General features: G+C 65.5%; 53 protein-coding genes, 1 tRNA gene and 2 pseudogenes. 32 read left to right on the forward strand and 24 right to left on the reverse strand.

Features of this window, described 5'->3' with window-relative positions:
- Positions 1–154 precede the first annotated feature (154 nt).
- The 6 genes from JAO75_RS20835 to JAO75_RS20860 all read right to left on the reverse strand — a co-directional run bounded on the left by JAO75_RS20835 (position 155) and on the right by JAO75_RS20860 (position 4,709).
- Positions 155–862 (reverse strand): ABC transporter permease, encoded by a 708-nt coding sequence (locus JAO75_RS20835; RefSeq protein ID WP_199051069.1) that lies wholly within the window; start codon positions 860–862, stop codon positions 155–157.
- A 2-nt stretch (positions 863–864) separates the two neighbouring features.
- Entirely contained in the window at positions 865–1,302 is a 438-nt protein-coding gene (locus JAO75_RS20840; protein ID WP_199051070.1) for a YqaA family protein, read from the reverse strand.
- A gap of 55 nt (positions 1,303–1,357) precedes the next feature.
- Positions 1,358–2,029, reverse strand: a complete 672-nt coding sequence (locus JAO75_RS20845) for a transmembrane anchor protein (protein WP_199051071.1) — start codon at positions 2,027–2,029, stop codon at positions 1,358–1,360.
- Positions 2,030–2,052: 23 nt separating this feature from the next.
- Positions 2,053–2,802 carry a HupE/UreJ family protein gene (locus JAO75_RS20850; RefSeq protein WP_199051072.1) on the reverse strand — a complete coding sequence of 250 codons (750 nt, stop codon included), beginning with the start codon at positions 2,800–2,802 and terminating at the stop codon, positions 2,053–2,055.
- Between the two features lie 56 nt (positions 2,803–2,858).
- Positions 2,859–3,242 carry a hypothetical protein gene (locus tag JAO75_RS20855; protein WP_199051073.1) on the reverse strand — a complete coding sequence of 128 codons (384 nt, stop codon included), beginning with the start codon at positions 3,240–3,242 and terminating at the stop codon, positions 2,859–2,861.
- Between the two features lie 111 nt (positions 3,243–3,353).
- Positions 3,354–4,709, reverse strand: a complete 1,356-nt coding sequence (locus JAO75_RS20860; protein ID WP_199051074.1) for an MFS transporter — start codon at positions 4,707–4,709, stop codon at positions 3,354–3,356.
- Between the two features lie 114 nt (positions 4,710–4,823).
- On the opposite strand from JAO75_RS20860, the gene JAO75_RS20865 reads away from it, so the two are divergent.
- The 3 genes and pseudogenes from JAO75_RS20865 to JAO75_RS20875 all read left to right on the forward strand — a co-directional run bounded on the left by JAO75_RS20865 (position 4,824) and on the right by JAO75_RS20875 (position 5,630).
- Positions 4,824–5,090: a metal-sensing transcriptional repressor gene (locus JAO75_RS20865; protein ID WP_199051075.1), complete on the forward strand. Its 267-nt coding sequence runs from the start codon at positions 4,824–4,826 to the stop codon at positions 5,088–5,090.
- Between the two features lie 52 nt (positions 5,091–5,142).
- Positions 5,143–5,322 (forward strand): annotated as a pseudogene (locus JAO75_RS20870) (HoxN/HupN/NixA family nickel/cobalt transporter); the annotation flags it as partial.
- Between the two features lie 56 nt (positions 5,323–5,378).
- Positions 5,379–5,630, forward strand: a complete 252-nt coding sequence (locus JAO75_RS20875; protein WP_199051076.1) for a hypothetical protein — start codon at positions 5,379–5,381, stop codon at positions 5,628–5,630.
- Between the two features lie 66 nt (positions 5,631–5,696).
- Here JAO75_RS20875 and JAO75_RS20880 read toward each other — a convergent pair whose 3' ends face one another.
- Complete coding sequence (locus JAO75_RS20880; RefSeq protein ID WP_199051077.1) at positions 5,697–6,167, reverse strand: methyltransferase family protein; 471 nt, start codon at positions 6,165–6,167, stop codon at positions 5,697–5,699.
- 198 nt (positions 6,168–6,365) lie between these two features.
- On the opposite strand from JAO75_RS20880, the gene JAO75_RS20885 reads away from it, so the two are divergent.
- The 12 genes and pseudogenes from JAO75_RS20885 to JAO75_RS20940 all read left to right on the forward strand — a co-directional run bounded on the left by JAO75_RS20885 (position 6,366) and on the right by JAO75_RS20940 (position 20,273).
- Positions 6,366–6,830 (forward strand): DUF2867 domain-containing protein, encoded by a 465-nt coding sequence (locus JAO75_RS20885; protein WP_199051078.1) that lies wholly within the window; start codon positions 6,366–6,368, stop codon positions 6,828–6,830.
- A 407-nt stretch (positions 6,831–7,237) separates the two neighbouring features.
- On the forward strand, positions 7,238–9,364 hold the full coding sequence (locus JAO75_RS20890; RefSeq protein WP_199051079.1) for an AAA family ATPase: 2,127 nt from the start codon (positions 7,238–7,240) through the stop codon (positions 9,362–9,364).
- Between the two features lie 363 nt (positions 9,365–9,727).
- Positions 9,728–10,504, forward strand: a complete 777-nt coding sequence (locus JAO75_RS20895) for a hypothetical protein (protein ID WP_199051080.1) — start codon at positions 9,728–9,730, stop codon at positions 10,502–10,504.
- A gap of 43 nt (positions 10,505–10,547) precedes the next feature.
- Positions 10,548–11,336 carry a hypothetical protein gene (locus tag JAO75_RS20900; protein ID WP_199051081.1) on the forward strand — a complete coding sequence of 263 codons (789 nt, stop codon included), beginning with the start codon at positions 10,548–10,550 and terminating at the stop codon, positions 11,334–11,336.
- Between the two features lie 18 nt (positions 11,337–11,354).
- Entirely contained in the window at positions 11,355–12,776 is a 1,422-nt protein-coding gene (locus JAO75_RS20905; protein ID WP_199051082.1) for a Mu transposase C-terminal domain-containing protein, read from the forward strand.
- Between the two features lie 65 nt (positions 12,777–12,841).
- Positions 12,842–14,185 carry a TniB family NTP-binding protein gene (locus JAO75_RS20910; RefSeq protein ID WP_199051083.1) on the forward strand — a complete coding sequence of 448 codons (1,344 nt, stop codon included), beginning with the start codon at positions 12,842–12,844 and terminating at the stop codon, positions 14,183–14,185.
- Positions 14,182–16,065 (forward strand): TniQ family protein, encoded by a 1,884-nt coding sequence (locus JAO75_RS20915; RefSeq protein ID WP_199051084.1) that lies wholly within the window; start codon positions 14,182–14,184, stop codon positions 16,063–16,065. The genes JAO75_RS20910 and JAO75_RS20915 overlap by 4 nt, the downstream gene beginning before the upstream one ends.
- 457 nt (positions 16,066–16,522) lie before the next feature.
- Positions 16,523–17,992 carry a hypothetical protein gene (locus JAO75_RS20920; protein WP_199051085.1) on the forward strand — a complete coding sequence of 490 codons (1,470 nt, stop codon included), beginning with the start codon at positions 16,523–16,525 and terminating at the stop codon, positions 17,990–17,992.
- Between the two features lie 56 nt (positions 17,993–18,048).
- Positions 18,049–18,511 (forward strand): annotated as a pseudogene (locus JAO75_RS20925) (DUF1801 domain-containing protein).
- A gap of 151 nt (positions 18,512–18,662) precedes the next feature.
- Positions 18,663–18,791, forward strand: a complete 129-nt coding sequence (locus JAO75_RS20930) for a YHYH domain-containing protein (RefSeq protein ID WP_199051086.1) — start codon at positions 18,663–18,665, stop codon at positions 18,789–18,791.
- Positions 18,792–19,039: 248 nt separating this feature from the next.
- On the forward strand, positions 19,040–19,855 hold the full coding sequence (locus tag JAO75_RS20935) for an alpha/beta fold hydrolase (protein ID WP_199051087.1): 816 nt from the start codon (positions 19,040–19,042) through the stop codon (positions 19,853–19,855).
- A gap of 112 nt (positions 19,856–19,967) precedes the next feature.
- The gene (locus JAO75_RS20940) at positions 19,968–20,273 is read left to right on the forward strand and encodes a hypothetical protein (RefSeq protein WP_199051088.1); all 306 of its coding nucleotides are present in this window, start codon (positions 19,968–19,970) and stop codon (positions 20,271–20,273) included.
- Positions 20,274–20,931: 658 nt separating this feature from the next.
- On the opposite strand, the gene JAO75_RS20945 is transcribed toward JAO75_RS20940, so the two are convergent.
- Complete coding sequence (locus JAO75_RS20945; RefSeq protein ID WP_199051089.1) at positions 20,932–21,654, reverse strand: hypothetical protein; 723 nt, start codon at positions 21,652–21,654, stop codon at positions 20,932–20,934.
- 297 nt (positions 21,655–21,951) lie between these two features.
- Between JAO75_RS20945 and JAO75_RS20950 the strand changes: the two genes are divergently transcribed.
- The 3 genes from JAO75_RS20950 (at position 21,952) to JAO75_RS24685 (ending at position 23,747) form a co-directional block, all read left to right on the forward strand.
- Positions 21,952–22,836 carry a LysR substrate-binding domain-containing protein gene (locus JAO75_RS20950; protein ID WP_199051090.1) on the forward strand — a complete coding sequence of 295 codons (885 nt, stop codon included), beginning with the start codon at positions 21,952–21,954 and terminating at the stop codon, positions 22,834–22,836.
- Between the two features lie 117 nt (positions 22,837–22,953).
- A complete protein-coding gene (locus JAO75_RS20955; RefSeq protein ID WP_199051091.1) occupies positions 22,954–23,430 on the forward strand; it encodes a cupin domain-containing protein in 477 nt (158 codons plus the stop codon).
- Positions 23,431–23,486: 56 nt separating this feature from the next.
- Entirely contained in the window at positions 23,487–23,747 is a 261-nt protein-coding gene (locus JAO75_RS24685; protein ID WP_210340349.1) for a hypothetical protein, read from the forward strand.
- Between the two features lie 4 nt (positions 23,748–23,751).
- Here JAO75_RS24685 and JAO75_RS20960 read toward each other — a convergent pair whose 3' ends face one another.
- Positions 23,752–24,663, reverse strand: coding sequence for an MBL fold metallo-hydrolase (locus JAO75_RS20960; protein WP_199051092.1), 912 nt, complete (start codon positions 24,661–24,663; stop codon positions 23,752–23,754).
- Between the two features lie 330 nt (positions 24,664–24,993).
- Here JAO75_RS20960 and JAO75_RS20965 point away from each other — a divergent pair, with 330 nt between their 5' ends.
- Positions 24,994–26,085 carry a DUF2778 domain-containing protein gene (locus tag JAO75_RS20965; protein ID WP_199051093.1) on the forward strand — a complete coding sequence of 364 codons (1,092 nt, stop codon included), beginning with the start codon at positions 24,994–24,996 and terminating at the stop codon, positions 26,083–26,085.
- Positions 26,086–26,154: 69 nt separating this feature from the next.
- Positions 26,155–27,279 carry an alginate lyase family protein gene (locus JAO75_RS20970; protein WP_199051094.1) on the forward strand — a complete coding sequence of 375 codons (1,125 nt, stop codon included), beginning with the start codon at positions 26,155–26,157 and terminating at the stop codon, positions 27,277–27,279.
- A 6-nt stretch (positions 27,280–27,285) separates the two neighbouring features.
- Here the strand turns inward: JAO75_RS20970 and JAO75_RS20975 are convergent, their stop codons facing one another.
- Positions 27,286–28,224, reverse strand: a complete 939-nt coding sequence (locus JAO75_RS20975; protein WP_210340350.1) for an SDR family oxidoreductase — start codon at positions 28,222–28,224, stop codon at positions 27,286–27,288.
- 98 nt (positions 28,225–28,322) lie between these two features.
- Positions 28,323–28,718 carry a DUF6455 family protein gene (locus JAO75_RS20980; protein ID WP_199051095.1) on the reverse strand — a complete coding sequence of 132 codons (396 nt, stop codon included), beginning with the start codon at positions 28,716–28,718 and terminating at the stop codon, positions 28,323–28,325.
- Positions 28,719–28,914: 196 nt separating this feature from the next.
- Between JAO75_RS20980 and JAO75_RS20985 the strand changes: the two genes are divergently transcribed.
- Both JAO75_RS20985 and JAO75_RS20990 read left to right on the forward strand, forming a co-directional pair.
- The gene (locus tag JAO75_RS20985; RefSeq protein ID WP_199051096.1) at positions 28,915–29,868 is read left to right on the forward strand and encodes a PfkB family carbohydrate kinase; all 954 of its coding nucleotides are present in this window, start codon (positions 28,915–28,917) and stop codon (positions 29,866–29,868) included.
- Positions 29,865–30,797: a pseudouridine-5'-phosphate glycosidase gene (locus JAO75_RS20990; protein WP_199051097.1), complete on the forward strand. Its 933-nt coding sequence runs from the start codon at positions 29,865–29,867 to the stop codon at positions 30,795–30,797. The genes JAO75_RS20985 and JAO75_RS20990 overlap by 4 nt, the downstream gene beginning before the upstream one ends.
- Here the strand turns inward: JAO75_RS20990 and JAO75_RS20995 are convergent.
- The gene (locus tag JAO75_RS20995) at positions 30,786–31,715 is read right to left on the reverse strand and encodes a histone deacetylase family protein (RefSeq protein ID WP_199051098.1); all 930 of its coding nucleotides are present in this window, start codon (positions 31,713–31,715) and stop codon (positions 30,786–30,788) included. The genes JAO75_RS20990 and JAO75_RS20995 overlap by 12 nt on opposite strands.
- Before the next feature lie 3 nt (positions 31,716–31,718).
- Positions 31,719–32,606 (reverse strand): MYG1 family protein, encoded by an 888-nt coding sequence (locus JAO75_RS21000; protein WP_199051099.1) that lies wholly within the window; start codon positions 32,604–32,606, stop codon positions 31,719–31,721.
- Positions 32,607–32,813: 207 nt separating this feature from the next.
- On the opposite strand from JAO75_RS21000, the gene JAO75_RS21005 reads away from it, so the two are divergent.
- From JAO75_RS21005 to JAO75_RS21030, 6 genes are all read left to right on the forward strand, one after another.
- Positions 32,814–33,026, forward strand: coding sequence for a heavy-metal-associated domain-containing protein (locus tag JAO75_RS21005; RefSeq protein WP_199051100.1), 213 nt, complete (start codon positions 32,814–32,816; stop codon positions 33,024–33,026).
- A 10-nt stretch (positions 33,027–33,036) separates the two neighbouring features.
- Positions 33,037–33,531 carry a DUF4396 domain-containing protein gene (locus JAO75_RS21010; protein WP_199051101.1) on the forward strand — a complete coding sequence of 165 codons (495 nt, stop codon included), beginning with the start codon at positions 33,037–33,039 and terminating at the stop codon, positions 33,529–33,531.
- Between the two features lie 30 nt (positions 33,532–33,561).
- A complete protein-coding gene (copM, locus tag JAO75_RS21015; protein WP_199051102.1) occupies positions 33,562–33,945 on the forward strand; it encodes a CopM family metallochaperone in 384 nt (127 codons plus the stop codon).
- A gap of 206 nt (positions 33,946–34,151) precedes the next feature.
- A complete protein-coding gene (locus JAO75_RS21020) occupies positions 34,152–34,448 on the forward strand; it encodes a hypothetical protein (protein ID WP_199051103.1) in 297 nt (98 codons plus the stop codon).
- 158 nt (positions 34,449–34,606) lie between these two features.
- Positions 34,607–35,104 (forward strand): DUF411 domain-containing protein, encoded by a 498-nt coding sequence (locus JAO75_RS21025; RefSeq protein ID WP_246742640.1) that lies wholly within the window; start codon positions 34,607–34,609, stop codon positions 35,102–35,104.
- A gap of 40 nt (positions 35,105–35,144) precedes the next feature.
- On the forward strand, positions 35,145–36,155 hold the full coding sequence (locus tag JAO75_RS21030; protein WP_199051104.1) for a ribonuclease Z: 1,011 nt from the start codon (positions 35,145–35,147) through the stop codon (positions 36,153–36,155).
- A 2-nt stretch (positions 36,156–36,157) separates the two neighbouring features.
- Here the strand turns inward: JAO75_RS21030 and JAO75_RS21035 are convergent, their stop codons facing one another.
- Positions 36,158–36,643, reverse strand: coding sequence for a DUF2726 domain-containing protein (locus tag JAO75_RS21035; RefSeq protein ID WP_199051105.1), 486 nt, complete (start codon positions 36,641–36,643; stop codon positions 36,158–36,160).
- 135 nt (positions 36,644–36,778) lie between these two features.
- On the opposite strand from JAO75_RS21035, the gene JAO75_RS21040 reads away from it, so the two are divergent.
- Complete coding sequence (locus JAO75_RS21040; RefSeq protein WP_199051106.1) at positions 36,779–37,486, forward strand: L,D-transpeptidase; 708 nt, start codon at positions 36,779–36,781, stop codon at positions 37,484–37,486.
- Between the two features lie 83 nt (positions 37,487–37,569).
- On the forward strand, positions 37,570–38,799 hold the full coding sequence (locus JAO75_RS21045) for a peptidoglycan L,D-endopeptidase MepK (RefSeq protein WP_199051107.1): 1,230 nt from the start codon (positions 37,570–37,572) through the stop codon (positions 38,797–38,799).
- Between the two features lie 20 nt (positions 38,800–38,819).
- Here the strand turns inward: JAO75_RS21045 and JAO75_RS21050 are convergent, their stop codons facing one another.
- Entirely contained in the window at positions 38,820–39,248 is a 429-nt protein-coding gene (locus JAO75_RS21050; RefSeq protein WP_199051108.1) for an RNA polymerase sigma factor region1.1 domain-containing protein, read from the reverse strand.
- 159 nt (positions 39,249–39,407) lie between these two features.
- The gene (locus tag JAO75_RS21055; RefSeq protein ID WP_199051109.1) at positions 39,408–39,668 is read right to left on the reverse strand and encodes a hypothetical protein; all 261 of its coding nucleotides are present in this window, start codon (positions 39,666–39,668) and stop codon (positions 39,408–39,410) included.
- 125 nt (positions 39,669–39,793) lie between these two features.
- Here JAO75_RS21055 and JAO75_RS21060 point away from each other — a divergent pair, with 125 nt between their 5' ends.
- Positions 39,794–41,761 carry a PhoX family protein gene (locus JAO75_RS21060; RefSeq protein WP_199051110.1) on the forward strand — a complete coding sequence of 656 codons (1,968 nt, stop codon included), beginning with the start codon at positions 39,794–39,796 and terminating at the stop codon, positions 41,759–41,761.
- 146 nt (positions 41,762–41,907) lie between these two features.
- On the opposite strand, the gene JAO75_RS21065 is transcribed toward JAO75_RS21060, so the two are convergent.
- From JAO75_RS21065 to JAO75_RS21095, 7 genes are all read right to left on the reverse strand, one after another.
- A tRNA-Asp gene (locus JAO75_RS21065) sits at positions 41,908–41,984 on the reverse strand.
- A gap of 147 nt (positions 41,985–42,131) precedes the next feature.
- Complete coding sequence (locus tag JAO75_RS21070) at positions 42,132–42,356, reverse strand: hypothetical protein (protein ID WP_199051111.1); 225 nt, start codon at positions 42,354–42,356, stop codon at positions 42,132–42,134.
- A gap of 35 nt (positions 42,357–42,391) precedes the next feature.
- The gene (locus JAO75_RS21075) at positions 42,392–42,895 is read right to left on the reverse strand and encodes a peptide deformylase (protein WP_199051112.1); all 504 of its coding nucleotides are present in this window, start codon (positions 42,893–42,895) and stop codon (positions 42,392–42,394) included.
- A 44-nt stretch (positions 42,896–42,939) separates the two neighbouring features.
- A complete protein-coding gene (locus JAO75_RS21080; protein WP_199051113.1) occupies positions 42,940–43,335 on the reverse strand; it encodes a VOC family protein in 396 nt (131 codons plus the stop codon).
- Between the two features lie 481 nt (positions 43,336–43,816).
- The gene (locus tag JAO75_RS21085) at positions 43,817–44,857 is read right to left on the reverse strand and encodes a hypothetical protein (RefSeq protein WP_199051114.1); all 1,041 of its coding nucleotides are present in this window, start codon (positions 44,855–44,857) and stop codon (positions 43,817–43,819) included.
- Positions 44,857–47,757 carry a penicillin-binding protein 1A gene (locus JAO75_RS21090; protein ID WP_199051115.1) on the reverse strand — a complete coding sequence of 967 codons (2,901 nt, stop codon included), beginning with the start codon at positions 47,755–47,757 and terminating at the stop codon, positions 44,857–44,859. The genes JAO75_RS21085 and JAO75_RS21090 overlap by 1 nt, the downstream gene beginning before the upstream one ends.
- Before the next feature lie 224 nt (positions 47,758–47,981).
- On the reverse strand, positions 47,982–48,740 hold the full coding sequence (locus JAO75_RS21095; RefSeq protein WP_199051116.1) for an SDR family oxidoreductase: 759 nt from the start codon (positions 48,738–48,740) through the stop codon (positions 47,982–47,984).
- Between the two features lie 179 nt (positions 48,741–48,919).
- On the opposite strand from JAO75_RS21095, the gene JAO75_RS21100 reads away from it, so the two are divergent.
- On the forward strand, positions 48,920–49,327 hold the full coding sequence (locus JAO75_RS21100) for a DUF1236 domain-containing protein (protein WP_199051117.1): 408 nt from the start codon (positions 48,920–48,922) through the stop codon (positions 49,325–49,327).
- 79 nt (positions 49,328–49,406) lie between these two features.
- On the opposite strand, the gene JAO75_RS25530 is transcribed toward JAO75_RS21100, so the two are convergent.
- Positions 49,407–49,510 (reverse strand): DNA translocase FtsK (locus tag JAO75_RS25530; RefSeq protein ID WP_199051118.1); only part of this gene is annotated, 104 nt, incomplete at its 5' end.

Here is a 49,510-nt window from a genome sequence, read left to right on the forward strand (position 1 = left end):
CCGCTGCAACCACAGCCCGGACAGAGTGCGCACTATCATCGGTGCACATCCCACATGAGTTCCGACGCTGTACTTAGAACAGCGCTTCCAGATATTCCGTCTGAGGAGCAACGCCGATGCTCGTAACCTGCTGACTCAAGTGTCGTCGACCTGCCTACGGCCAAAATTCCTTGATGGCGATGGCGATGAGCATCGCCCCCATAAGTCCTTCGAGAACGCGCGAAAGTCGCTCAAGGGAGGCCCCGTGATCGGCCATCATGGCCACGAACCAGGTGCGGGCGAGGACAACCGCTCCCGCGACGGCTGCCAGGGTTAGGCCGACCCCGAGGAACATCGCGAGCGCGAACGTGAGACCCGCCTCCGGCACGCCCCGCGCCAAGGCGAGGAACATGGCGAACAGCGTCAGCGGGCACGGGATCAGTCCGGCGATAACACCAACCATCGGGCCTTCCCGATGCGGATGGGTTTGGCCCCGGATTGCGCGAACGAGGAACCACAGGCCGATTAGGGTCAGCAATCCCCGGCTCAAAGCCTCCAGTAGCGGGGCCTGCCCGGCCCCACCAAGGGTGCGGGTGATCAATGGAGCGGCTGTCAGCGCAATGATCACCGCTGACCCGACATGCGTCAGGGCGAGCGTCCCGGCCACCCCGATCCCGCGAAGGACCGCCAGGCGCGAGCCAACCAGGTAGGAGGCGAGCACCGTCTTGCCATGACCCGGGGTCAGGGCGTGCACGGCTCCGAACGCGATCCCAAGCGGCAGAATGAGGACCAGGGATGCCCAGTCGCGGCTCGCCGCAAAGGCGTTCAGGTCGGCCGTGATCGCCTGGCGGATCCATCCCTGGACCGCGATCAGGAACTCCATGCCTACATCCACCCCAGGGTGAGCCCGGTGACCGCGAGGTAACGGGCGGTCTTCGCCACCACTATCAGGGCGATGAACACGGGCAAAGGCTCGCGCAGGACACCTGCGACGATGGTGAGAGGGTCACCGATGATCGGCGCCCATGATAGCAGCAGGGACCAGCGCCCGTAGCGGCGGTACCAGCCCTCCGCCTTGGCGACCTGCTTCTGCGTGAGTGGGAACCAGCGCCGGCCCTCGAACCGGGTGATGAAGCGCCCCAGGTACCAGTTCACGCACGAACCGAGGATGTTGCCGATACTGGCGGCGAGCACCAGCAGCCAGACGTGGTAGTGCTCGGCTAGTAGCATGCCGGCCAGCACCACCTCAGACTGGAACGGGAACACCGTCGCCGACAGGAAGGCGGTCCCGGCCAAGCCGAGATACTCAAGCAAATGTTCCATCCGGGATCCAGCGCGGAGCCCTGCGCGAACCTGAGGGTCCGCGCAGGAAGCCCGCTCACTTCATGTGCTTGAGGCTGCCGAAGTCTCCAGTCGCGTTCAGCTTGACCGTGACCGGGGCGGAGCCGCGGTTGCGCCAGAACCAGCCATGCCCACCGTCGAAGCCGGCCGTGATCTCGCCCTCGTCGCCGGGGACGCCGCGGCCCTTGGAGTAGGAGACTTCCTTGCCACCTGGACCTGCGCCGTGGGTGTCATGATTGACGGTGCCGCCCTCGACCTTCCAGGAGTAGGTCAGCTTGGCACCCTGCTTCATGTCAGCCTTCACCTCGGTGCCCTCGCCAGGTTGGAGGGTGACCGAGATCTCCTGCGACCTGGCCGCCGGGGTCTGAGCCCGTGCCGAGCCGATCACGAGTTGGGCGAAGATCGAGCCGAGCAGGCTCGACCGCTGCTCGGGAGCTGGCGTAGAAGGCGCCACCGGAGCGGCGGGCGTCTGCCCGGCCTGGTCCCTGGCCCTGTCGGCCTCGGCTTCCTCGGCAAGCTGGGTCTTGATCTCGCCCATCTCGGTGAGGCCCAGCGCCCGTCCGGCTCCGGTCGGGTCGATACCGTACTCGGACGGCAGGACGACGGTGATGAGCAGCGCCGCGGCGACGCCGGCGGCTATGACGGTGGAGCGCAGGAGCTGGGCCGAGGTCGGGAGCTGGGCGCGGGTGGGCATGTCGGTGTTGTACATCGGTGTATTCCTTGGATGTGGGATCAAACGGCAGGAGGCGAGACGAAGTAGCCCGTGAGCTGCATGCCGATCAGCACGAAGCCGGCGCTCATCATCGCGACGTTGGCGGTGTAGGCGTGGCGGAAGAAGCCGTCAGTCCGACGCCAGTAGCCCATCAGGATCAGGATCGCGGACAGCGCCAGAAGCTGGCCGATCTCCACCCCGACGTTGAAGGCGAGCAGGTTTGGCAGCAGCCCGTCAGGAGCGACGTCGTACTCCTGGATCTTCGCCGCGAGGCCGAAGCCATGGAACAGGCCGAAGATCAGGGTGGCGACCTTGGTGTTGGGCTGGAAGCCGAACCAGCGCTGGAAGGCGCCGAGGTTGTCGAGCGCCTTGTAGACGACCGAGAAGCCGATGATGGCGTCGATCAGGTAGGCGCTGACGCTGACCCCATAGAGCACGCCGAAGATCATCGTCACCGAGTGGCCGAGGGCGAACAGGCTGACGTACAGGCCGATGTCCTTGGCCCGGTAGAGGAAGAAGATCACCCCGAGCAGGAACAGGATGTGGTCGTAGCCGGTCACCATGTGCTTGGCGCCGAGATAGACGAAGGGGATCAGGTGAACCCCGGTGATCTCTTGGATGTAGCCCTTGTCGCCCTCGGCGACGGCATGGGCGAGCGCCTCCAGGCCGGAGAGTGGGAGCATCAGGAGAGCTGCGGCGAGCAGGAGGAAAGCGGTCGGCGGGCGCACGGCAGGCGGCCGCCACCAGCCCCGGGAAAGAGGTCTGTGCATAGGAATGGTCCGTTGTTCGTACGAAAATGGTGGCCGCGCTCAGGCGGCCCATGGAGTCAGGCGACGAACGAAGGACAAGGCGGACGGTCGAGACGGATCGAGAGATGGAATGGTGGGCGCCCCTGCTCCCACTGCCGCAGGAACGTGCCGTCCGGGGCGATCAGCGATGCCGGCGCGGCCGCAAGTCCGAGCGTGACGTGAGAATGGTCCTTGTGCTCGGGGCCGTGACCGGGCCGATGCTCCGGGTCGAGGCCCTCGTCGTCATGGCTGTGCCCGTGACCGAGTTGGTCCGCGAGACCTGCGGACGCGAGGCTGTCCATGACCTGGGCCGCTGCGACCTCGTGCATCGACGGCGTCCCGCGCAGGAACGGCAACGCGCTCAGCATCACCGCCAGGGCAATGAGGATGCGAAATCCGTTCAGGAGGGACGCTCTCGTCATGAAGGGGATTTAAGGATCGCGGGGTTGATCGGCGGTTAACGGGCGCAGGGGGCGGACACCGGGAGGTAGGGTGAGACCCGCTGCATGCAAGGCGGCAGGGATGGGGGAGGATCATGTCCTTCCTGAGGCCGCCAACGAGTCCTGCCGTGCGGGCCAATGCCGGTGCAGGTCATCAATCGCGAACGCATGGGCGTGGCCGTGATCCCGATGCTCCCGCAGGTGCGGATGGTCCGGGGGCAGCTCCGGGTGGGCATGCGCGATTTCCTCGGGATCGTCCGCGGGCCAGAGCCGGGCCGCCAGGACGAAGCCGAGCAGGGTCACCACCCCGAGCACCGCCAGGGTCATGGGCATGCCGGCCGCGCGTCCGAGCCAGCCTGCCAGCGGATAGGTCAGAAGCCAGCACGCATGCGAGAGCGCGAACTGGGCGGCAAACAGGGCCGGACGGTCCTCCTCCCGGGCCGAGCGTCGCAGCAGCCGTCCAGTCGGCGTCTGCACCGCCGAATAGCCGATCCCGAGCAGGGTCCATGTGATCAGCAACGCCGCCCAACCGATGGTCCCGCCCCAGGTCGCGGCCGCGAAGGCCAGCAGGACCACGCCCAGCAGTGCCGCGGCCGGCAGCATCACCGCCCGGTCGGGCAGCCTGTCGAGCACCTTGGGCAGCAGCAGCGCCGCCACCATGGAGCCGCCTCCGAAACAGCCGAGCGCCACCGCGACGTCGTCCTCTGGCAGTCCGAGCACGCCGCGGACGATCACGACCGTGTTGACGATGACCATGGCCCCGGCCGCCGCGACCGACAGGTTGAGGGCCAGAAGGCCCCGCAGGCGCGGTGTCTTGAGGTAGATGCGCAGGCCACGTGTGGTCTTGTCGTAGATCTCGCCCTTGCGCTCGGACATGGCCGCCTGCGGGAGCCGCACCGACAGTACTAGGGCGGCGGAGCACAGGAAGCCGACCACCGTACCGCCGAACAGCCAGTGGAAGCTGATCACTGTCAGGAGGGCTGCTGCCAGCGCCGGGCTGAGCAGGCTCTCGAGGTCGTAGGCTAGGCGCGAGAGCGACAGCGCTCGGGTGTAGTCCTTCTCGTCCGGCAGGACGTCCGGGATGGTGGCCTGGAAGGTCGGCGTGAAAGCCGCCGAGGCCGATTGCAGCAGGAAGATGAGGACGTAGATCTGCCAGACCTCGGTAATGAACGGCAACAGCAAAGCGATCGCAGCCCGGACCAGGTCCATCGACACCAGGAAGGCGCGGCGGGGAAGCTGGTTGGCGAAGGCACCGACGACGGGGGCCACGCCGACATAGGCCACCATCTTGATCGCCAGCGCGGTCCCGAGGACCACGCCTGCGTCCGCGCCGGCGAGCTCGAAGGCCAAAAGGCCGAGCGCGACCGTCAGGAGGCCCGTGCCGGCGAGCGCGATCACCTGGGCCGCGAACAGGTGACGGTAGGTGCGGTTGGCGAGAACGTCGAGCATGGGTGATCCCTGACCGGATTGGAACGTGCGGGGCCGCGATGGAAGGAACGCAGCGAAGGCCTGCCAAGCACCAACTGGCTTGCCATATCCCCTCCTGGGGGATAGGACAAACGCATGATCCATGCAAGCCACCCCGATATCCTGGCCCGCCTGAAGCGGGCGCATGGCCACCTCGCCTCCGTCATCCATATGATCGAGGCGGGCCGCCCCTGCGCTGACCTCGCCCAGCAGCTCCATGCGGTCGAGAAGGCGATCGCCAACGCCAAGCGCGAGCTGATCCAGGATCACATCGACCACTGCCTAGAGGATGCTGCCGCGCAAGGCGGACGGGAGGCCAAGGCGGCGCTCGCCGAGTTCAAGTCCATCACCAAGTACCTTTGAGACCCGGATGCCCAACATTGCCCAAATCCTCCAATCCGGCGGCAATGGCTAAATCTACCTGCCCATCTCCGTCCTGCTCGGTGCCCTGCACGGGCTGGAACCCGGACACTCCAAGACCATGATGGCGGCTTACATCGTGGCGATCCGCGGCACCATCGGACAGGCCATCCTGCTCGGCGTGTGTGCCGCCCTCTCGCACTCGCTGATAGTCTGGATCGCGGCCACGCTCGGCGCAATCATGCTGATGCAGGGATTCGTTGATCTGACCGCACCGGCGACGCCCCTGTCGTGACGGACGTGGCCCGCCGTCGTCATCCCCTACCGTCGTCGCGCAAGCTGGCCGGCTCGGTCGCCCTTGCCGCGCTTTCCGCCGCCGCAATCCTGATCCTGCTTGTCCTCCCGGCCGAGTACGAGACCGATCCGACCGGGTTCGGGCAGATGATTGGCCTCGTCCCCACGGACGAGGAGAGGGCCAGGGCCTTGGTCTTTGACCCGCCGCTGATCCCCGAGCCTGCCGAACCGAGCCGACCTATCCGCTGAGGACCCTGTGGGCACCCAGCGGGCCGGCCCTCCGAGATCGGTGGCGCCAGATTCATCAGGATGGCTCTACAGCCAGCGCCGGACACGCGAGCGGTAGCCGCGGTAGACATCGCCGAACTTGCGCTCGAGGTAGGCTTCCTCGCGGGCCACGACGCCGTAGCGGATCACGAGCGCGAAGGGCGCCAGCATCAGCAGCAGCCAGGGATTGTCGAGCGCGATGCCTAAGCCGATCAGACCCAGGAACATGCCGAGGTAGATGGGATTGCGCGTGAAGCGGTAGGGTCCGCTTTCGACGAGGGTGGTGCTCGGCCGGTTGGTGGGGACGTTCGTGCCGGCCCGGGTCATCGTCACGATGGCCCAGGCGAACAGCGCCAGCGCGGCGACAAACACCATCGCGCCGAGCCAGCCCACAGGCAGATAGGGCGGCAGGAACGGCAAGGGCACGAGCCAATTGAGCGCAAGCCCGGCCATGACGGCCAGCCCCCATGCGAGGGGCGGCCGAATGATGACGTGAGCGGTATCTGCGGTGTCTGCCATGGCGGGACCGTGAGCCCGAGGTTCTTGTCCGGATCGCTTGCAGACTACCATCAAGTGCTGCCAAAGCAGACCCGCAACCCTGGACTGGCAGGTCCGGCATTCGTTTGGAGGAGCCACTGCCGGTGATGGACGACGGTCGACGTCGGCGGGCCACGTCGGGTAGAGTGCCATCCAGGTTCCCCTGCGGGACGGACGATCATGACCAGTCGAAGCGGCGCCCCGGCGGTTGTCGGCGATATCCCACTCCCCGACGCGGACTTTAGCGACGCCTACTTCGTCCAGGTCGCCGAACCTCTGGACGCTCTCCAGGCGGCGCGGCGGATGGTGAGGCGGCGGCCCTCGTGGGTGGACGGTCTTCTCGCGCTGCGCAACCTTGCTGTCACGCCGTTCGGGCTCAAGCGCGGTGCGCCGACTGCGGCCGAGCGGATCGGGATCTTCCCCGTGGTGAGCGCTTCTCCGGAGCGGGTGGTGATGGGGTTCGACGACGCCCACCTCGATTTCCGGATTGTGGTCGATGTCGTGCCAGCGAGGAGTGGGTCGCAGATCACGGCAACGACCTACGTGCGCACGAGGAACCGCCTCGGGTGGCTCTATCTCGCCGCGGTGAAGCCGTTCCACCGCGTGATCGTCCCGGCGATGCTCGCGCAGGTCGAGAGGAACTGACGCAAGAAGGCTCGCTCCTGCCGAGGTGGAATCCTTTCTGGGATCAGTCGGTGAGAACGTAGGCCATGCCGAGCCACCAGGCTGCGACGATGAACGCCACCCCGAATGCCGCCAGCCACAACAATCGCTTCATCGAGATGTGCATCGACCTCCCCGCGGGATAGCAAGGAACGCCAGCCACAAACCGCATCAGCGTTCCTCCGGCGGCTTGATGGCCGAGAACTGCCACAGCAGCGCCAGATCATACATCGCCTTCAGGGTGCCGGCGAGGACGAGCGGCCTGCCCGCGGGCTGACAGCCCGCCATTGCCGGGCCGGCCGCATCGCGCCGGCCCGCGCCCTTCCCCCCTTATCCCCCATCCCGAACCCTACAAGGACAGGCAGCCTCGCGCGCCTGAACGATGATCCATGCCTTCTTCCCGCACGTCCATGCAGCGATCCCGTCGCCTCCGTCACGCGCCAAAACTCAACTCCGCCGACATGCCGTTGCAGCGCAAGCGCAAGGCCCTGCCCCCCGTTACCGATCCGGCTATGCGTCTTGCCATGGATCTGATCGTACGCGCCGTGCGCCAAGCCGGCGCGCACAACGTCCTGCGCGGCGGCAGCGGCGCAATCGCCCTCATCGTGAGGCATGCCCAGGATCTCACTCTCGTCAAGGAAGCCAGCGAGATGCTCCTGCTGCGGGCGCGCAGGGAATGGAATGACCTCGATCTGATCATCGAGGACCGCAATGCGGATGCCGTGAGGATCATCTCCATTGAGGAGAAGCTGCGGTGGACGGATGCCGACGCTGCTGCGCTGCTGGCCAAGCACCGCCGCGTGCTGGTGTTGGCCACCGAGGACGCCGACATCCCGTCCTTCTTCCGCCAGGCGGCGGAGGCAGTGGTGCCGCTCGCGCCTTGCGACTCCCATGCCCTGCGCGGCATGCTGTATGCCTTCTTCGGGCAGGCCCCGGCCGCCCACGAGTTGCCTGACGTAAGCGGGCTGTCGATCACCGCGGTCACCGCAGCCTTGCGCACTCGCGCCAGCCTGTCCCGGGCGCTGGCTTCTTTAAGTCGCGTGGCGCAAGCCCCCGTGGCCCCCACCGAGTCCATGCGCGATGTCAGGACAGATCCGACCCTTGCCGAACTCGCCGGTCTCGGAGAGGTTGCCGAGTGGGGGCAGTCGCTCGTCGTCGACTGGCTGGCTTACCGGGCGAAGGAGATCACCTGGGCCGAGATGCCCAAGGGCGCGGTGATGCACGGCAACTCCGGAACCGGCAAGACCACCGCCGCGAAGGCGATCGCCAGATCCTGCAACGCGCCGATCTTCATCCACTCGCTCGCCCGCTGGCAGGCCATGGGTCATCTCGGGGATCTGTTGAAGGCCATGCGCAAGGCTTTCGACGAGGCCAAGCGGAACGCGCCCTGCATCCTGTTTCTCGACGAGATCGATAGCTTCGGCGACCGGTCGCAATTCATTGATGCCCGCAACGAGCAGTATTGCCGCGAGGTGGTCAACGGCTTCCTCGAATGTCTCGACGGCGCCGACGGCCGCGAGGGTGTCGTGGTCATCGGGGCGACCAACTACCCCGACAAGATTGACCCCGCGATCCTGCGTCCGGGACGGTTGGAACGCCTGATCGCGATCCCGCTCCCCGATGCCACGGCCCGCGCCGCGATCCTACGTTTCCATCTCGCTGGGCTTCTCGAAGGCGCCGACCTGATGCCCCTGAGCCGGCGGCTGGAGGGCCTGTCCGGCGCCGATCTCGAGAAGATCGTGCGCGACGCTAGGCGCAAGGCACGCTTGGAGAAGCGGCCGGTAACCCTCGACGATCTGAATGCTTCGACGCCGCGGCTAATTGCGCTCTCGGAGGACGCCTATCACCGTATCTGCCTGCACGAGGCGGCGCATGCGCTCGTCGGCTGCCTGGTCATGTCCGAGACGAGCAATCCGCCGCTGATGGCGCGGGTCGTCCGCGAGGCACCACCCGGCCTGCCCGCCGGCGAGACGATGTTCGGCCGCTCGGTGGCCGTGCCGCTCACCCGCGCGGCCTATCTCGGCGACATCGCGGCGCTGCTGGCCGGCATGGCGGCGGAGACTATGCTGTTGGGCGAGCATTGCGACGGCTCGGGCAGCCGCGTGGGCTCGGACCTGCACCATGCCACATTGCGGGCGCTGGCGCTGGAGGTCGCGGCCGGCATGGGCGCGTCGCTCGTCTATCGCGGCAGCATGCAGGACCGGGATTTCCTCGACCTGCTGAACGCGGACGCCGCATTGCGGGAGCGTGTGGACAAGATTCTCCACTTTTGCCGAGAAAAGGCCGAAACCCTGTTGTCGGGCCACCGCTCGGCGCTGCTCGAGCTGACGGAAGCGCTTGCGGACAAAGGTGAAATCCATTTTCGCGACATCGTCGCCATAGTTCAAGCGCACAGGCCCAACCCAATCCTCAACGCCGCCCCCGGGACGAACGCAGTCGACGGGTCCGGCCCGCGCCGCAAGCGCCCGAAAACTTCAGCAAAATCAGGCCCCGTGAAGGATTCGCCCGGCATCTGAACCCAGCATGGAACACTTCGTGATCGGCTCTGCCAAGGACTCATCCGCCGTTATTGACGCCATCCTTCGTGACCTGGCAAAGGCGGACGACTGTTTCAACGAGGCCCCTGATGATCCGTCCTGTTTCCGCCCACGCTGTCTCTGCCGCCGCGGTCTTTGCCGCGGTGACAGACGACTATGTGGAGTCGAAGCAGGCCATGCGCTCAGCCTCACCCCAGCGCCCAACATTGGCCTTCCCCGACCACGGCTGCGCTCTCCGCCGAATAGCGGCCTGACCTGACGCGGCCCATCAGCGGCCGCTCCTCGTCCCATCCCACTGCCATCGCTCCGGAGCGCCGCGCCGGAGCACAGGAGAGCTTTGCCTTGTCCCTGCCCAATCCCCACCGCACGCCCGAGACCCCTGCCCACCTGCCCGACTGGACCAAGCCGCTGTCGCTGCGCTTCCAGCCGCCCGCGCCCGCCCCGAACGATCCCTTCCCCGACGCCTGGACGCCGCCGCAGGCGTCGGTCGCCTCGCGCAATCTGCCGCGCAACTTCAAGGGCTCCTTCCACGCCTTCATCCCTGATCCGGTGATCAACCGTGTCGTCACCGGCGAAAGCGGCCTCGAGGGCGGCTTCTACCTGCTGCTGCGCACCGACCCGCGCATCGCCTGGATCTGGGACCAGCCACCGCCGGTCGAATACGTCGACGAGGACGGCGTCGTGCACGAGCACACCTTCGACTACCTCGCCGTCCTGCACGACGGGCGCCGCATCGCCTTCGCGGTCAAGCCCGCCATCAAGGTGGCAAGCACCGGGATTGAGCGCGTGCTCGAACTGATCCGCGCGCAGCTCGATCCAAACTTCGCCACCAGCGTGGTGCTGCGCACGGAGGCCCACATCACGGCCGACCGCGTCCACAACGCCCGCATGATCCTCGACGCCTGCCAGCGCCGCGATGAGGCCCACCTCGCCCGGGTGCTGGGCCTGCTCGAGGGCGTCACCGGCGCGGTGCGCATTGCCGATCTCGTCGAGGCGAGCGGGCTCGAGGGCCATGCCCTGCCGGCCATCGCCTGCCTGATCGGCGACGGCCTGCTCACGCTGGCCCGTCCTGGCCGCATCGGCATGGACGCCTCCGTCATCCCCGTCCGCGCTCACTGATCGTCTCAACCACCCATCCGATCCATCCCGCACGAGGTTTTTCATGTCCGCTGCCCTGAAGCTCACGAAGTCCCAAACCGCTCCGCTGCCGGAATCCACCCGCACGGACGTGATGGCGCTGTTTCCCGATGACCGCATCCTGCTCGACGGCACCCCGCACCGCTGTCTCGACATTCGCCCGCATAAGGTCCTGCTCCAGAGCATGGACGGGGCCGGCCTGCACCAGACCTTCACCCACGCCCAGCTCTGGGGCCTGCTCGAGGCCGACCGCCTCGAGGTCGAGCGCAACTACTTCGCCCGCAACCGGGCCAACCTGCGCCTGATCCATGGCGCCCGCACCGTCTTCGACCTGCCGGAGGATGAGCGGGCAGTGGTGTTCACCCGCCAGCAGTTCATCCTGCGCCTGATCGAAAAGCGCGCTCAAGGCCTCGCCCCGAGCCTCGCCGACGACAAGCTGCCCGAGGTTCTGGAGACCATCGACAAGGAACTGACGAAGGAAGCGCGCGAGCGCTGGAAGCACGAGAAGACGTATTACAAGAACAGCTCCGGCCCTGGTTCGGGCAAGCCGGAGCGGCCCGAGCTGCCCGAGCCGTGGCAGGTGCGCCGCTGGCTCAAGCGCTGGCAGGAGACGGACGGTGACGTCTCGTGCCTGATGGACGCCACCCACCGCCGCGGCTACCGCACCGACCGCCTCGATGCGAAGGTGCGCGAGATCCTCAACGCGGTGGTCAAGGGCTATGCGAGCAACCTGCGTCCCTCGGCCCCGAAGCTGTTGATCGAGATCGAACGGCAGATCAACGCCGAGAACGACGCCCGCGCCGCCCGCGGCTAGGGCGAGACCGAGCTCACGGTGCCCAACCTGCGCACCATCTACCGGGCGATTGCCAAGCTCGATCCCTTCAAGGTTATGGCGGCGCGCAAGGGCGCGGCTTACGCCAACCATCATTTCTACGTCGTGCATAAGGGCGTCACCGCCACGCGCCTGCTCGAACGCGTCGAGATGGACGAGTGGGAGGTGCCGCTCATCACCGTGCTTGCCGGCACCAAGCTGTGGAAGACGTTTACGGACAAGCAGCGCGAGGAACTCAAGACCTGCCGCTGCTGGATCACGGCGGCGATCGACTGCGCCTCCCGCGTGATCCTCGCCCTGCACATGTCGATCCACGCGCCGTCCCGCGACAGCAGTTCGGCGGCCCTGCGGATGATGATGTCCGACAAGTCGGCGCTGGCGCTCTCCGCCGGCTGCCGCATGCCGTGGCCCTACCGCGGCAAACCGTCCCTGATCGTCACCGACCAGGGCACGGCGTTCGGTTCCGCCTTCTGCGAGCTGCTGATGCAGCTCGGCATCCCGTTCGAGCAGGCGCCCGGCGGACATCCCGAATTGCGCGGCACCATCGAGCGCCTGTTCGACACCCTGGAGGGAATCACCCTCGCGGACCTGAGCGGGCGCACCTTCGCCAATCCGGTCGACCGCGCCGACTATGACCCGGGGGCCAACGCCTGCGTCACCGCCGACGAGCTGTTGCAGTGCGCGGTGCTGGCGGTGACCGACATCTACCACCGGCGGCCGCATGCGGGGCTGAAGGGCGAGTCCCCAATGGCGGCCTGGGATCGCCTGTCGCGGGAATGGGCGGTGGCGCCCGAGCCGGGCCCGCGCCGCCTGCGCGAGGTCTTCGGCCGCGTGGTCAAGCGAAAGATCGGCAAGGAGGGCGTGCGGTTCCTCGGCCTGCGCTTCCAGTCGATCGAGCTTCAGCGCCTGCGCCGCCTCGTGCGGCAGCAGAAGGTCCAGATCAAGGTCGATGCCCAGGACCTCGGCGCGATCTCGGTCAAGGTGCCGGGCGAGCGCTGGATCGCGGTGCCGTGCGTGGAGAGCTTCGCACGGGGGCTGATCCTCGCTGATTGGATCGCCACTGGTGAGCGCCTGCGCCAGCGCTTCGCCACCCAAGCGAAACTGGCCCGTCCGATCGTGCTCGAGGCGGTGGCGGCGATCCGCGCCATCGGCGACGCGGCCCGCGCCCGCTGCGGCATTGCCCCGCCGGAAGCCACGGACACCGAGCTCAACCGCTACGAGCGCGACCTGTTCCGCACCTTCAGCATCCGCGAGAGCGCCGCGGTCGCCGCCAGCTACGACGACCTGCTTGGGCTGAGCGATGACGGGGACGAGACCGCCGGCACGCCGGACGAGGACACCGACGCCGACATTCTCGGCGATGAGGCGCCGGCCTCCCCCTACGGCCCCGCCGGCAACTGGACTGTGGAGCACGACAAGTGAGCCACTCCCCCCTTCATCCCCCGCAAGGAGACGCGAGCATGCCCCCAACCCAGAGGAGCCCTCCCATGACCGACATGACCATCACGCCGCCGCGCCCGCGCAAGGATGCCGGACCGCCCGATGACGCCGCCCTCGCATCCCTCGCCGGGTGGACGCCTGCCCCTTCCCAACCGGGAGACCTGACCATGACGACCTCTTCCACCGGAGACCTGCCCATGATTGCCCCCGCCACCCCGCATCAGGAGACCGAGACCACCATGACGAACCACACCAGCACCGCTTCCGACAACATCGTGCCGCTGCGCGAGGGCGACGCTCTCGCCCACACCCTGGCGGCCCCCACCAGCCTGCCCGAGCCCGTGCTCGACTTGACCGTCGGCGCTGGCCTGTCTGGCGCCGCCCATATCCTGCGTGACATGGGCCACGAGCGCATCATCGCCCGCATCGAGCGGCTCAACGCCGGCTTCATCCGCACGGGCATGTACGAGGTGCTGAAAGACGAGGTCGCCCGCCTCAAGGACCTGCACGGGCTGAATGTGTCCGGCCGCCGCGTCGAGGGCCGCGCCCTCGTCGTGGTCGGCGACAGCGGCGCCGGCAAGTCGGCGGCGATCGCCCGCCTGATCGCCTCCCAGCCCGAGCTCCAGCCGCGCAATCTGGCCGTCGGTCCCGTGGTGCCGATCGTCTCGATCACGGCGCCGTCGCCGTTCACCCCGCGGGCGCTCGCCATGGAGGTGATGAACCAGGGCCTCGGCTACGGCATGGTGCGCGACATCCGCGAGAACGTGGCCTATTCCCGCCTGCGCGAGCAGCTTCGCGTGCGCCAGGTGCGCATCCTGCACATCGACGAGATGCAGCATGCGCTCAGCGCCAACAACGCGCACGAAATGCAGAAGCTGTCCGACACCCTCAAGAACCTGATGCAGCATGCCGAGAACCCGGTATCGCTGATCCTCTCGGGCCTGCCGTCGCTGGTCGACTTCGTCAAGACCGACATCCAGCTTCAGCGCCGCTGCCGCTTCGTGCGCTTCGCGCCCCTGTCGTTTCCCGAGGATGTCGAGGGCCTGCGCCTGATCGTGAAGACGGTGAGCCAGGGGCTGGCCGACCTGACGCCAGTCGATCTCCTGGCCGACGAATTCCTGGCGCGCCTGTGTCGGGCCGCGGGCGGTCAGTTCGGGCTGGTGATCCAGATCTGCCGCGCGGCCGCCGAGGAGGCGATCCGCACGGGCTCGGACGACCTCAACCCGAAGCACTTCGCCGCGGCTTATGCCGCCGGCACGGGCTGCGCGCCGGACGAGAACCTGTTCACGGTGCGCGACTGGGAGTTCGTGTCCTCCGGCTTCGTTCCCACCGCGGCTCCGGCGGAACCGCAAGGTCCGGCCACGTCCCGCCGCAAGGGAGGCCGCGCATGAGTGCTCACATGTCTCTCCCCAAGCGCCTGCGCTACACCGTCGATCTCGGTCTGGGCGAAACTGCGCTCAGCCACGCATCGCGCACAGGCGCCCTGTACGGGCTCGATCTCGGCACCTTCTGTGCCGACCTGCGTGCCAGCGCCGTGAGCCTGGCCCACGGCGAGGAGGCGGCGCTTGCCCGCCTCGCTGCCACCGCTGGCGCCAATCTCGAGTCCCTGCGTCGCTTCGCGCTCAAACGTGAGCAGCCGCAGGGCGAGGCGCAGGTGTTCAGCCTCAACGGTCAGGGCTTAAGGCCCATGAGCCTGTGCCGCTCCCGGGTGCGGGTGTGCCTGGCCTGTCTCGCCGAGGATCTCGACAGCAGCGGGGCCCCCGACCGCCTGCGTCCCTATGGGCGCGCGGCCTGGATGCTGGCCTCCGTCCGTGCCTGTGCCCGGCACGGATTTACACTCACGTGCCTGCCGGCTCCCGACGAACGGCCGGGCGTGCCGGACTTCGCGGCCGTCGTGCAGGCGAACTGGGCCACGATCACGGCGGGGCGGATCAAGGGCGAGGAGCTGCCGGCCTCGCCCTTCGAAGCGTACCTGCTCGCGCGCATCTGGGGCGATGCGCCTCCTGTTCCGATGCTCGACGGCTTGCCCTGGTATGCCGTTGCCCGGGCCTGCGAGATGATGGGCGCCGTGTCCCTGCATGGCCCGCGGGTGCGCCGCAGCCGCCTCAGCGAGAGGCAGTGGCGCGAGGCCGGAGACGAAGGCTACCGCATCGCAGTGGCCGGGGACGAGGCCTTCACAGACCTCCTGACCCGTCTGCATACCCAGGTGCGGGCGGTCGAGGACGGCAAGCCCCGGCGCAAGGTCGGCCGCTTCTACGAGTGGCTCTCGAGCGAGGAAAAGGATCCCGCCTATGCGCCCATCCGGGATAGGATCGCCTCTCACCTGATCGCCACGACGGCGGTCGGCCCCGGCGACGAGATCTTCGGCAAGCCCGTCACCGCGCGGCGCATGCACTCGGTCCATACCCTGTCACAGGAGACGGGCGAGCATCCGAAGCGCCTGCGCAAGCTGCTCCTGCGCCAAGGCCTGATCGACGAGGACAGCCGTGATCTGTCCGACGACCAGGTGGTGTTCCCAGTGGGGGCTACCGCGAGCCTGGCGCTCGAGGTCACGGGGGCGCTGAGCCTCAAGCGGGCCGGCCATTACCTGAACGCACCGCGCGTGCAGATGACGCTGCTGCATGAGGCCGGCCTCATCCGGCCGCTCGCCGGCAAAGGCTCGGACCTGCGCCCGGTCTTTGCCCGCGCCGAGCTCGACGGCTTCCTCGCCCGCCTGCTCGGCGATGCCGAGCCGGTCACCGTTCCCATGGAGGGGATGGCCACCGTTCCCATGGAGGGGATGGCCACCATTCCCGAGGCCGCCAAGCGCGCGAACTGCTCGGCGCAGGAGATCGTCGCGGCGATCCTGGAGCGTTCGCTCGGCTTCATTGGCCAGAGGACGGGCACGCGCGGCTACCTGTCGGTGCTCGTCAACGTGGAGGAGGTCCGGGCGGCGGTGCGCCGTCCGGATCACGGCAGTCTCTCGCTGCGCGATGTCGAGCGGCGTCTCGGCGTTCACACCTCCGCGGTCCAGGGCCTGATCGCCGGCGGTCATCTCGCAAGCGAGGTTGCCGTCAATCCGGTCAACCGCTGTCCCCAGACGGTGGTGACCGAAGTGGAGATGACGCGCTTCGAGAGTGAGACCGTCACTCTGTCCCGGCTTGCCCGGGAGCGGCATCAGTCACGCGAGGCGTTGCGGCGGATGCTGGCCGCGCGCGGCATAAAGCCCGCCATCGTGATAGAAGCCGCGAAACGAACGCTGCTGTTCCGGCGCGACGCCGTTCCCACATGACGTAAACGCAGTCACGCCCGGTCAGGCGAAACCCCCGAGGAATTCCTCGGGGGTTTTTTGTTGGCTGAAAGAGCTGGAGCCTGGTGCCCATCCGAGGCGGAAATCAATGACGTGCTGGTGAGTCAAGACGGAGAGGTAATGCGTCAGGACCCGGAATCTGCCCCCAGAAAATAAGAGTTTGAGCCGATCCTGGTGAAACTTAATGAGTCAATCTACATCGCTCCTCAAGTTGGAAAAGTTACACCTCAGCATCGCATGGACGTGCGTCTCCGCATGGCTAAGCTCAAGTTTCGCCTTGAGACTTGACCTTCATGATCACAAGCAACGTCAGTTCTGAAGCGCATCTCAGCGGCATGCACGACGAGACGCCCTCTAAAGATGCATTTTGAAGTGGATAACGTAACTATAATGTCAATTATAGGATTTGAATCAAGTACGAACAGGATAGCCTGTCCACATGGCTACATTCTTCAATGAGTATTTCGGAGTCACTGCAGACCAAGTCGACGACTATGGTGCCTTCAATATATCGATTATCAATGATCTTCCGCTATTCATCGACCCGTTTCTGTTATTTAACAGCAACAAGCCAGAGTATAACCAGCTTCATAGCGGAATTCTACGCTATATAATTTTTCTTCGCGATGCCGTTTTAGATGGTCGGATAAATGACGATTTAGAGAAGGCTTGGTTCTACTTCCCTGAAGTGAAGCAAAATTGGTTAGGCTTCTCTCTTCAAGGAAATGGCGGTTCTGGATTAGGGGGGAGGTTCGCAGCAGCACTTCGAGCCAACCTGCAAAGCTTATTTGCTAATTTTGGAAGAGAGACTATTTCCAGGGGAAGTCACATAGAAAAGGTTTGTCTAGTTCGTGATGGTGTCGGACGCGACAACATTAGTGACTTCACGACTAATCTAGTAAAAGACTTCCTTTGTTCCTACACAGAGGCCTTTACGGTTGAGCATATTGATCCAGCTTTGCGCAGAAAGGTTTGGGTTAATAAGGCGCGCTTCAACTATGAAACTAAGGTATGGGAGCGGGTCCAGTACGATCTGCCTTGGCTAGAGGATGATTTCGTCCTTCTAACCCCGAAAGACATACTCACTCGCGATCAAAATTGGATAAACCGCTCTGACATGATCCGGGACTTTGAGCAGATCCCGGTTGCTATCCCTGATGCAGAGTTGCGCGGTCAAGTATTCAATTATTTCGAGAGTGTGCTGGCAAAACCTAAAAACCGACTCCCAAGCCAACGAGAGAGAGCAGAAGCCGCTGTTAAAACCCTCATCTCGTTTCCCCAGCTAGTCGACTATTACATCAAAATAAAAGAAGATCATGGCGATGAGGCAAAGGACATTAGTGCGGAGAAAGTAACAGAGACACAGCTGATATTCGACACTCAACTGAAGCACTTACAACAGAACTTAGCTACCCACACAGGTTTCTACACTGTCACAGGCGACACGTATGCAGAGACCCATCAGCGACTTGCGTACTTAAAGGACGTAATCGAGAACAAAGGCGGACATAGAATTTTCTATCATGATGGAGTGCCCATTCAGAGAGAAAGCGATCTTCAAATTCTATGCCGGCTTGTTTGGTTTGGATCACCATCTGACGTAGGTACTGAGGCTAATGACGGAAGAGGTCCTGTAGATTATAAAATTTCGCGCGGCGCATTAGACAAGACGCTGATAGAAATGAAACTTGCTAAAAATACGGGATTAGAAAGAAATCTCGAAAAGCAGCTGCCAATTTATCAGGCTGCAAGTGATGCAGAAAACGGGATCAAGGCAATAATTTACTTCACAACAGCGGAGCAGGCTCGCGTTGAAGGCATCTTAGCTAGGTTAGGAATTCTCGGTCACAAAGACGTCGTTTTGATCGATGCTAGAAACGACAACAAGCCCTCTGGATCGAAGGCGTAGGATATCTGGAGTAAGTTGGAGGCCCAGACGACACTCGTTAGATTCCGAAAACAATCATGACGAAATCGCCAACGACCATGCATTCGAGCACAACCGCCCCACACCAACAACCACCTTCCCCCTCCCAACAGATCGACGCGCATATCCAGCACCTGAACGACTAGCGCGGCGAGACGCTGGCGCGGGTGCGGGCGCTCATCCGGCAGGCATTGTCCGATGCGGTCGAGGCGGTGAAGTGGCGCGGGGTTCCGGTGTATTCGAGCGCCGGGATCATCGGCACTGGCTGAGACGGACGAGGCCGTCGTGAAGCTGACGTTTCCCAAGGGCGCTTCGCTTGACGATCCGTCCCGCCTCTTCAACGCCAGCCTGGAGGGCAACACCCGCCGCGCCATCGATCTGCGCGAGGGCGAGGCGCTCGACGAAGAAGTCTTCAGAACCCTCATCCAGGCCGCCGCCGCCCTGAACACCACTAACCCTGCCAAGCGCCCGGCGCGTGCATCGGCACAATCCGCCAATTGAGCGGTCGGCCTCGGCAGAGCCGCCTTCTGCTCACCAGCCCCGGCAGCACCGACTGCAACCATGATGAGTTTATGTTGCAAACAGCCATCTATGGTTGCAGAATGATCGAGCGATGCCTTGAGGGCATCCCGCATGTCCTTGGGGGCCGATCATGAAAACCTTTCTCGCCGGACTTCTCGCATCTCTTCTCGCCACTGCTGCCCTCGCCCATGGCGGCGGGCTCGACAAGAATGGCTGCCACACCAACCGCAAGACCGGCGACCGCCACTGCCACCGCTGATCCCGACCGCTTTCTCCCCACCTCATCCTGGGGGCCGGCGCATCAAGCGCCGCCAGCCCTCTCCCCCCCTGTGGGGAGGAGAGCGTGTCAGCGCTTGATGAGCGACACGCTCAGGATGAGGGTTTTGCGTTGGAGCGCGTGAGTGACCGCAGCGCGCGACCCTGACGCGGCGGATGGCGACACGAAGGCAAGTCTTCTCCCGCGGCGGCCGATTGCCCCGCCCCTGCCTTCGGCAGTACAATGGCCGCATGTCGAACGAGCTGCGCTTTGCGAGGCATCGTCTGCCATCCAGCCTTGAGCTGCACGTGGCCGAGCAGGGTCCGCGGACCGGGCCCGCCGTGCTCATGCTGCACGGCTATTCGGATTCCTGGTTCTCCTACAGCCGCATCCTCCCGCTGCTGCCGCCCGACTGGCACGCGGTCGTGCCGGACCAGCGCGGGCATGGGGAATCCAGCCGGCCCGAGGGCGGCTACGCACCGGCCGACTTCGCCGGGGATGCCCTGCGGCTCCTGGATCGCCTCGGCATCGAAAAGGCCGCTCTGGTGGGGCATTCCATGGGCAGCTTCATAGCCCGGTCGGTGGCGGCCCAGCACCCTGAGCGCGTCGAGCGCCTGGTCCTCGTCGGCGCGGCCGCGAGGGCCCGCAACGCGGTCACGCAGGATCTCCTGCGGGAGGTCGAGGTACTCGAGGATCCGGTCGCGGAGGATTTCGTCCACGCCTTCCAGGCCGGCACCCTCTGCCGCCCCATGCCGCCGGAGTTCTTCGAGCGGGTCGTGGCCGAGAGCCTGAAGGTGCCGGCGCGGGTGTGGAAGGCGGCGCTGTCCGGCCTGATCGCGGCCGATGCCATGGCGGATCTCGATCGCATCCGCTGCCCCGTGCTGATCCTCGGCGGCGAGCAGGACGGCGTGTTCTCGCAGGCCGAGCAGGAGCACCTCGCCGCCCGCCTCCCCGGCGCGACCCTGACGCTCAAGCCCGGCATCGGCCATGACCCGCAATGGGAGGCGCCGGAGGATGTCGTGGCCGACCTCGTGGCGTTTCTCGGGCCCTCGGCAGGCCCGGCCTGACCGCCCGGATCGCGCAGAACAACCCCGCTGAGCCCGCGCGGTGCTGAGGAACGGATGCGGCTTTGGGCACTTAATCCTGTCGGAGACAAACCTCATCGACGGGAGACAAGTCATGCGTCGCTTCACGATCATCCTGGCCGGGATCCTCTGCGCCTCTGCCGGCGCAGCCTCGGCCGGGCCGCGCATGGAGGGGCCCATCGCCGCTCCTGCGCCTCTGGTGGAGATCCACCACAAGCCAGGACACAAGGGCGGGCCGCCCTGGATGCGCAAGAACCAGAGCCGCGATGCGTGGCGCGCCGAGACCCAGACGCGGCGCACCTACACCGAGCGCCGCAGCGACTGCCGCACGACCACCCGCACCGAGTACGATTCCTACACGGACGAGTATATCCGCCGCACGGTCAGAGTGTGCGACTGAGCGGGCGGTGGCCGAGGGGCGAAGGCTGTTCTGTTCACTCTTTGTTCTTGACATTGCCTTCAAGCTCGGCTATACCTTGCCTTAGACCTGCCTCTAATGAGGGGCGCGCTCGCGAGGCGTCGCAGTGTGGAGGCAGGCACGGTCCCGCAGGCTCGCCTCGCAAGCAGGTCGGGCGGGAGGCCCAGGCTGCGTGCCGGTGGTCGGAATCGGTTCAAGGCCCCCGTCGAGCAGACGGACCCCGCCTTGAGCGGTCACCGGGCTGGCACCGCCTGAACGCCTAAAGAAGCCGTGCGCGAAGAGGCACCTCGGCTCTTCCCTTTCACCATCACATAGCGAGCCGGGCTGCCTGTCGCGCCACCCTCGATCTCGCCACAGGCTCGCAGCATCAGCTGCGGGCCCACAGGCGCTGGCTCTTTGACACAGACGTTCTCGACCCACCCGCGTCATGGCCGGCCCTGTGCCGGCCATCCCGATCCTCTCAGGCGCCGCGCCTCACCGACGGGGATCACCGGCACAAGGCCGGTGATGACGAGCGGCGGGTCATCCCGGGGCTGCGGAGCAGAGCCCGGTATCCATAACCACGACAACACTTCAGCCTGCACCGTCGGCGGTTCTGGATCCCCGCCTGCGCGGAACCGAACCGGTAACGTTCGGCGCCTCACTCCGCCCCCGTGACAAGCGCGGACCTGCGCGTCGCCCGCTCGGCCGCCTCGTCGGCGCATTTCTCCAGATGCGCCGCCTTGTTGATCACCTGGAGGTTGGGCGCGCCCCAGAAGGCGAGCAGCTCCGGCCAGGGCTTCGCGCGGTGCTCGGACCAGACGGCGAAGAGCGGCACCCGGTGGTCCACTTCGGCGGTCCTGAGCAGGCGGCGCCCCGTGGTGGCGCATTTGTGCTTCTGGCGTCGCTTCAGGACCCGCAGGTGATCGGGCGGAGCGGTCCAGAGCTGCCAGGCCACCACGCAGGCCGCGTGCCAGGTGGCGTTCCGGTTCGGCTTGCCGTCGTCCCAGAGGTCGCGGTGCCAGCCCAGCCGGTAGACCGGCTGTCCGCACACGCAGCAATGCCCCGGCCCGCGGCTGAAGGCGCCCTCCCGGTACGGCGCGGGCGGCATGCGGAAGGTGAGCGGCAGTCCGGTCTCCTTCTCGGCCCCGAGGCGCCATTGCCAGCCCGCAGGCTGTCCGCTCTTCGCGGCGAGCGCCCGGGCCAGCCGGTCCGCCAGGAGCGGCCGGTGCCGCCAGTAGGATTCCATCGCCCGGCGCTGGGTCGGCGGGGTCAGCGGCTGGCGCAGCGCATGGGCGAGGACCTGAGGCGGAAAGAGCGCGGAGAGGCGCTTCTCGAGCCGGGCCCTGGCCTTCTGGTTCTTCTCGTCTCGCCAGGTGGACATTCCGGATCGGCCGCCTCGTGTGAATCGCTGTCACGTCTGTAGACGCAAGAACCTTCGAGGTGAACCGTCCCTCTATCGAAGGGCAGGTCGGCGAGTTCCTCGAGGCTCATGCGCTGCAGGGCCGGATGGGAGAGCGGGTCGCTCTCCCACGCCGGGCGCGAGATGACCTCGCCGCTCCGAGCCGGGCGATGGAGGATCTGTCTGAGGATGGCGATCATGTTCAGCATGGCTGGATGCTGCGCCCCTCTCGAGCTGAAAGAAATGGCGTTTTTCTGCAGCTGACTGTAGGAAATCTACATGCGCAACCTGAACCGCTTCCACCTGAACGGCCTGCGCGCCCTGGAGGCCGCCGGGCGCTTAGGGAATCTGCGTGCCGCCGCCGAGGAACTCGGCGTCACCGTCGGGGCGGTGAGCCAGCAGATCCTCAAGGCCGAGGAGCAGTTCGGCCGCCCCCTGTTCGAGCGGCATCCGAAAGGTCTGCGGCCTACCGCGTTCGGGGAGGACGTGCTGCGCTTTCTCAGCGCCGGTTTTGGCGAAATCTCAGCCGGGCTGGCGCTTGCCGAGCGGCGTCGCGAAGGGGTTCTCACGGTCTCGGTTGCGCCGGTCTTCGCCAGCAAGTGGCTGGTCTGGCGGCTGCAGCACTTTCGCGAGCAGAACCCGGATATCCGCATCCGGATCGACGCGGACGTGTCCCTCGTGGATCCGGGCTCCTCGGACGTGGATGTATGCATTCGGGTCGGGCGCGGCGGCTGGCCGAACGTCAAGGCCGAGAAGCTGCTCGATCAGTTCGTCTTTCCCGTATGCAGTCCCGCGCTGGCCGAGCGCCTGCGCCAGCCGCACGACCTCGCGGCCGTTCCGATCATCCGGGAGCCGACGCCCATGTTCGGCTGGAATGCATGGCTCGGTCCCAACGGGCTCGATGAATCCATCCTGGGCGACGGCCCTGTCTTCTCGGACGCGTCCCTGTGCCTGGATGCGGCGGTGGCAGGCCAGGGTGTCTTTCTCGGGTGGGAGACCCTCGCCCGCGATGCCATTGCCATGGGCCGCCTCGCGCCCCCCTTCCCCGACCGCTACGACACAGGCATTTCCTACTGGTTCGTGACCGCCCGTTCCGCTCCGGCGACCCGAGCCGTGAGCGCATTTCGCGACTGGCTGAAATCAGAACTCGCCCGAGAGGCCTGAGACAGCCGACAATTTCTTGACAACCCAGGTTCAGAGGCAGAGCCTTCCCGAAGCGGCCGATGTTCGTTTCCGGCCGCCTTGTATGCGTCCGCCACATCACCCAATCGGGAGGTCGCGATGCAGCTCTTCACCCTCAAAGCAGCCACGTGCGCTTCGGCTCTTCTCCTCAGTCTCACACCCGCCTTCGCGCAGCAGCACCAGCATGTCATGGCCAATCCTGGCGACGTCACCTGGAAGGACGGCCCTCCGTCCCTTCCCAAGGGGGCGCAGATGTCGGTTCTCTACGGGGATCCGTCCAAGGACGGCGTGTTCGTGATGCGGCTGAAGCTCCCGGCGAACTACAGGATCCCCGCCCACACCCATCCGGTCGACGAGGTGGTCACCGTGATCAGCGGCCAGTTCAACATCGGCATGGGGACGAATTCCGATCCCGCGCAGATGAAGGCGATCGAGTCCGGCGGGGTGGTCGCCATGGCTCCGGGAACGCCGCACAATGTGAAGATCGACCAGGAAACGGTCGTGCAGCTGAGCACGCGCGGCCCCTGGGGCATCGCCTACGTCAATCCAGCGGACGATCCGCGCAAGTCGCAGTAAACGGCGCTGCCGGCATCGGACGCGAAAAAGCCCAGGCTCCGGGGCGAACGGGCGGGATGCCTCCGCATCTCCTGCCGCGCCTGCTACGGGCCTGGGCTGATCGGGTCCAGACGGGCGCTCGCATCGTCAGGCGAGCGCAGGAACAGGCCATGCCGGATTACATCCGTCCTGACACGGCCCCATCGAAAGCAGGCGGTGACGCCCGCCGCCTCGAAGTCCACAACAATGTCCGCTGGGTCAGCCTGATATGGGGATTGAAACGCCGTCCGCAAGGGGTGATGTCGCGATGGTCCGTTCCGTTCAAGCTACGGCACTGAAGGCTCAGTCACCCCACGATGCATTCGAAAGGGCATCGAGCGGGATCTTGAGATAGCGCCTGCCGTTGCTCTCCGGCTCCGGCAGACGGCCGCCGCGGATATTCACCTGTAAGGCGGTTAGGATAAGCTTCGGCATCGGCAACTCGCGGTCGCGCCCTTCGCGCAGGGCGATGAACTCCTCCTCGGTCTTCGCGCTCACGAGGTGCCTGTTTTCCCAGCGCTGCTCAGCCACCGTGCTCTCCCATCGCGCCGCCCGTCCGCCGGGCCTGTAATCGTGCCCCGTGAAGAGGCGCGTCTCGTCGGGAAGCGCCATGATGCGCTGGATGCTGTGCCACAGCGCCTTGGCCGAGCCGCCCGGAAAGTCGGCGCGGGCCGTCCCGCCGTCGGGCATGAAGAGCGTGTCGTGGATGAAAGCGGCATCGCCCACGAGGTAAGTGATCGAGCAGAGTGTGTGGCCGGGGCAGAACATCACCTCCACGCCCAGGTTGCCGATCCTGAACCGCTCGCCATCGGCGAACAGGCGGTCCCATTGCGAACCGTCGGTCGGAAAGCTGTCAGGCCAGTTGTAGAGTGACTTCCAGAGCTTCTGAACCTCCACCACCTTCTCGCCGATAGCGGTGGGCGCGCCCGTCCTGTCCTTTAGATAGCCGGCGGCAGAGAAATGATCCGCATGAGGATGCGTGTCGAGGATCCATTCCAGACTGTAGCCCTGCTGCTCTATATACGCGAGCATCTCGTCCGCCGAGGCCGTCGCCGTTGAACCGGAACTCGGCTCGAAGTCGAGAACCGGATCGATGATGGCGCAGCGCTTCGTTTCCGGATCCGCGACGACGTACTGGATGCTGCCGGTGCGATGTTCGTAGAACCCTTTGATGACGGGGCGCCCGTTCAGTGAGGACGCGGTCTCGGCTGGCATGGCGGAAACTCCTGTTAGGCCCGTCACAGACGATGCGACTGAGGCCTCGGCTGTCGAAGTCGGGAGCAGCCTTTGGGAACCTGACCTGCAGCCATTGCCAGGGCAAGACGCGGAAGCGAGCCATTCCGGAGATCATCGCGGCAACAAAGGCGACAACCCCGACAGGGCCAGCATCCACCCGGCAAACGCCACCTGCGGATTATTCTGATCTTAACCAAAATGCTGCTCAATCGGCACCAGTTCATAGTATCGCTGCCTCACAACACTCCAAGCCCTGCCTCAGGCTCCAGCGTGTCGTGGGAAGCCCGAGTTGTTGCGTAGAGTTTTGCCATGGCGCACAAGCCTTATTCGTCCCTCCGCCGCGCCCCGTTGCGCCGGACCCGCAGCCTGATTCCGACGGCTCTTCTCGTGGCAATCTCGCTCAGCCCCGTGGCCCTCTTCGTCGACTTCGAACAATCCACCGGCACAGCGCCCGAAGCTCCTGTAGCCCGCACTGTAGAACGTGCGGCACCTGAACCGGTGAAGACGGCCCTGTCCCTGGACGCGGCCCTCATCAATCCGAACCCCACCCTGGCGCCGGGCGCCCTCGCCTTCCGACAGGAAGCACCCGTCGCGCCTGGCTTCCGCTCGTCGGTGCAGCAGCCCGTGCCTGATCCGGCTCCGCCCGTCGAGGTCGCCCAGGCTGTCATCCCGGTGCCCGTGATCGCGCCCCTGCCGGTGCCGCGGCCAGCGGATCTGATCGCTCGGAAACCTGCGGCCGCTCGCCAGATGGCGAGCGCACCTGCCGCCATGACGCCCCGTGCGGCCGTGTCGCCAGCCGTCGCACCGGCGGACAACCGCAACTTCTTCGAAAAGCTCTTCGGAATCCGCCCGGCCAGCCCGCCGGATGCGGCCCTCAGCTATGCGGCTCTGGATCGGGGAACAGGCAGCATCGCACCGACCGCGCGTTTCGGCTCCGGCGGCAATCTCGCCAGTCCGGGCACAGCCGTCTACGACATCAGCGCCCAGGTCGTGCATATGCCGAACGGCGAGAAGCTCGAGGCGCATTCCGGCCTCGGCGACATGATGGACAACCCGCGCTATGTGAACGTCCGCATGAAGGGCTCGACCCCGCCGGGAACCTACATCCTCACGGAACGCGAGGCGCTGTTTCATGGCGTGCGCGCCATCCGTATGAACCCGGTTGGCGGCAGCGCCGCCATCTATGGCCGCGACGGCATCCTGGCCCACACGTATCTGCTGGGCGCACGAGGCGACTCGAACGGCTGCGTCTCCTTCAAGGATTACGACAAATTCCTCCAGGCCTACCTCAGGGGCGAGGTCAAGCGCCTGGTCGTCACCGCCGGGCGCGGGCAGGACCTGCTGCCGCCGATGGCGGGTAACCGCACCGCCCAGCCCCGCCGCATCGCCTCGGCGATCTGAGATACCGCCTCTGGCCTTGCGGCACCCCGCGCCTAGTTCCTGACCGGACGGCAGCGCAGGAGGAGCGGCATGGTGTGGGATTCGAAATGGGCGATGAGCTGGTCTGCTGTGCGATATGCGCTGCACCCGCCCGTCATTGCGACATTCCTGCTCGCTGCATCCTTGAGCGCCGCCCAGGCTCAAGGTCCGGGCTATCTCGTGCCGCCCCCTGCCACGGACAATGTTCAGTCCAAGCCGAAATACGAGTGCGACACGCCTGCTGCGCCCGTGATCACCCTCGACACGCAGAGCAAGTATAAGCAGGACGACACCCAGCGGGCGACCATCGACGAGGATGCGGAGGAAACCTACTCGGAAGCCGTCGAGCCGCTGCGCGCCTATGGGCGCAATCTGGTCAGGATCGCGAACGCCTATGTGAAGTCGAACCCCAAGAACACCGCCGCGGCCGCCTGCACGCTCACATGGCTCGACGCCTGGGCATCGGCGAACGCCATGACCGACATGCGCTCGAAGCAGGCGCACTTCAATCTGGGCCAAGCCCTCGGCGGCTTCGCGCTGGCCTACCTGCAGGTCCGCAACGCGCCCGGTCTCGCAACCGATCAGAAGCAGCGGGTCGAGGCTTGGCTGAAGAAGCTGGGCCAGAAGCTCGTCGGGTTCATGGACAAGAACAAGGCGATGTCCGGCCGGAACAATCATCGCTACTGGGCGGGCCTGGGCGCCACGGCGGCCGGCCTCGCCTCCGACGACAAGGTGCTGACCCGTTGGGGTCTGGACAGCGTCCGCATCGGCCTTGCCCAGATCACGCCGGACGGGACCCTGCCACTCGAGATGAAGCGCGGCAAGCGCGCCCGCGACTATCACATCTTCGCCGCCGAGCCTCTGGTGACCGCCGCCGAGCTGGCGCGCAGCCAGGGAATCGATCTCTATGCCGAGCACAATGGGGCCCTGAAGCGGCTCGTGGACAGGGTGCTGGCCTCCCTCGACGACCCCTCCTTCTTCGAGAAAGCCACGGGCTCCAAGCAGGAGGCCTATCCGGGCGACGGCACCGTGCCGTCATCCCGCATCGCCTGGCTTGAGATCCATCAAAGCCGCCACCCCTCGCCTGAGGCCGAAGACGTGCTGAGCGAAAAGCGCCCGACAGGATCGAGCGAAATCGGCGGCAACACGACGCTGCTGTTCCATGGCACGGAGTGAACGGCCTTAAGGCTGTCCGCTGCCTCCGGCGGCGCCATAGACCTGACCGGTCGCATAGCTGGCATCGGACGCGGCAAGCTGCACATAGATCGAGGCGAGCTCGACAGGCTGACCGGGGCGACCGAGCGGGGTATCACCGCCGAATTGCTGCAGCTTCTCCTGGGTTGCGCCGCCGCTCACCTGCAGCGGCGTCCAGATCGGCCCGGGCGCCACGCCGTTAACGCGAATGCCCTTGGGCCCGAGCTGCTTCGCAAGCGACTTGGTGAAGTTCATCATCGCCGCCTTGGTCATGGCATAGTCGACCAGATTGGCAGACGGATCGTAGGCCTGCTCGGACGTGGTCTGGATGATCGCGGCGCCCGGACCCAGATGGGGCAGAGCAGCCTTGGTGATCCAGAACATGGCATAGAGATTCGTCTTCATGGTCGCGTCGAAATCCTCCGACGTGATGTCCAGAAGCGCCTGCCGCTGCTGCTGACGCGCCGCGTTGTTGACGAGGATGTCGAGGCCGCCGAGGCGCTCAACGGCCTCGGCCACGATGCGGCTGCACAGGGCCTCGTCGCGGATGTCGCCCGGCAGGGCCACGGCGACGCGGCCCTCCTTCTCGATAAGGTCGATCACCTCTCGCGCATCGGGCTCTTCATCAGGATGATAGCTGATCGCCACATCGGCCCCTTCGCGGGCATAGGCAATGGCGGCCGCGCGCCCCATGCCGGAATCGCCGCCGGTGATCAGGGCCTTGCGGCCGCGTAGCCGCCCGGATCCTTTGTAGCTCGTCTCGCCGTGATCGGGGCGTGGATCCATCCGGCTGGCGAGCCCCGGCCAGGGCTGGGACTGGGAGCGGAAAGGCGGTTGCGGATACTTCGTGGTGGGGTCGTCCTTGGCGACGGCCGCACCGTCTGCTGCACCTCGCCGCGAAATTGAATTGTCGTCACCCCGGTCCATGCCATGGCCCCTTCCATCGGTTGATCCAGACCGGTTAACCGATGGCGGACGCTCGGGTTCAAAACAGGAAAGGCATGAAACCTTTCACTATCGACGGCTCACGGACGCGCTGCCCTCATGACCTGCTCGCATTGGAGCTCCTGCAGGGTCTCGGCATTGGGGCAGTATTCCGAAAAATGCGCCGGAGCCTGCCCGTGGGCAAGGTCGTCCCTGCAGCGCACGGCCGTCGTGCAACCCGAGCAGGTCACGCTCATATCACGCATGAGGGCGGCATGGATCTGCCGAACCTGATCCGCGTCGAGGGACAGAGCCTCCATGAGGCGCGGCAGCTCGGCCGCAGCATCGGGACCCCGTGCCACGAGGGTGGACAGCATCTCGGCCGACACCCCGACGTCACGCGCCAGCGCTTCTCTCTGATCCCTGTCCAGCGCATCGAGCTCGTGAGCCTGCGCCCAATTCGCTTGCCATTCCTTGATCTTTGAACCCAATCCCATGGTCGCCTCCTCCATGATCTGGGTAAAGACTATGGGAAAGCGGCATCCTGCGCTTTGATCCATCGCAAAGCTCAAGATGATGCCGGGGCGGCGTGCGCCTGGGACCCGCTCCCGCCCGATGACTCTGCGCCATTGCGGCGATGCCTGCCATTCGGCATAGGTTTGCCTGCAACGGACGAAAGCGCGAGAGCAAGGCATGGGGACAGGAATCGGCAGGGTGTTCTGCATCGGCGGCGCGGCCGTCGACCGGAAATACCGGGCGCTGGATGCGATCCGGCCTGGAACGTCCAATCCCGTCCTGTCCGAGCGCTCTTTCGGCGGCGTCGCACGCAATGTGGCGGAGAACATGGCCCGGCTCGGCGTGACGGTCTCCCTGGCCTCAATCCTCGGGAAGGACGAGAACGGACGCGCCCTGCTCGACGATCTCGAACGCCTCGGCATCGGCACGCAATTCATGGCGCTGTCGGATGAGCATGCCACGGCGGAGTACGTGGCCGTCCTGCAGCCCGATGGCGAGTTGGCCCTAGGCCTCGCCAACATGGCGATCTTCGACGGGTTCACCCCTGCCCTGCTGCGCAACCTAGATACGCATCTCCAGACAGGCTGGGTCTTCGCCGATTGCAACCTACCGGCCGAGACGCTGCACGCGCTTGTCGACATCGCTCGCCAACACTCGCTCACGCTGGCCATCGATGCTGTCTCGACCCCGAAGGTCGCACGCCTGCCACGGGATCTCACCGGCGTCGGATTGCTGTTCCTCAATCTCGACGAGGCCCGCGCCTATCTCGGCGAACCCGAGATGTCCCTGGAGGAAGCGGCCCCGCGCCTTCGCGCCTGCGGCGCCCAGCATGTCGTCCTGACCCTCGGCGAAGCGGGGCTCGTCGTTGCTGATGGAACGGGCGTCCGTCAGATCGGCGCCATCGGCGCCGAGATCGTCGATGCGACAGGTGCGGGAGACGCCTTGATCGCCGCCACTCTGGCGGCGCTCCTGAAGGGCCATTCCCTCACTGAAGCCGCCCGCCTCGGGACAGCGGCTGCGGCGCTGACGGTGGAGAGCACGGCGAGCGTCCGGCCCGACCTGTCCTTCGCCTTGCTGGAAACCACTTTGTCCCTTAGAGCGGGTCCGACTTTCGAACGGGAGCCCTCATGAACCACGATATCGCCGGACGCTTCATCGACATCGCTCCCAATGTGCAGTCGGCTCTCGCATCGGGCGAGGCCGTGGTCGCCCTCGAATCCACCATCATCACCCATGGCATGCCACATCCGCAAAACATCGCCACGGCGCGCGAGGTCGAGGCGGTGGTGCGCGAGAACGGCGCCGTGCCGGCGACGATCGCGATCATCGAAGGACGCATCAAAATCGGGCTGTCGGACGCGGAGCTCGACTGGCTCGGCACCGCCAAGGACGTGATGAAGCTGAGCCGGGCCGACCTGCCCTATGCCGTCGCCTCCGGCCGCCATGGCGCGACGACCGTTGCCGCCACCATGATCTGCGCCCATCTCGCAGGCATCCGGGTCTTTGCCACCGGCGGCATCGGTGGCGTCCATCAGGGCGTCGAGACAAGTATGGACATCTCGGCCGATCTCGACGAGCTCGCCCGCACGCCCGTGGCGGTGGTCTGCGCCGGCGCCAAGGCAATCCTCGACCTGCCGCGCACGCTCGAATATCTGGAGACCCGCGGCGTGCCCGTGGTCGGCTACGGGACTGACCGTTTCCCGGCTTTCTGGAGCCGTACGAGCGAGTTGCCCGTACCCCTGCGCCTCGACACGCCCGAGGCCATCGCCGACCTGATCCGCACCAAGGAGGCACTCGGTCTCGATGGCGGGGTTCTCGTGGCCAATCCCGTTCCGAGCGCCGATGAAATTCCGGCCAGTGAGATGAGCGCCTTCATCGATGCCGCCATCGCGGAAGCGAAAACCCGCGGCGTTTCCGGCAAGGCCGTGACGCCCTTCCTGCTGTCCACTCTCTTCGAGCGAACCGGCGGGCGAAGCCTCGCCACCAACATCGCGCTGGTGAAAAACAACGCTGCGCTCGCCGCGCGGCTGGCTGCATCCCTCGCCCGCTCACAAGGTTGAAGCTTGTTCGTTCGCCTCGCCCCAGGCGGCCATCGCCTCGAACGCGATGGCGTGCCGTCTGGCCAGGGCATCGATGTCCGTAGAGTATCCGCCGCCGATCACGGTGACCATGGGAATGCCCCGGCTGCGTGCCTGCTCGATCACGTAGGAATCCCGGCGGCGCAGGCCTTCGTCGCTGAGACTAAGCCGTCCCAGCCTGTCGTCGCGGTGCGGGTCGACGCCGGCATTCAGGAAAAGGAGTTCCGGCGCGAGGGCATCGAGAAGGCGCGGCAGATGCGACCGGAGAACCTCCAGATAGGCATCGTCCTCCATGTGGTCCGGCAGACCGATGTCGAGATCGCTCGGGATCTTGCGTACGGGATAGTTCTTCTCCGCATGCATGGAGAAGGTGAAGAGATCCGGCTCGTCCCGCAGGCAATCCGCCGTGCCGTCGCCCTGATGGACGTCAAGATCGACGACGAGAGCGCGCTGGACCGCACGGTCCGCCCGCAGCGCCTTGGCCGCGATGGCGACATCGTTGAAGACGCAGAAGCCCGCCCCGGTCTCCCTCTGTCCATGGTGGGATCCGCCGGCGGTGCTGCCGGCGAGGCCATGCTGCAGCGCAAGCCGCGCCGCAAGCAGCGTTCCGGCGGCGGACGCCCTGGCGCGGCGAACGACGCTTTCGCTGACCGGAAGGCCGATGCGCCGCTCGATCTCGCGCGGGACGGTGCAGGCGAAGACCTGATCCACATAAGACCGCTCATGAGCCAGCGCGATCAGGTCGGCAGAGGCCTCCCCCGGCACAACGAATCCATTGGGAGCAAGACCCTTCTCCGCCAGCACTTCCGCCAGGCGCCCGTATTTGAGCATCGGGAACCGGTGATCGTCGGGAAGCGAGGCCACGTATGCCGTGTGGGAGACGATGGGGACCTGCTTCATGGCTTAGCCTCCGGCGATGGCTTTCTCCGCGAGCCGCACGGCGGATTCCTGCGAGCGCGCCCCGCAGATGAAGCCGCTCGGGTGGCAGAACACGCCGTCCTCGATCCCGGCGGCCTTCGAGAACTCCGCCTCCTGCAGGCCGCGCCAGGATTCCGGCAGCGACAGGCGCTGGCCGAAGGAGCTCGGCTCGGGCGGTATGGTGCGGCAGTACCAGGCGGTCAGATCCTCGTTCGGGTAGATGACGAAGAGGAGATCGCCCAAGCCGCCCTCGAACACCGCCTTCTCCCACGGCAGCTTGCGGTCGAGGACGATCACGCGGGGATCCCGCGCCTTCCTGGCCGCCGCCATCACGAGGGAGAGAGCCTGGGCCTCAGCATGGGCCTGCCGGCAGGCGCGAACCAGGATTCCCCTGGCGAAATCGGCGGCTTCGAGGAAGGCGTCGTCATAGGGCTGGCCGCTGTCCCAGGTCGGGTTGAAGGCCTCGACGAGCAGCGCGAGATGGCTCGGTCCTGCCGTGGCGACGCCATTGTCGGCCTGGTCGATGACCACGATGAAGGTCGCGTCGATGTCCTGCCAGACGGATTCCAGCACGTCCTGGCCGATTCCCGGCACGAGCCGCGGCAGGGCCTTGCGCCCGTAATCCCGCCAGATCAGGCCGACCGAGCTGTAGGGCGTCCCGTCCTCCCGCCGCGGGAGGTCCCGCATATGGTGGTCGTACCGGCCCTGGGCGGGGTCGTAGATCCCCCCAACGTCGAAAACGATGTCGGCTGCGTCGATCAGCGCCATGTCGCGGGTCCGAACGAACTCGAACGCATCCAGGGCATCGCGCAGCACGGAGTAAGCGAAGACGTCATCGGCGTGGAACGTGCCACTATGGGTTACAATCCGCATCGCTCTCCTCCGACCAGCGTCGGCTACTCCGTATCGATCGCAAGCAGACCCGCGATAGCAGAGCTATACGCTTAAGATAAGCCAGTTCCCGTCCATCCTTCATGTTGATTCAGGATAAATCTCGAACGAGCCCGGCCAAGGTGCTTGACCTTCCCATCGTGGGAACGCCTACAGATCTCGGGACCCTGAGATGAAAGGATCCCGACCATGCACATTTTCCACGTTCCCGGCATGAATTGCGGCGGCTGCCTTCGCGCCGTCACACGGGCGGTCCAAGCTCTCGACCCCCAGGCAAAAATCGAGGCCGATCTGGAGGCCCGCACCGTCAAGGTGGTCTCCAGGCAGAGTGAGGCTGCGCTCCTGGATGCGTTGAGCAACGGCGGATACCCGGCCCAGCCCCTTGCCCATCCTGCTTCATGAGGAGGCTGAAATGCCTGCCGATGCTCATTCACACCATCATCATGCCGCCTCGCCCAGGGATGAGCTGAACCGCACCGCCCTGAGCGCCACGATTCACTGCCTCACAGGCTGTGCCATCGGCGAGATCCTCGGCCTTGCCATCGGCACGGCGCTCGGCTGGGGAACAGCACCGACGATTACCCTGGCTGTCGCCCTCGCCTTCCTGTTCGGCTACGCCCTGACCATGCTGCCCCTGCTCCGGAGCGGACTGCCTTTCGGCACCGCGCTGGGATTGGCCCTTGCCGCGGATACAGCCTCCATCACCCTCATGGAAATCGTGGACAACGCGATCATGCTGGTCATTCCCGGCGCCATGGATGCCGGCCTCGCCAGTCCTCTTTTCTGGGGAAGCCTCGCCGTGGCCCTGCTCATCGCCGGCGCTTTCGCCTTTCCGCTCAACCGCTGGCTGATTTCCCGCGGCCGGGGCCATGCCGTCGTGCATTCATTTCACGGACATCGATCCTAGATCATAGACCCAACCTTCAGGAGAACCATCATGAAGCACCGCATCATCGCCCTGGCGGCCGCCATGGCAGTCCTGCCGACCCTTGCCGCGGCTCAAGGCGCGCACGGAGGGCATTCGGGCCACTCCACACCCGCCCAGGCGGCGAGGACGGCCGATACGCCCGCGACCCGGGGCTACCGGCAGGCGAACGAGACAATGCACAAGAACATGGACATCGCCTTCAGCGGCAATGCCGATGTGGACTTCGTGCGCGGCATGATTCCCCACCACGAAGGCGCCATCGACATGGCGAAGGTCGCCATGGAGCACGCGAAGGACGAGCAGGTGCGCAAATGGGCCGAGGACGTGATCCGCGAGCAGGAACGCGAGATTGCCGAGATGAAGGCCTGGCTCAAGAGCAAAGGCGTCCAGTAAGCACCATCCCATTGGCAGGGGTCGGCGGGGAGCCGGCCCTCGCCTGCCGCTCCCCGCGACGGGCCGTGCTTTTGCGTTGGCTTTCCCGACCACAGGCCACGTCCAGCGATGGCTTTTCTCACCATCCGCTGTATCAGGAGGCTGCCACGAACAGGCGGGTGAAGCGTTAGTGGATATCCCCTGCGGGCGAATGGAAAGGAAGAACGATGTTCACGCTTACGATCAGCGACAAGCCTGTTGCCATCACCAATGCGAACGAGGAGGAAGCCCGCGAACTCCTGATGAGTGAGGAGTTCAAGGAAGACCTCAAGGTTCTCGAGAGCGACGGCGCCCCGCTCTGGGATGGCTTCGCCAGCCTGAACATCCGCGCTGCGACGGAAGAGGAAAAGGCCGAGTTCGAAGGTGCGGATTTCGACGAGGACGAAGATGACGATGAAGAGGAAGGCCCCTACATCATGTTCCTCGTCGACGTGACCGATCCCGACGAGGAAGACGAGGGCTAAGGGCCCGACGGCGCAACGATCCTGCCGACCCGGCAGGGCTCGAACACGATCGGTCCGGACATTCCGGACCGACTTCCCAAGGGGGCGGGCCTTGACCTTGCCACCGTTGGAAACCCTACGGATCGGCACTGGAACGACAGGATCGCAAGGAGGATGCCATGAGGTCGAATCTGCCAGCAGGAATGATCAGCCGTCGGACGCTGCTAGCAGGCCTTGCGGTCTCGGCCCTGTCCGTTGCGAACCGGCCTGCCCTGGCCGTCGAAACCCTACCGAAGATGGTCGTGACCAAAGATCCAAACTGCGGCTGCTGCACCGCATGGGTCACGCAGGTTCGAGCGGCAGGCTTCGATGCCGAGGTGGTCGAATCCTCCGAGATCAACCGTGTGAAGATGCGTCTCGGCGTGCCCGAGGCCCTTGCCTCCTGCCATACGGCGGAGATCGGCGGCTATGTGATCGAGGGGCATGTGCCGCCGACCGTGATCAAGCGCCTCCTTGCCGAGAAGCCGGAGGCCAAGGGCCTTGCCGTGCCTGGCATGCCCGTCGGATCTCCCGGCATGGAGGTCGAGGGCGTGGAGCCCGACACCTATGAGGTGGTCCTCTTCGGACCCTCGGGCCAACGGACCTACGCACGCTACATCGGCGACCGGGAAGCCTGAGGAAGACGGAACACTCCGGATCGCGGCTCGTTGGCCCGGCATGAGTTGGCTTGTTCAACCCCGCCTCGTGAACGATCCCTTCAGCGACCCAGGTCTCCACCTCGACTTCCGCTATGGCCGCAGGGCCATTCTGTTCGATCTCGGCGATGTGGCTCCCCTGTCGTCTCGCGAATTGCTGCGGGTGAGCCACGTCTTCGTCTCGCATACCCACGTCGACCACATGGCCGGGTTCGACCGGCTGTTCCGCCTCTGCCTTCACCGCCCCTCCCCGCTGACCCTCGTCGGACCACCGGGTTTCACCGGACAGGTGGAACACCGCATCCGTGGCTTCACCTGGAACCTGCTCGACGAGAACTCCGTCGATTTCTGCCTGCGTGCCATGGATTACGACGGCAGCCGCCTTGCGAGGGCGGCCGAGTTCCACGCCCGCGAAGCGTTCGCCCGCCGCGAGATCGCGGCGCCTGCCTTTCCGGACGGCATTGCCTGGATGGAGGACGAGTTCAGGATCGAGGCCGTTGCGCTCGACCACGGCATCCCGTCCCTCGCCTTTGCCCTGCGCGAGGTCATGCAGGTGAATGTCTGGCGCGGCGTGCTGGCCGAGATGAACCTTACCCCCGGCCCGTGGCTGAACGAGGCCAAGCGCGCTGTGCGCCTCGGCCTGCCTGACGATCACCCCATCGAGAATTCGGATGGCGGGACCATCCGCCTGGGCGATCTGAAGCATCGCGCCCTGCGCGTGGCGCCCGGGCAGGCGGTCGCCTATGTCACCGATGCCGCTCCCCACGCAGACAACCGGGCGAAGATTCTGCGGCTCGCCCACAGGGCGGACCAGCTTTTCATCGAGGCCGTCTTTCTGGAAAGCGACCGCTCCCTCGCCGTGGCCTCGCACCACCTCACCGCCTGGGAGGCCGGAGATATCGCCCGCGAGGCGGGCGTCCGGCATGTCACGCCGTTCCACCATTCCGCACGCTATCTCTCCGAGCCCGACGTTCTGCGGGATGAGTTCTATGAGAGCTTCAGTGACGCAGACCGGAGAGCGGTCTCAGCCTGACCCTAGTCGGCGGAGAAGATGGCCTCGTGGATCTGGCGCGGATCGGGCCTGCGACCGGAATTGAACCGGACGACGCGGTAGCCGCACGATTTCAGGATCCGGTCGCGCTGCGCATCCTTCCGGGCATCGTGGGAGCGGTCCCGGGCATCGTGGGAGCGGTCGTCGAGTTCGACGATCGCAAGCACCTCCATGTCCTGGAGGATCACCCAGTCGACCCGGGTGTTGGAGATTTGCTTGAAGGCCATCCAGAACGCGCGGCTGCCCTCCTTGGCGTCGGGCCGGACGAGCGCCAGGATAGGCACCTGCGGCCAGATCTGGCAATCGGGACAGGCGGCGAGAAGGCGCCCGTAAAACTCCCGCTCGTTCTCCGTCATGATCGTGGAACGGCGGTAGCGCGGTTTCCTGGCGAGGAAGAGAACCAGCACCAGCACCAGGCCGAGCACCGCGATACCGGCAAGCCACGTCCACGAGAGATTTTCGACCGTCATATCGCTCCGCCCCCGCCTCAAGCACGAACCGCCACGCTTCGTCCTGCCGGCAAAGCATAGCAGCTAGCATGAAACCCGCATGGTTGGTCCTGCGTCTTCTTATTGTCGCGTTTTAAGAACACCGGGGAGAGCACAATGGACCTCAGCCGCCGAACCTTCCTGCTCGGAGCGTCCGCCGCTGCCGCAGGAGCCACCCTGCCGCCCAGCAGCACCTTCGCCCAGTCGCTGCGCGATATGTCCGCCTATCAGCGCATGTACGGGCCCGTTGACGACGACCTCTATCCCATCCCCGGAATCGATCTGTCGCGGATCAACCCGGCCTATCTCCGGCGCGTGGTGGAGTACGACACCACCGAGCCTCCGGGCACCATCGTGGTCGATCCCCAGACCCGCTATCTCTATCTGGTCATGCGCGACGGCATGGCCGTGCGCTACGGCGTGGGTGTCGGCCGTTCGGGCTTCGGCTGGTCGGGTGCCGCCACCATCAAGGACAAGCAGGAATGGCCCGACTGGTACCCGCCGAAGGAGATGTTCGCCCGTGAGCCCGAACTGATGGAGCAGATGGGCGAATTGCCCGGAGGCGCCGGAATGCCCGGCGGCCCGGGGAATCCGTTGGGCGCCCGCGCCCTCTACCTCTGGCAGGGCAACAAGGACACCCTCTACCGCATCCACGGCACGTTCGAGCCATGGACCATCGGCACCAATGTCTCGTCCGGTTGCATCCGCATGATCAACCAGGACGTGATCGACCTCTACAACCACACGCCGAAGGGCACGAAGGTGGTGGTCCTGAACCCGCCCGCTGGACGAGGCAGGCGCGATCGCACCGCCGCCCGCTCCTGATTAAGCAATTAGGCACGCTTTGTGCCTATTTTTGCCATGGTTAACAATCACACGTCGCTCAGGGACGCGGGAACTTACGAACCATGGCGGGGATCTTCGCCCGATCCAAGCGGTCGGCTGGCGGACGGAAGACGGTCACTGTGCCGAAGTGCGGCCGCTTGTCCGGCGAAGGGGGAGCCCTTCGTTCCATCATAGGCCTCTCGGCTGCAGCCTCCGCGCTCCTGACGTTTGCCTCGGCCCCGATGCAGGGGGCGGCCGCCCTCGGCGAAACCCGCACCCTCAGCTTCTTTCATACGCACACGAGGGAAAGCCTGACCGTCACGTTCCGCCGGAACGGGCGGATCGACGAGGGCGCCCTGAGCCAGCTCAACTGGTTCCTGCGGGACTGGCGCGTGGACAAGCCGGCCCAGATGGACCCGCGCCTGTTCGACATCCTGTGGGAGGTCTACCGGGAATCCGGCTCCTCGCAGCCCATCAACATCATTTCCGCCTACCGGTCGCCGGAAACCAATGGCGCCCTGCGCCGCCGGTCCAGCGGCGTGGCGGAGAACAGTCAGCACATGCTCGGCAAGGCCATGGATATCCGCCTGCCCGACGTCGAGACGGGCCGCCTGCGGGCCATTGCCATGAAGATGCAGTACGGTGGCGTCGGCTACTACGCCTCCTCGGCCTTCGTCCATGTGGATACGGGCAATGTCCGCGCCTGGCCGCGCATGACGCAGCAGCAGCTGGTGCAGTTGTTCCCGGATGGTAAGACCCTGCATCTGCCTTCGAACGGCAAGCCGCTTCCGGGCTACGAGGTCGCGAAGGCCGAGATCCTCGCCCGCAATGCCGCCCTGTCCACGCAGGCCTCGGCCGGCAGCGGCCCGTCCGTCGGCGGCCTGTTCGCCAATCTGTTCGGGCGCAAGAATGCTCAGCCTGCACCGCAGCAGCCGCCGCCGCAGGAGAGCCCAGCCACCATCGTGGCCTCCGCCGATCCGGAGAGCACCGCAGCCGCCGTTCCGCCGGCGCCGCTTCCGCCGCAGCGCCCGAAGGAGATCGAGCTGGCAAGCGCTGTCCTGCCGGACCAGGCTCCGAGCGCGGTCTCCGGAATGGTTTCGGCTCCCGCCCCGCAGGCTGTTCCCGGACCTGAACCCGTGCTGGGCTTTGACGAAAAGGCAGCCGTGAAGGCTCTGTTCGATCCCCGCACCGCCTTCCTCGATCTCGGGTTCACATCCGCCAGGAAGCATGCGCTGAGCGTGACGCAGTTCACCGGCCCGGCGGTAAAGCCCCTGCCCGTCGTCGGGCAGGACCAGGATGACCTCAGCGGGTAACTGCCCCGGCCTATAAGGGCTCAGACGCCGAACAGGATCAGCGCGCCCACCATCAGGGCCAGCACGAGCAGTCCCGCCACAGCCACCGCCCAATGCGCAGCCCGCTTCTCCTGCTGGACGAAGGCGGGCTGGGATTGGACGGGTGAGGCTTTCTGAAGGGGAGCGCTCCGCTTCTTCATCCGGGCGGCAGCGGCGCGATCCGGGAACGGAATGATTTCGGCACTTCTTGCCGGCGCCTGGATCGCGCTTGGGTTCGAAGCGAGGAGACGATCATCCAGTTCCACCGGCACGCCCGACTCTTCCAGATGGACCACGACCAGGGCGATATCCTCCGCGCTCATCGCGTGGATCGGCAGATTGGTCTCAAGATCCTGAGTCGTCAGCTGGCCCTGCTCGCGCCCGAGGGCGACCAAGCGGTCCATGGTATTGCTGTCGAGCGCCTGCTGCATGAGGCACCACCCCATTGTGACTGGTGGGCGGAGAAGCAGCCAGGGCCGCTCCGGAGGTTCACCGAGCTAACGCGGCAATTGCCTCAGACGTTGCAACGGGAAATGTCTCTCGTGCAATTTTGAAGCGGCAGCCTGCGAGGGCCGTCCGGGAAGGCCAGCCTAGTTCTTCGTGGCCTTGGAGGCCTCCTGAACGGCCTCCTTCTCACGCCTGACCTGTTCCGAAAGCTGCTCGGCGATGGCCACGAGCTTGCCGGCCATGAAGTGCTTGCCATGCAGCTCGACCTGCCCCGCCAGCCCCACGGTCAGGAGGGTCTCGAAGACAGTGTCGGCGGGAAGCCCCTTGCGGATCAGGTCGATGGCCACCTTCTGCCATTGATCGGACAGCTGATCGCGAATTTCGGAGATATCATCATTGCTCATGCCGGGACCATACAGGATCCCGCACCGGTTGTCGCGCTCCGCCCCCCCTCTCCTTGCGGAACTGTCACGCTGCTTACATGGAACGGTTCTAAAGCATGGTCGTCACATAAGACGGAGAAACCGATATGGACGAGCACAAGGGCCGCCTTCGCGCCAGCGAGCTGGAAGATTCAGGCGATGTCGGGGTCAACCCGACGCATAACCTCACCATGGGCGAGATCATCGCGACCCGCTTCAACCGGCGCGACCTTCTGCGGGGCCCGCTGGCCGTGGCGGCCATCTCGGCGACCGTCGGCCACCGGGCCCTGGCGGCCAACGAGCAGCCGGCCAGGAAGGCCTCCAATCCGATCTCGTTCGACTTCAAGGAAATCGAGGCGGGCGTCGACCACACCCACCACGTGGCCGAGGGCTACGACGCCCAGGTGCTCCTGCGCTGGGGCGACCCGCTCTTCCCGGACGCGCCCGAGTTCGACCCGATGAAGCAGACGCCCGAGGCCCAGGCCCGGCAGTTCGGCTACAACACCGACTTCATCGGCTTCATCCCGCTCAATGGTTCGGCCGACCATGGCCTGCTCGTGGCCAACCATGAATACACCAACGAGGAGCTGATGTTCCCGGGTGTCGGCGTGCAGGATTCCAAGGACGCCAACTTCTCCAAGATGACCCCGGATCTGGTGGCCATCGAAATCGCCGCCCATGGCGGCGCAGTCGTCGAGATCCGCCGGGCCGACGGCAAATGGCAGGTGGTGAAGGATTCGAAATACAACCGCCGCATCACCGCCGACACCCCGATGGAAATCACGGGACCGGCCGCCGGCCATGAGCGCATGAAGACATCCGCCGATGCCAGCGGCCGCAACGTGCGCGGCATGGTCAACAACTGCGCCGGCGGCGTGACCCCCTGGGGCACGTGGCTGAGCTGCGAGGAAAACTTCAACGGCTATTTCTGGGGCAAGCTCTCCGACGATCATCCCGAGGCCAAGAACTACAAGCGCTACGGCATCGGCACCCCGGCCTATGCCTGGGGCAAGTTCCACGACCGCTTCGACCTCGCCAAGGAGCCCAACGAGCCGAACCGCTTCGGCTGGGTGGTCGAGATCGACCCCTTCGATCCGAACTTCGTGCCCAAGAAGCGCACGGCGCTGGGCCGCACCAAGCACGAGGGTGCCGCCGGCATCACCAACAGCGACGGCCACTACGTGGTCTATCTCGGCGACGACGAGCGTTTCGACTACGTCTACAAGTTCGTCACCGCCGGCAAGGTGGATCCGCAGAACCGCGCCGCCAATTTCGGCCTGCTTGACGAGGGCACTCTTTACGTCGCCAAGTACAACCCAGACGGCACTGGCAACTGGCTGCCGGTGGTCCACGGCCAGGGGCCGCTCACCGAGGCCAACGGCTTCAGGAGCCAGGCCGACGTGCTGATCGAGACCCGCCGGGCTGCGGACCTTCTCGGCGCCACCAAGATGGACCGCCCCGAGGATATCGAGGCAAACCCGCAGACGAACCGTGTCTACGTCATGCTGACGAACAACACGCGGCGCAAGGAAGACCAGGTGGACGCGGCCAACCCGCGCGCCAACAACGCATTCGGCCACATCGTCGAGATGATGCCGGAGGGCGGCAACCATGCGGCGACGGACTTCACCTGGGAGGTTCTCGTGAAGTGCGGCGACCCTTCCGTGGCCGCCGTCGGCGCGACGTTCTCGTCGGAGACCACCAAGAACGGCTGGTTCGGCATGCCGGACAACTGCGCCATCGACAGCCAGGGCCGCCTCTGGATCTCCACGGACGGCAACAACGCCAAGGCGACGGGCCGGGCGGACGGCCTCTGGGCGCTGCAAACCCAGGGCAAAGGCCGCGGAACGTCAAAGCACTTCTTCCGCGTGCCGGTCGGCGGCGAGCTGTGCGGCCCGTTCTTCACGCCCAACGACGAATCGCTCTTCCTCGCGGTTCAGCACCCGGGCGAGGTCGATGAAGGCATGTCCACGTTCGAGAACCCGGCGACCCGCTGGCCTGACTTCAAGGACAACATGCCCGTACGTCCCTCCGTGCTGGTCATCACCAAGCAGGGCGGCGGCAAGATCGCCTGAGGACGCAGGTATCGCCAAGACGAAGACGACAAGGGAGCCCTGCGGCTCCCTTGTTCGTTCAGACAGGATGCCTGCCGACCGGGGTGCTGACGCGGCGTCTCTCGATTATTCGAAGATTGCTGCTCTCATCGCAGCCAGGGGGAGAGTGGCGCGGGCGACGGGGCTCGAACCCGCGACCTCCGGCGTGACAGGCCGGCACTCTAACCGACTGAGCTACGCCCGCGCATTTCTCATCCATCGCGTGCCCGAGCGGGCGTTTCTCGCGATGGAGCGCGCTCGTACCGGTGATTGGGCGCGCTGTCAAATGATGTTTGGCTTATCCCCAGAAGCCCGGCGCCGTGGACAGGAAACGGCTCACTCGGATCAGGCATCAGTCCCTGGTGCTGATCGAGAAGACCTCGTAGCCGGCGCCGTCGAGCACCCGCACGGCTTCGACGTCCAGGTCTCGGGATTGGGGCCGCCGTGCCAGGGAGAAGACCTTCAACGCCCGCTCCTTCGCCTTTTCGACGGAGTCGGTGCGAACCAGGATCCGGCGGATGACGCCGCCGCCCGCCTCCTCGGAGGCGACGGATTCGATGCGATAAACTTCAACCACGTTTACAGAACTCCATCATCAGCGCGGCTCCACCGTCAGGCCCTGACGCGCTGGAGCTTGTCGAACCGCTTGATCAAACGGTCGCGCTTCAACTTGGACAGGCGATCGATCCAGAAGATGCCGTCGAGCTGGTCAATCTCGTGCTGGAGGCAGACAGCCATCAGGCCCTCCGCCTCCTCTTCATGCTCCAGGCCGTCGAGGCCTGTGTATCTCACCCGTACGCGGGCATGTCGCTCGATCTCGTCGGTGACGCCCGGCATGGAGACGCTTCCCTCCACATGCCGGATCATCTCGGGCGAGGACCAGACAATCTCCGGATTGACCGAAACGTGGGGCTCGGTGCCGCCCTCGAGTTGAATCACCACGAGCCGTCGGAGGACGCAGATATGGGGCGCCGTGATGCCGATGCCCGGAGCGGCATGCATGGTCTCGGCCAGGTCCCGCGCCAGCGTTCGCACCTCGTCGTCGATGCCGGGGATCGCTTCGGCCTTTTGGCGCAGGCGCGGATCGGGAAAGCGGATGATCGGACGAAGGGCCACGCGATCTCTCTCTGGGACACAACCGATGGAGGGGACGTCTCGCGCTACTTGTAGCGGCCGCCGCGCTGAAGCACCTCGATCTTGTAGCCGTCAGGATCCTGCACGAAGAAGAACCGCGCCGGAGGCCTGCCCTCCAGCATCAGCTCCTTCAGCGGCGTCGGATTGAGGCCAAGGGATTCAAGGCGCGCATGCTCGGCATCGAGGTCATCCACCGAGAGGGCCAGGTGCCCGTAGCCGTCACCGATGGCATAAGGCTCCTGCCGTGCGTGATTGATCGTCAGCTCGAGCTCGAACTCGCTCTCGGCATTGCTCAGATACACCAGCGTGAAGCCCTCGAACGCGAGACGCTCGGCCACCATGAGCCCGAAAGCCTTCTCATAGAAGCCAAGGGAGCGCTGCTCGTCCAGCACCCGGATCATGGAATGGATGGCTTTGGCCATAGGGAGCACACCTTCTGCGTTGGCCGTCCGGCTCGCGCGCCTGGCCCAGGAGGACAATTCTGATCGGGGAGATAGCAGCGTCCTGAGCGGAACGGAAGGAAATCGGCTCCTGCCCTTCTCCGGTTCAACAAAAAGCCTTCCCCGGTGCGACCGGGGAAGGCAAGTTCGGGAGGAAGAAACGCTGACTGCCGGGCTCCGACAACCACCGAGGCGGGAACGTGACGCGCGTGCGGCGTTCCACCACACCTGACCTGACGAAGCCGGCAACTCAGTCAGAGCCCCAATCGTGGCGCAATCAAGGAAATTTGATGCCCGCCAAGGTTCGAAAATGGGGAGTGCAAAGGAACCTTGAACAGGATCGGCGCTTGGTTCGGTACGGAGGCACCATTCCCCGCAACCCCTTGTCGCCTCCGCAGACTTACAGCCCCGTTCAGCCTAGTTCGAACGGGGCTTTTTCTGTTCTGAGACGGAAAAGCTCGACTCACCGCCCGATCAGATCGGCAATGGCGCGGATGCGGTTGCGGACGTAGTCGGGAAGGCCGGCACTGATGGAATTGCCGGAATTGAACGAGCTCTTGCCCATGAGAACCTGCGCCGGGATGAGATTGCGCAGCACGGGAACGTTCTCGAACTCCTTCTTTCGCTCCAGCACGTCGGTCTCGACAGCCAGGGCCATGAAGACCGTCGCCACCGTTCTGTTCGGATCGGCAGGATGCTCCTGAAGGACTGCGAGCAGCTTTCCGAACTGCATCACCTGGTTCACGCTGAAGATCGTCTGCTGCAGCACGCCAGAGATGGGGGCATCCAGTGCCGTCAGCTTGGTGAGGACGGCCCGGTCGATCTCCTCGGGCGGCAGGACGCGGATTTCAGTCTGGAACTCCATGAATTCCGAGATCTTCTTGCCGCCCTCCTCCAGCTTGTTGGCCAGGCGGATGCCGACCGGCAGCTTGCCCTCGAGCGGATAGCGGGATTCGATGCACAGGCTCGCCGGAGCCTCGCACCAACGGCGGTCCGGGTGGCGATTGTGGGCGCTCTGCGGATCCACCTGAGGGGCCGCCTGGTCCGCCGCGATGCGGCGATGCTTGATCGACGGGTCGATCTTTTCCAGCGTATCGAGGCGCGCGAAGCGAGCGAGGTCGACGGATCCGGGCGCCCTGTCGATCAGGAAGCGAGCCTCGACCACATACATGTGGAGTTTTTCGGTGTAGGATTTCGGGATCCCATGCACCGAGACCTTTATGGTGGGCTCCGCATAACCCGGATAGAGGCTGAGGAACTGCTTCTGCACGGGCCGCTCACGACTCCAATCCTCGAAGCGGATCAGGCTCGTCCCTGCATCGGTCAGCTTGTCGTCGCCGTGATCGCTGAACACGATGGTCCTCGGCTTCAGTTTCGCGGGAGCGACCGCAGTGACGGACGGGACCTCCTCGATGCGGAACTCCGCCGCTGCCGATCCTCCCACAGAGACGAAGAGAGCCGCAGTGGCGACCAGCGAACGCCTGACGAAAACCTGCAATATCATCAGTAAACCTGTCCGTTGCGCCAGAAGTAATCCGGATCCACCCGCCTCGGCCTGCGGGGCGCCTCATCTTCCCACCACCAGCGGAAGCCGCGCTCCGGCTCGACGTGACGGCGTGCGGGAGGAGCATATTGGCGCGGGTCTTCGAGCCAACCGGGGCCCTGCGCGTAAGGCCCCTCCTCGTAATAGCCCGCACCTCCCCTGTCCTCCCCGTCGCTCCAGGGATCCGGGTTTCGGAACGCATAGGCCTCCGACTGCGGCACGAGGCGGAACTGCGTCTCGGCGAAGCGCCCAAACCAGTTCAGGCGGAAATGCTCCATGAACCCTTTCCGCCCATCCGTCAGCCGGTCGCCGGTGTTGAGATCGATCGGCAGGGCGATGAGCTGCTTGGCGGCCTGCGGTGACGGCGGGCTGAGCGGCGCCTTCGGCGCATGGTGCTCCCAGGCGGCCTGGAGGATGGACTGGAAGATGGGAGCCGCCACCTTGCCGCCCGTCTGGCCGCGCCCAAGCGTGCGGCGCTTGCCCTCCGCATTGTCATGCCCGACCCACACGGCGATGGTGACGTCGTTGGTGAAGCCGACGAACCAGGCATCGTTCTCGTTGTCCGACGTTCCGGTCTTGCCGCCGGCATAGGGGGAGAGCGCTTTCAGGGAGCGGGCCGTGCCGCGCTCAAGAACGCCCTGCAGCATGCTCTTCAACTGATAGAAGGCAGCGGCATCGGCGGAGCCCAGCCGGGTCAGCGGACGCGCCTTGCGGCCGTAGACGATCCGTCCATTCTGCTCCACCGCCTCGATGGCATGGGGCACCGGCATGGCGCCCTCGTTGGCGACGGCCGCATAGAACGCCGCGAGATCGAGCATGCGAACGGGCTGCGCACCAAGCACGAACGGGTAATGCGGCGTGCATTCCAGATAGAGCTGCGCCTCGAGGGCGAGTTCGCAGACCCGGTTCAGGCTCTCTTCCGGTGAGGGCTCGATGGCGCCATCGAGCAGGCGCGCCGTGACGAGGTTCTTCGAGTTTTCGAGCGCCCTGCGCAAGGTCATGATGCCCGAGCGGCCGCCGTCGAAATTCTTCGGGCTCCAGTAATCTCCAGCCCGTGCATGGGCGTCGCCACCCACGGGAGGCAGCGTCAGGGGAGCGTCCCAGATCAGCGTGTTGGGCTGCAACCCCTTCGACAGGGCCGCGAGATAGGTGAGCGGCTTGAAGGCGGAGCCCGGCTGCCGGTGAGACTGCGTCGTCCGGTTCAGCTGGCTCAGGGGATAGGCGAACCCGCCCGTCATGGCGAGGATGCGGCCGGTCCTGTTCTCCAGGACGACGGCACTGCCCTGCACCGAGGGCGGTGTCCTCAGTTCGGCACGGACCGCTCCCTTGCCCTTCTGCTCGACGACCCGAACCCGCACCACATCATGGACCTTGAGTTCCCGGCGAGCCGCCTCCCAGGCGTTCAGCGGCAGGACGCGCCCATCCGCCAACCCCACCCGCAGGATGTTCGCTCCCGTCTTGCGATTCCTGCCCTTCTCGATCACCACGACGGCGGGCCAGTGCACGTCGTAGAGCGGCAGGCGTACTGCCTTGAGAGCACGTTGCCACACCGGGGCCTTATCATCCGGATCCTTGCTGGCCTCGAGCGTCTTCACCGCCTCGGCGATATTGGCTTCGGGCCCCTGGTAGCGCTGCCGCCCGATGCTGAGTTCGTAGCGGGCGAGGCCCTCTTGGAGAGCAGCCTCCGTCTCCCGCTGCAGGGCCGCGTTGATGGTCGTACGCACCGCATAGCCGCCGGCCGTGAGACTCTCGATATCGGCGAGCGTGCGGGCGTCGCGGCTGACGTGATCGACGAAGTGGAAACCCGTCGTGCGTCGCGTCCGCTCGTAAGGCACCCGGCGCGGCAGCGAGGCGATTGCTTGCTGCACCTGATCGGGCTTCAGAAAACCGTCCTCCTGCATGCGGCTCAGCACATAGGCCATCCGCTCCTGGGCGCGCTCAGGCTTCGTGTCGGGATTGTAGTAGTTCGGCCCCTTGGCCAGTCCGGCGAGAAGAGCCCCCTCGGCGACGGACAGCGCCTTGGCGCTTTTCCCGAAATAGCTCTGCGCGGCCATCTCGATGCCCCAGGAGGAGCGGCCGAGATAGATCGAATTGAGATAGATCTCGAGGATCTCCGCCTTGCTCAGCACGCGCTCGATGCGCGAGGCCACGATCATCTCCCGCATCTTGCGGTCATACGTGACGTCGTCGCCCACGAGCAGGTTCTTCGCCACCTGCTGGGTGATGGTGGAGCCTCCGGCAGGACGCCCCGGATTGGCCATGTTGCTCATGAAGGCGCGGATCACGCCGCGCTCGTCGATACCCTGGTGCTGGTGAAAGCGCTTGTCCTCCGCCGAGACGAAGGCCTGCTGCACGCTCTTGGGAATATCGGTCAATGGAACCCAGATGCGGCGGTGGTCGGGCTCGAAGACCTCGGCGAAACGCCTGCCGTTGCCATCCAGGATCACGCTGACGCCCGGCAGCCTCAACCCCTTCAGCTTCCCGGCATCGGGCAGCCCGGCCACGGCGGCATTGTAGTAGGAGATCACTTCGCCGAGATCGACCGGCGGGGGCTCGACCGTCTCCCCCTTGCAGAACTGGCGGTAGCTCGCGTGCAGGTCGTTGAAGCTCAATCCTTGCAGAACCTTCAGATCCCCCGTGACGGCCTGCGGGTCGTCCATGGCGGTCGCGATGAGGTCGTCGAGATTGATGTCCTCGATGTCGAAGGCCCGGCGCATGTAGGTGCAGCCGCTCTTGAGGATCTCGGATACCTCGGCCTGATCCCGGGCGGGATCGAAGCTCGTCTTGACCGCCTCCGGGTCCACGAGAACCTGGGTCAAGGTCAGGGCCGTTGCGAAAATCTTGACGAGGATTGCGCTCATTCCGCCGCCATCATCGGATCATTCACCCCAAGAGAAGATCCACCTCAAGAGAGGATCATGGGCCCGAACGATTTGTCCGCGCCCCGACTGCCGGAACGAACCCTGCCTGAGTCCGGATGAATGAAAGCCGACCATCGCGGCTGTTTTGGGACCGCCCATGTCAATGAAATGGGGCGGCCGAGCTTACATCCCAGAGGTAGCCGCAGGGGTCACGGCAATGTGTCTCACCCGCGCCCGACGAAGGGCATATTGGTCGCCATGACGGTCATAGTGAGGACATTGGCATCGAGCGGCAGCCCGGCCATGTAGACCACCGCATCGGCCACGTGCTTGGCATCGATCCTGGGCTCCGGCGCCACGGTGCCGTTGGGCTGCAGCACGCCTTCCGCCATTTTCGCGGTCATGTCGGTTGCCGCATTGCCGATATCGATCTGGCCGCAGGCGATGTCATAGGGGCGGCCGTCGAGGGAGGTCGACTTGGTCAGTCCCAGGACGGCGTGCTTGGTGGCCGTATAGGGCGCGGAGAGCGGGCGCGGGGCATAGGCCGAGACCGAGCCGTTGTTGATGATCCGCCCGCCCCGCGGGTTCTGGTCCTTCATGATCCGGAAGGCCTCCTGCGTGCACAGGAAGGTTCCCGTGAGGTTCGTGTCCACCACCTTCTGCCATTGTTCGAAGGGGATCTCCTCCAGCGGAACGGCGGGTGAGCCAATGCCGGCATTGTTGACCAGAAGATCGAGCCTCCCGAAGGCCTGCTTGGCGGAGGCGAAAAGAGCCGCCACGGAGACTGGGTCCGTCACATCGGTCGGCACGATGAGGATCGCCCGGCCGTCTCCTCCGATGTCACGCGCCGCGTCCTCGAGGGCTTCCCGGCGGCGCCCGGCCATCACAACGGAATAGCCGGCCGTCGCCAGCCCTGCACAGGTGGCCCTGCCCACGCCGGTGCCAGCCCCCGTCACGATCGCAATCCTGGAGCGTTCCGCCATCATGCCCTCCTTCATCCCTGGCCCGTCTGCCATGAGAGATGCATTCGGGAGCCCGGACGGCAAGGCGCAAGCGTCGCCCGCTCTCATCTTTCCCCAGCGATAAGGGCAGTCTCTGCAGCCTCAGGGAACCAGCCAAGCTGTCCCGCGTTCGCATGGTGCTAATCGGAAAGGAATCCGCCATGCGTAATCACGTCCTAAGTTCGGCTGCCCTGTTGACCATCTTGGCTCTTCCCCTCGCCGCCTGCCAGAGCGGCACGACTGCGGGCGCCGCAGGCGGTGCCGTGACGGGTGCTATCGTCGGCGGGCCTGTCGGCGCCGTTGTCGGCGGTGTCGCCGGCGCGGCAGTGGGCGGAGTGCTCACGGCCGAGGAATCGACCCGCGTCCGCAGCTATGCTGTCGCCGAGCGTCGCCCGTCGATCCGCGTCACGGAGGAGGTGGTCGTCGGCCAGCCTCTGCCGCCGCGTGTCAGGCTCTACTCCGTTCCGCCGACCGTCGGCCTGCGGAACAACTACAGCTATACGGTCGTGAACGATCAGACCGTGCTGGTCGATCCGCAGACCCGGACCGTGGTCCAGGTCGTCGACTGATCAGGCGGCATCTTCAGAAAACAGGAAAGGCGGCTCTTGCGGGCCGCCTTTTCCTTTGTGCATGCGCTTCGTGAGCGGATCAGTCGTCCATATCCAGGTGGGTCATCAGGATTTCGCGTTTCCCGGCGTGGTTTGCGGGACCGACGATGCCCTCCTGCTCCATGCGCTCCATGAGCGAGGCCG

This window comes from Microvirga splendida, assembly GCF_016427565.1.
GTDB classification, from domain to species: domain Bacteria; phylum Pseudomonadota; class Alphaproteobacteria; order Rhizobiales; family Beijerinckiaceae; genus Microvirga; species Microvirga splendida.

Coding starts and splice junctions, on each gene's coding strand:
- JAO75_RS21090 (WP_199051115.1), bottom strand. CDS start 47,757: ATGAGCGCAATCCTCGTCAAGATTTTCGCAACGGCCCTGACCTTGACC.
- JAO75_RS20860 (WP_199051074.1), bottom strand. CDS start 4,709: ATGCTCGACGTTCTCGCCAACCGCACCTACCGTCACCTGTTCGCGGCC.
- JAO75_RS20855 (WP_199051073.1), bottom strand. CDS start 3,242: ATGACGAGAGCGTCCCTCCTGAACGGATTTCGCATCCTCATTGCCCTG.
- JAO75_RS20890 (WP_199051079.1), top strand. CDS start 7,238: ATGCCTTCTTCCCGCACGTCCATGCAGCGATCCCGTCGCCTCCGTCAC.
- JAO75_RS20850 (WP_199051072.1), bottom strand. CDS start 2,802: ATGCACAGACCTCTTTCCCGGGGCTGGTGGCGGCCGCCTGCCGTGCGC.
- JAO75_RS20965 (WP_199051093.1), top strand. CDS start 24,994: ATGGCGCACAAGCCTTATTCGTCCCTCCGCCGCGCCCCGTTGCGCCGG.
- JAO75_RS21060 (WP_199051110.1), top strand. CDS start 39,794: ATGGACGAGCACAAGGGCCGCCTTCGCGCCAGCGAGCTGGAAGATTCA.
- JAO75_RS20980 (WP_199051095.1), bottom strand. CDS start 28,718: ATGGGATTGGGTTCAAAGATCAAGGAATGGCAAGCGAATTGGGCGCAG.
- JAO75_RS20940 (WP_199051088.1), top strand. CDS start 19,968: ATGCGTCGCTTCACGATCATCCTGGCCGGGATCCTCTGCGCCTCTGCC.
- JAO75_RS21040 (WP_199051106.1), top strand. CDS start 36,779: ATGGACCTCAGCCGCCGAACCTTCCTGCTCGGAGCGTCCGCCGCTGCC.
- JAO75_RS20970 (WP_199051094.1), top strand. CDS start 26,155: ATGGTGTGGGATTCGAAATGGGCGATGAGCTGGTCTGCTGTGCGATAT.
- JAO75_RS21020 (WP_199051103.1), top strand. CDS start 34,152: ATGTTCACGCTTACGATCAGCGACAAGCCTGTTGCCATCACCAATGCG.
- JAO75_RS20865 (WP_199051075.1), top strand. CDS start 4,824: ATGATCCATGCAAGCCACCCCGATATCCTGGCCCGCCTGAAGCGGGCG.
- JAO75_RS21005 (WP_199051100.1), top strand. CDS start 32,814: ATGCACATTTTCCACGTTCCCGGCATGAATTGCGGCGGCTGCCTTCGC.
- JAO75_RS21080 (WP_199051113.1), bottom strand. CDS start 43,335: ATGGCCAAAGCCATCCATTCCATGATCCGGGTGCTGGACGAGCAGCGC.
- JAO75_RS21000 (WP_199051099.1), bottom strand. CDS start 32,606: ATGCGGATTGTAACCCATAGTGGCACGTTCCACGCCGATGACGTCTTC.
- JAO75_RS21100 (WP_199051117.1), top strand. CDS start 48,920: ATGCGTAATCACGTCCTAAGTTCGGCTGCCCTGTTGACCATCTTGGCT.
- JAO75_RS20920 (WP_199051085.1), top strand. CDS start 16,523: ATGGCTACATTCTTCAATGAGTATTTCGGAGTCACTGCAGACCAAGTC.
- JAO75_RS20985 (WP_199051096.1), top strand. CDS start 28,915: ATGGGGACAGGAATCGGCAGGGTGTTCTGCATCGGCGGCGCGGCCGTC.
- JAO75_RS21085 (WP_199051114.1), bottom strand. CDS start 44,857: ATGATATTGCAGGTTTTCGTCAGGCGTTCGCTGGTCGCCACTGCGGCT.
- JAO75_RS21095 (WP_199051116.1), bottom strand. CDS start 48,740: ATGGCGGAACGCTCCAGGATTGCGATCGTGACGGGGGCTGGCACCGGC.
- JAO75_RS20885 (WP_199051078.1), top strand. CDS start 6,366: ATGACCAGTCGAAGCGGCGCCCCGGCGGTTGTCGGCGATATCCCACTC.
- JAO75_RS20950 (WP_199051090.1), top strand. CDS start 21,952: ATGCGCAACCTGAACCGCTTCCACCTGAACGGCCTGCGCGCCCTGGAG.
- JAO75_RS20910 (WP_199051083.1), top strand. CDS start 12,842: ATGACCGACATGACCATCACGCCGCCGCGCCCGCGCAAGGATGCCGGA.
- JAO75_RS20880 (WP_199051077.1), bottom strand. CDS start 6,167: ATGGCAGACACCGCAGATACCGCTCACGTCATCATTCGGCCGCCCCTC.
- JAO75_RS20930 (WP_199051086.1), top strand. CDS start 18,663: ATGAAAACCTTTCTCGCCGGACTTCTCGCATCTCTTCTCGCCACTGCT.
- JAO75_RS21050 (WP_199051108.1), bottom strand. CDS start 39,248: ATGCAGCAGGCGCTCGACAGCAATACCATGGACCGCTTGGTCGCCCTC.
- JAO75_RS20995 (WP_199051098.1), bottom strand. CDS start 31,715: ATGAAGCAGGTCCCCATCGTCTCCCACACGGCATACGTGGCCTCGCTT.
- JAO75_RS20975 (WP_210340350.1), bottom strand. CDS start 28,224: ATGGACCGGGGTGACGACAATTCAATTTCGCGGCGAGGTGCAGCAGAC.
- JAO75_RS24685 (WP_210340349.1), top strand. CDS start 23,487: ATGCCTCCGCATCTCCTGCCGCGCCTGCTACGGGCCTGGGCTGATCGG.
- JAO75_RS21030 (WP_199051104.1), top strand. CDS start 35,145: ATGAGTTGGCTTGTTCAACCCCGCCTCGTGAACGATCCCTTCAGCGAC.
- JAO75_RS20835 (WP_199051069.1), bottom strand. CDS start 862: ATGGAGTTCCTGATCGCGGTCCAGGGATGGATCCGCCAGGCGATCACG.
- copM (WP_199051102.1), top strand. CDS start 33,562: ATGAAGCACCGCATCATCGCCCTGGCGGCCGCCATGGCAGTCCTGCCG.
- JAO75_RS20945 (WP_199051089.1), bottom strand. CDS start 21,654: ATGTCCACCTGGCGAGACGAGAAGAACCAGAAGGCCAGGGCCCGGCTC.
- JAO75_RS20935 (WP_199051087.1), top strand. CDS start 19,040: ATGTCGAACGAGCTGCGCTTTGCGAGGCATCGTCTGCCATCCAGCCTT.
- JAO75_RS21010 (WP_199051101.1), top strand. CDS start 33,037: ATGCCTGCCGATGCTCATTCACACCATCATCATGCCGCCTCGCCCAGG.
- JAO75_RS20915 (WP_199051084.1), top strand. CDS start 14,182: ATGAGTGCTCACATGTCTCTCCCCAAGCGCCTGCGCTACACCGTCGAT.
- JAO75_RS21045 (WP_199051107.1), top strand. CDS start 37,570: ATGGCGGGGATCTTCGCCCGATCCAAGCGGTCGGCTGGCGGACGGAAG.
- JAO75_RS20960 (WP_199051092.1), bottom strand. CDS start 24,663: ATGCCAGCCGAGACCGCGTCCTCACTGAACGGGCGCCCCGTCATCAAA.
- JAO75_RS20840 (WP_199051070.1), bottom strand. CDS start 1,302: ATGGAACATTTGCTTGAGTATCTCGGCTTGGCCGGGACCGCCTTCCTG.
- JAO75_RS20990 (WP_199051097.1), top strand. CDS start 29,865: ATGAACCACGATATCGCCGGACGCTTCATCGACATCGCTCCCAATGTG.
- JAO75_RS20845 (WP_199051071.1), bottom strand. CDS start 2,029: ATGTACAACACCGACATGCCCACCCGCGCCCAGCTCCCGACCTCGGCC.
- JAO75_RS20955 (WP_199051091.1), top strand. CDS start 22,954: ATGCAGCTCTTCACCCTCAAAGCAGCCACGTGCGCTTCGGCTCTTCTC.
- JAO75_RS21035 (WP_199051105.1), bottom strand. CDS start 36,643: ATGACGGTCGAAAATCTCTCGTGGACGTGGCTTGCCGGTATCGCGGTG.
- JAO75_RS21055 (WP_199051109.1), bottom strand. CDS start 39,668: ATGAGCAATGATGATATCTCCGAAATTCGCGATCAGCTGTCCGATCAA.
- JAO75_RS21025 (WP_246742640.1), top strand. CDS start 34,607: ATGAGGTCGAATCTGCCAGCAGGAATGATCAGCCGTCGGACGCTGCTA.
- JAO75_RS20900 (WP_199051081.1), top strand. CDS start 10,548: ATGTCCGCTGCCCTGAAGCTCACGAAGTCCCAAACCGCTCCGCTGCCG.